The 57,671-nt window shown below is 45.7% G+C and carries 54 protein-coding genes and 1 tRNA gene (1 of these 55 running past the window's edge); 28 read left to right on the top strand and 27 right to left on the bottom strand.

Annotated features, from left to right (window positions below):
- Positions 1 to 821, bottom strand: partial view of a PRC-barrel domain-containing protein gene (locus AACV78_RS05005; RefSeq protein WP_194009070.1) — the 5' portion only. 196 nt of this gene lie to the left of the window's left edge; only the first 821 of its 1,017 coding nucleotides appear in the window; it begins with the start codon at positions 819 to 821; its stop codon lies off the left edge, out of view.
- 203 nt (positions 822 to 1,024) lie between these two features.
- Complete coding sequence (smc, locus tag AACV78_RS05000; RefSeq protein ID WP_194009069.1) at positions 1,025 to 4,831, bottom strand: chromosome segregation protein SMC; 3,807 nt, start codon at positions 4,829 to 4,831, stop codon at positions 1,025 to 1,027.
- Positions 4,832 to 5,221: 390 nt separating this feature from the next.
- Here smc and murA point away from each other — a divergent pair, with 390 nt between their 5' ends.
- The 5 genes from murA to AACV78_RS04975 all read left to right on the top strand — a co-directional run bounded on the left by murA (position 5,222) and on the right by AACV78_RS04975 (position 10,187).
- On the top strand, positions 5,222 to 6,616 hold the full coding sequence (murA, locus tag AACV78_RS04995; protein ID WP_194009068.1) for a UDP-N-acetylglucosamine 1-carboxyvinyltransferase: 1,395 nt from the start codon (positions 5,222 to 5,224) through the stop codon (positions 6,614 to 6,616).
- Positions 6,617 to 7,008: 392 nt separating this feature from the next.
- Positions 7,009 to 7,881 carry a M48 family metallopeptidase gene (locus AACV78_RS04990; protein WP_194009067.1) on the top strand — a complete coding sequence of 291 codons (873 nt, stop codon included), beginning with the start codon at positions 7,009 to 7,011 and terminating at the stop codon, positions 7,879 to 7,881.
- Positions 7,860 to 7,941 (top strand) — tRNA-Leu (locus tag AACV78_RS04985). The genes AACV78_RS04990 and AACV78_RS04985 overlap by 22 nt, the downstream gene beginning before the upstream one ends.
- Before the next feature lie 314 nt (positions 7,942 to 8,255).
- A complete protein-coding gene (locus tag AACV78_RS04980; RefSeq protein ID WP_194009066.1) occupies positions 8,256 to 9,131 on the top strand; it encodes a DMT family transporter in 876 nt (291 codons plus the stop codon).
- Positions 9,132 to 9,263: 132 nt separating this feature from the next.
- Positions 9,264 to 10,187, top strand: a complete 924-nt coding sequence (locus AACV78_RS04975) for a spermidine synthase (RefSeq protein ID WP_194009065.1) — start codon at positions 9,264 to 9,266, stop codon at positions 10,185 to 10,187.
- Between the two features lie 422 nt (positions 10,188 to 10,609).
- On the opposite strand, the gene AACV78_RS04970 is transcribed toward AACV78_RS04975, so the two are convergent.
- Positions 10,610 to 11,038 carry a heavy metal-responsive transcriptional regulator gene (locus tag AACV78_RS04970; RefSeq protein ID WP_194074273.1) on the bottom strand — a complete coding sequence of 143 codons (429 nt, stop codon included), beginning with the start codon at positions 11,036 to 11,038 and terminating at the stop codon, positions 10,610 to 10,612.
- 161 nt (positions 11,039 to 11,199) lie between these two features.
- Here AACV78_RS04970 and AACV78_RS04965 point away from each other — a divergent pair, with 161 nt between their 5' ends.
- On the top strand, positions 11,200 to 11,958 hold the full coding sequence (locus AACV78_RS04965) for a fused MFS/spermidine synthase (protein ID WP_194009072.1): 759 nt from the start codon (positions 11,200 to 11,202) through the stop codon (positions 11,956 to 11,958).
- Positions 11,959 to 12,380: 422 nt separating this feature from the next.
- On the opposite strand, the gene AACV78_RS04960 is transcribed toward AACV78_RS04965, so the two are convergent.
- From AACV78_RS04960 to AACV78_RS04950, 3 genes are all read right to left on the bottom strand, one after another.
- Positions 12,381 to 12,809, bottom strand: coding sequence for a heavy metal-responsive transcriptional regulator (locus tag AACV78_RS04960; RefSeq protein ID WP_194009071.1), 429 nt, complete (start codon positions 12,807 to 12,809; stop codon positions 12,381 to 12,383).
- 111 nt (positions 12,810 to 12,920) lie between these two features.
- Positions 12,921 to 13,217 carry a hypothetical protein gene (locus AACV78_RS04955; protein ID WP_194009064.1) on the bottom strand — a complete coding sequence of 99 codons (297 nt, stop codon included), beginning with the start codon at positions 13,215 to 13,217 and terminating at the stop codon, positions 12,921 to 12,923.
- Between the two features lie 511 nt (positions 13,218 to 13,728).
- Positions 13,729 to 13,899, bottom strand: coding sequence for a hypothetical protein (locus AACV78_RS04950; protein ID WP_194009063.1), 171 nt, complete (start codon positions 13,897 to 13,899; stop codon positions 13,729 to 13,731).
- Between the two features lie 166 nt (positions 13,900 to 14,065).
- Here AACV78_RS04950 and AACV78_RS04945 point away from each other — a divergent pair, with 166 nt between their 5' ends.
- From AACV78_RS04945 to speA, 3 genes are all read left to right on the top strand, one after another.
- Complete coding sequence (locus tag AACV78_RS04945; protein WP_194009062.1) at positions 14,066 to 14,656, top strand: DUF3611 family protein; 591 nt, start codon at positions 14,066 to 14,068, stop codon at positions 14,654 to 14,656.
- A gap of 233 nt (positions 14,657 to 14,889) precedes the next feature.
- Positions 14,890 to 16,032 carry a helix-turn-helix domain-containing protein gene (locus AACV78_RS04940; protein WP_194009061.1) on the top strand — a complete coding sequence of 381 codons (1,143 nt, stop codon included), beginning with the start codon at positions 14,890 to 14,892 and terminating at the stop codon, positions 16,030 to 16,032.
- Between the two features lie 255 nt (positions 16,033 to 16,287).
- Positions 16,288 to 18,297, top strand: coding sequence for a biosynthetic arginine decarboxylase (speA, locus tag AACV78_RS04935; protein WP_194009060.1), 2,010 nt, complete (start codon positions 16,288 to 16,290; stop codon positions 18,295 to 18,297).
- Positions 18,298 to 18,521: 224 nt separating this feature from the next.
- Here speA and AACV78_RS04930 read toward each other — a convergent pair whose 3' ends face one another.
- The 4 genes from AACV78_RS04930 to AACV78_RS04915 form a co-directional block, all read right to left on the bottom strand.
- Entirely contained in the window at positions 18,522 to 19,682 is a 1,161-nt protein-coding gene (locus tag AACV78_RS04930; RefSeq protein WP_194009059.1) for a nucleotidyltransferase family protein, read from the bottom strand.
- Between the two features lie 310 nt (positions 19,683 to 19,992).
- A complete protein-coding gene (locus tag AACV78_RS04925; RefSeq protein WP_194009058.1) occupies positions 19,993 to 20,805 on the bottom strand; it encodes a segregation/condensation protein A in 813 nt (270 codons plus the stop codon).
- 646 nt (positions 20,806 to 21,451) lie between these two features.
- Positions 21,452 to 22,279 carry a DUF3153 domain-containing protein gene (locus AACV78_RS04920; protein ID WP_194009057.1) on the bottom strand — a complete coding sequence of 276 codons (828 nt, stop codon included), beginning with the start codon at positions 22,277 to 22,279 and terminating at the stop codon, positions 21,452 to 21,454.
- A 328-nt stretch (positions 22,280 to 22,607) separates the two neighbouring features.
- A complete protein-coding gene (locus tag AACV78_RS04915; protein ID WP_194009056.1) occupies positions 22,608 to 23,912 on the bottom strand; it encodes a metallopeptidase TldD-related protein in 1,305 nt (434 codons plus the stop codon).
- Positions 23,913 to 24,103: 191 nt separating this feature from the next.
- On the opposite strand from AACV78_RS04915, the gene AACV78_RS04910 reads away from it, so the two are divergent.
- The 3 genes from AACV78_RS04910 to AACV78_RS04900 all read left to right on the top strand — a co-directional run bounded on the left by AACV78_RS04910 (position 24,104) and on the right by AACV78_RS04900 (position 26,035).
- Entirely contained in the window at positions 24,104 to 24,421 is a 318-nt protein-coding gene (locus tag AACV78_RS04910) for a DUF433 domain-containing protein (RefSeq protein WP_194009055.1), read from the top strand.
- Positions 24,418 to 24,768, top strand: a complete 351-nt coding sequence (locus AACV78_RS04905; protein ID WP_194009054.1) for a DUF5615 family PIN-like protein — start codon at positions 24,418 to 24,420, stop codon at positions 24,766 to 24,768. The genes AACV78_RS04910 and AACV78_RS04905 overlap by 4 nt, the downstream gene beginning before the upstream one ends.
- Positions 24,769 to 24,952: 184 nt before the next feature.
- A complete protein-coding gene (locus tag AACV78_RS04900; RefSeq protein ID WP_194009053.1) occupies positions 24,953 to 26,035 on the top strand; it encodes a glycosyltransferase in 1,083 nt (360 codons plus the stop codon).
- 277 nt (positions 26,036 to 26,312) lie between these two features.
- On the opposite strand, the gene AACV78_RS04895 is transcribed toward AACV78_RS04900, so the two are convergent.
- Positions 26,313 to 28,100, bottom strand: a complete 1,788-nt coding sequence (locus AACV78_RS04895; RefSeq protein WP_194009052.1) for a tail fiber protein — start codon at positions 28,098 to 28,100, stop codon at positions 26,313 to 26,315.
- A 719-nt stretch (positions 28,101 to 28,819) separates the two neighbouring features.
- Between AACV78_RS04895 and AACV78_RS04890 the strand changes: the two genes are divergently transcribed.
- Positions 28,820 to 30,235, top strand: coding sequence for an RNA-guided endonuclease InsQ/TnpB family protein (locus AACV78_RS04890; RefSeq protein WP_194009051.1), 1,416 nt, complete (start codon positions 28,820 to 28,822; stop codon positions 30,233 to 30,235).
- A 363-nt stretch (positions 30,236 to 30,598) separates the two neighbouring features.
- Here the strand turns inward: AACV78_RS04890 and AACV78_RS04885 are convergent, their stop codons facing one another.
- Both AACV78_RS04885 and AACV78_RS04880 read right to left on the bottom strand, forming a co-directional pair.
- On the bottom strand, positions 30,599 to 31,120 hold the full coding sequence (locus tag AACV78_RS04885) for a tetratricopeptide repeat protein (RefSeq protein ID WP_194009050.1): 522 nt from the start codon (positions 31,118 to 31,120) through the stop codon (positions 30,599 to 30,601).
- A gap of 47 nt (positions 31,121 to 31,167) precedes the next feature.
- On the bottom strand, positions 31,168 to 31,500 hold the full coding sequence (locus AACV78_RS04880) for a single-stranded DNA-binding protein (RefSeq protein ID WP_194009049.1): 333 nt from the start codon (positions 31,498 to 31,500) through the stop codon (positions 31,168 to 31,170).
- Positions 31,501 to 31,831: 331 nt separating this feature from the next.
- On the opposite strand from AACV78_RS04880, the gene AACV78_RS04875 reads away from it, so the two are divergent.
- The 3 genes from AACV78_RS04875 (at position 31,832) to mreD (ending at position 34,296) form a co-directional block, all read left to right on the top strand.
- Positions 31,832 to 32,839: a rod shape-determining protein gene (locus tag AACV78_RS04875; RefSeq protein WP_194009048.1), complete on the top strand. Its 1,008-nt coding sequence runs from the start codon at positions 31,832 to 31,834 to the stop codon at positions 32,837 to 32,839.
- An 87-nt stretch (positions 32,840 to 32,926) separates the two neighbouring features.
- The gene (gene mreC, locus AACV78_RS04870) at positions 32,927 to 33,730 is read left to right on the top strand and encodes a rod shape-determining protein MreC (RefSeq protein WP_194009047.1); all 804 of its coding nucleotides are present in this window, start codon (positions 32,927 to 32,929) and stop codon (positions 33,728 to 33,730) included.
- The gene (gene mreD / locus AACV78_RS04865; protein WP_194009046.1) at positions 33,730 to 34,296 is read left to right on the top strand and encodes a rod shape-determining protein MreD; all 567 of its coding nucleotides are present in this window, start codon (positions 33,730 to 33,732) and stop codon (positions 34,294 to 34,296) included. The genes mreC and mreD overlap by 1 nt, the downstream gene beginning before the upstream one ends.
- Positions 34,297 to 34,457: 161 nt before the next feature.
- Here the strand turns inward: mreD and AACV78_RS04860 are convergent, their stop codons facing one another.
- Positions 34,458 to 35,249: an HAD family hydrolase gene (locus tag AACV78_RS04860; RefSeq protein ID WP_194009045.1), complete on the bottom strand. Its 792-nt coding sequence runs from the start codon at positions 35,247 to 35,249 to the stop codon at positions 34,458 to 34,460.
- Positions 35,250 to 35,495: 246 nt separating this feature from the next.
- Here AACV78_RS04860 and argB point away from each other — a divergent pair, with 246 nt between their 5' ends.
- A complete protein-coding gene (argB, locus tag AACV78_RS04855; RefSeq protein ID WP_194009044.1) occupies positions 35,496 to 36,407 on the top strand; it encodes an acetylglutamate kinase in 912 nt (303 codons plus the stop codon).
- Between the two features lie 301 nt (positions 36,408 to 36,708).
- On the opposite strand, the gene AACV78_RS04850 is transcribed toward argB, so the two are convergent.
- Together AACV78_RS04850 and AACV78_RS04845 are read right to left on the bottom strand one after the other, a co-directional pair.
- Positions 36,709 to 36,933 (bottom strand): DUF433 domain-containing protein, encoded by a 225-nt coding sequence (locus AACV78_RS04850; protein ID WP_194009043.1) that lies wholly within the window; start codon positions 36,931 to 36,933, stop codon positions 36,709 to 36,711.
- A 26-nt stretch (positions 36,934 to 36,959) separates the two neighbouring features.
- Positions 36,960 to 37,130 carry a hypothetical protein gene (locus tag AACV78_RS04845; protein WP_194009073.1) on the bottom strand — a complete coding sequence of 57 codons (171 nt, stop codon included), beginning with the start codon at positions 37,128 to 37,130 and terminating at the stop codon, positions 36,960 to 36,962.
- Positions 37,131 to 37,212: 82 nt separating this feature from the next.
- Here AACV78_RS04845 and AACV78_RS04840 point away from each other — a divergent pair, with 82 nt between their 5' ends.
- From AACV78_RS04840 to AACV78_RS04830, 3 genes are all read left to right on the top strand, one after another.
- Positions 37,213 to 37,413 (top strand): type II toxin-antitoxin system VapB family antitoxin, encoded by a 201-nt coding sequence (locus AACV78_RS04840; protein ID WP_194009042.1) that lies wholly within the window; start codon positions 37,213 to 37,215, stop codon positions 37,411 to 37,413.
- Entirely contained in the window at positions 37,410 to 37,808 is a 399-nt protein-coding gene (gene vapC, locus AACV78_RS04835) for a type II toxin-antitoxin system VapC family toxin (RefSeq protein ID WP_194009041.1), read from the top strand. The genes AACV78_RS04840 and vapC overlap by 4 nt, the downstream gene beginning before the upstream one ends.
- A gap of 96 nt (positions 37,809 to 37,904) precedes the next feature.
- Positions 37,905 to 38,123 (top strand): hypothetical protein, encoded by a 219-nt coding sequence (locus tag AACV78_RS04830; RefSeq protein WP_194009040.1) that lies wholly within the window; start codon positions 37,905 to 37,907, stop codon positions 38,121 to 38,123.
- 2 nt (positions 38,124 to 38,125) lie between these two features.
- Here the strand turns inward: AACV78_RS04830 and AACV78_RS04825 are convergent, their stop codons facing one another.
- The 3 genes from AACV78_RS04825 to AACV78_RS04815 form a co-directional block, all read right to left on the bottom strand.
- A complete protein-coding gene (locus AACV78_RS04825; RefSeq protein ID WP_228042082.1) occupies positions 38,126 to 39,463 on the bottom strand; it encodes a hypothetical protein in 1,338 nt (445 codons plus the stop codon).
- Positions 39,464 to 39,664: 201 nt separating this feature from the next.
- Positions 39,665 to 40,474 carry a dynamin family protein gene (locus tag AACV78_RS04820; RefSeq protein ID WP_228042081.1) on the bottom strand — a complete coding sequence of 270 codons (810 nt, stop codon included), beginning with the start codon at positions 40,472 to 40,474 and terminating at the stop codon, positions 39,665 to 39,667.
- A 191-nt stretch (positions 40,475 to 40,665) separates the two neighbouring features.
- Positions 40,666 to 40,878 carry a hypothetical protein gene (locus AACV78_RS04815; protein WP_190738034.1) on the bottom strand — a complete coding sequence of 71 codons (213 nt, stop codon included), beginning with the start codon at positions 40,876 to 40,878 and terminating at the stop codon, positions 40,666 to 40,668.
- 227 nt (positions 40,879 to 41,105) lie between these two features.
- Here AACV78_RS04815 and AACV78_RS04810 point away from each other — a divergent pair, with 227 nt between their 5' ends.
- Both AACV78_RS04810 and AACV78_RS04805 read left to right on the top strand, forming a co-directional pair.
- The gene (locus AACV78_RS04810; RefSeq protein WP_194009039.1) at positions 41,106 to 41,606 is read left to right on the top strand and encodes a helix-turn-helix transcriptional regulator; all 501 of its coding nucleotides are present in this window, start codon (positions 41,106 to 41,108) and stop codon (positions 41,604 to 41,606) included.
- A gap of 149 nt (positions 41,607 to 41,755) precedes the next feature.
- Positions 41,756 to 43,543 (top strand): cellulose-binding protein, encoded by a 1,788-nt coding sequence (locus AACV78_RS04805; RefSeq protein WP_194009038.1) that lies wholly within the window; start codon positions 41,756 to 41,758, stop codon positions 43,541 to 43,543.
- A gap of 14 nt (positions 43,544 to 43,557) precedes the next feature.
- Here AACV78_RS04805 and AACV78_RS04800 read toward each other — a convergent pair whose 3' ends face one another.
- The 4 genes from AACV78_RS04800 to msrA form a co-directional block, all read right to left on the bottom strand.
- On the bottom strand, positions 43,558 to 44,115 hold the full coding sequence (locus tag AACV78_RS04800) for a DUF948 domain-containing protein (protein WP_194009037.1): 558 nt from the start codon (positions 44,113 to 44,115) through the stop codon (positions 43,558 to 43,560).
- A gap of 118 nt (positions 44,116 to 44,233) precedes the next feature.
- Entirely contained in the window at positions 44,234 to 44,575 is a 342-nt protein-coding gene (locus AACV78_RS04795; RefSeq protein WP_194009036.1) for a YtxH domain-containing protein, read from the bottom strand.
- A 38-nt stretch (positions 44,576 to 44,613) separates the two neighbouring features.
- Complete coding sequence (locus AACV78_RS04790; protein WP_228042080.1) at positions 44,614 to 44,913, bottom strand: hypothetical protein; 300 nt, start codon at positions 44,911 to 44,913, stop codon at positions 44,614 to 44,616.
- Positions 44,914 to 45,092: 179 nt separating this feature from the next.
- The gene (gene msrA / locus AACV78_RS04785; RefSeq protein ID WP_194009034.1) at positions 45,093 to 45,746 is read right to left on the bottom strand and encodes a peptide-methionine (S)-S-oxide reductase MsrA; all 654 of its coding nucleotides are present in this window, start codon (positions 45,744 to 45,746) and stop codon (positions 45,093 to 45,095) included.
- Between the two features lie 317 nt (positions 45,747 to 46,063).
- Between msrA and AACV78_RS04780 the strand changes: the two genes are divergently transcribed.
- Complete coding sequence (locus tag AACV78_RS04780) at positions 46,064 to 46,198, top strand: hypothetical protein (RefSeq protein ID WP_255512929.1); 135 nt, start codon at positions 46,064 to 46,066, stop codon at positions 46,196 to 46,198.
- Positions 46,199 to 46,554: 356 nt separating this feature from the next.
- Here AACV78_RS04780 and AACV78_RS04775 read toward each other — a convergent pair whose 3' ends face one another.
- Positions 46,555 to 47,481, bottom strand: a complete 927-nt coding sequence (locus AACV78_RS04775) for a DUF6999 family protein (protein ID WP_194009033.1) — start codon at positions 47,479 to 47,481, stop codon at positions 46,555 to 46,557.
- Complete coding sequence (locus tag AACV78_RS04770; protein ID WP_194009032.1) at positions 47,481 to 49,349, bottom strand: 3-oxoacyl-[acyl-carrier-protein] synthase III C-terminal domain-containing protein; 1,869 nt, start codon at positions 49,347 to 49,349, stop codon at positions 47,481 to 47,483. Before AACV78_RS04770 ends, AACV78_RS04775 begins: the two co-directional genes overlap by 1 nt.
- Before the next feature lie 397 nt (positions 49,350 to 49,746).
- Between AACV78_RS04770 and AACV78_RS04765 the strand changes: the two genes are divergently transcribed.
- On the top strand, positions 49,747 to 50,766 hold the full coding sequence (locus AACV78_RS04765) for a hypothetical protein (protein ID WP_194009031.1): 1,020 nt from the start codon (positions 49,747 to 49,749) through the stop codon (positions 50,764 to 50,766).
- 32 nt (positions 50,767 to 50,798) lie between these two features.
- Here the strand turns inward: AACV78_RS04765 and serS are convergent, their stop codons facing one another.
- Positions 50,799 to 52,079 carry a serine--tRNA ligase gene (gene serS / locus AACV78_RS04760; protein ID WP_194009030.1) on the bottom strand — a complete coding sequence of 427 codons (1,281 nt, stop codon included), beginning with the start codon at positions 52,077 to 52,079 and terminating at the stop codon, positions 50,799 to 50,801.
- A gap of 404 nt (positions 52,080 to 52,483) precedes the next feature.
- On the opposite strand from serS, the gene AACV78_RS04755 reads away from it, so the two are divergent.
- Complete coding sequence (locus AACV78_RS04755) at positions 52,484 to 53,635, top strand: glycosyltransferase family 4 protein (RefSeq protein ID WP_194009029.1); 1,152 nt, start codon at positions 52,484 to 52,486, stop codon at positions 53,633 to 53,635.
- A gap of 106 nt (positions 53,636 to 53,741) precedes the next feature.
- The gene (locus AACV78_RS04750; protein WP_194009028.1) at positions 53,742 to 54,122 is read left to right on the top strand and encodes a hypothetical protein; all 381 of its coding nucleotides are present in this window, start codon (positions 53,742 to 53,744) and stop codon (positions 54,120 to 54,122) included.
- A 135-nt stretch (positions 54,123 to 54,257) separates the two neighbouring features.
- Here AACV78_RS04750 and AACV78_RS04745 read toward each other — a convergent pair whose 3' ends face one another.
- Complete coding sequence (locus AACV78_RS04745) at positions 54,258 to 54,506, bottom strand: CRR7 family NDH-1 assembly protein (protein ID WP_194009027.1); 249 nt, start codon at positions 54,504 to 54,506, stop codon at positions 54,258 to 54,260.
- Between the two features lie 286 nt (positions 54,507 to 54,792).
- Between AACV78_RS04745 and sir the strand changes: the two genes are divergently transcribed.
- Together sir and AACV78_RS04735 are read left to right on the top strand one after the other, a co-directional pair.
- Entirely contained in the window at positions 54,793 to 56,778 is a 1,986-nt protein-coding gene (gene sir / locus AACV78_RS04740; protein WP_194009026.1) for a sulfite reductase, ferredoxin dependent, read from the top strand.
- A 296-nt stretch (positions 56,779 to 57,074) separates the two neighbouring features.
- Positions 57,075 to 57,671: RsmE family RNA methyltransferase (locus AACV78_RS04735; protein ID WP_194074272.1), on the top strand; the 597-nt coding region annotated here is incomplete at its 3' end.

Here is a 57,671-nt window from a genome sequence, read left to right as displayed (position 1 = left end):
TCTTCTTCGTAATCGTCTTCGCCGCCCCAATTATCTTCTTCGTAATCCTCATAATCGTCGATCGCCGACTGGGGTTGTACTACTGCGCGCATCTGCTGTCGCACCGGCGGCCGGTTCCACTGCGAATCGTCGTCCCAAGGAACTTCCTCCAATGCAGGTGCAGCTACCTTGCTACGCATTTCCGGTGCAGGTATCCGCACGCCCGGCCCTAATTGATATTCCGTAGCAACGGGTTTCGGATAATACCCTTGCTCGTCCTCTTCGCGTTCCCAAGGTGCTTGGCCCAAACCTACGCGCTCTAGCAAACCTACGCTAAGCTGCCTGAGCCTTTCTTCGGAACCTTCAAACACAATCAAGCGGTTCGGGCCGCTGCTGACAATTTCTTCAATCCCTAACTCGTAAGTGCTGAGAACTTGGTCGGGGATTTGGGGGATTCCTAGGGAAGCGATGATGATAGAAACTAACTTACCGTCTTCGGGGTCGAACCTAAAGCCGCGCACTCTACCCAAAAGTTCGCCGGTTTCGGTAATAACTTCGCTGTTAATCAAAATGCTGTAGATTTCAACATCAACATCATCTTCGATCGCGCTTTCATCTTCCACCAACAGCACGTCGCCGATTTCGCTAACATTGCTGAGGAACATAAACCGCGGCATTCCAGCGACTGCGAATATATTATCGCGCAGACCGATCGCCACAACCTCTCGCCGATCGATGTCCACCCACAATTGACTGACTACACCCAAGCGCTTACCTCTGTCGCGGGTGATGACTTGAGTGCCTAGAATATCGGAGCGTTGGCAGATTTGTTCGGATGTCATTATAAGTTTAATCCTGATTTATCAAGTATATATATCACTGAACACCGTCGGTCGATTTTAGATTTTAGATTTTAGATTTTAGATTTACTCTCGCCTTGAATCTGGGAGATTGAACCTTACTCTAAAATTTCGATCTCTCAACTTCGGAGTGTCGGGCGCACGGTATCCGTTTTTGGGTGCGGTCATCGACTGAGACACTGAGACTACAACTTAAGTCCTATGACTTGAGTATAAGCTCCCCGCGCTTGAGTAACACCAATTGTACGCTCTGCTGATTGAATCATAGGTCGCCGCAAACTCACAACAATAAACTGGGCTTGTTCGGACTGTCGTTTTATCATTCTAGCTAATCGCTCCACATTTGCCCCATCCAGAAACATATCCACCTCATCAAAAGCGTAGAACGTAGACGGGCGGTAGCGTTGCAGCGCAAAAATAAAACTCAGCGCCGTCAGCGATTTTTCGCCTCCCGACATAGAAGCCAGCCGCTGTACCGGTTTCCCCTTCGGGTGAGCGACCAAATTCAAACCGCTGCTGAAGGGGTCTTCCTGGTCATCTAGCTGAAGATACCCGTCCCCTTCGGAAAGTTCCGCAAAGATAGTCTGGAAGTTTTCGTTAACAGCATCAAAAGCTTCTTTAAAAGCGCGCCGCCTCAGCGTGGTAAAGTTTTCAATTCTCAACAGCAGTTCAGTGCGTTCTCCGGCCAATGTCGTCAATTTTTGACTCAATTCTTGGAGGCGTTCTTGAGTGCGGTTGTACTCTGAGAGGGCTAGCATATTCACAGGTTCTAGGGCTTGAATGCGTTTGGCGAGCGCCTTTACTTCCTGCTGCAATTCAGTCAAATTGGCTTTCTCAACATCTTCGGGAATTGACGGCACCGGATCGGGCATTTCCGCCCGCTGCGCCTCCAAGAGAGTGCGGGCGGCCGCTAATTGTTCCCGGCGTTCTTGCTGGGTTTCGTGGAGTTTTTGCAACTGCCACTGTAACTGTTGTTTGGCTAAATGCTGCTCTCGCAATTGAGATTCTGCCCGATCGCGATCGCCCTTTTCCACCCCCAACTTTTCCTCAATTTGAGCCAAAGCAGCCTTAGATTCAGCAATTTGGCGATCGAGTTCCAACTGCTGCGAAACAATAGCAGCGATCGCATCCGCCCCCGCATTTTGCTGCACTTGCCATTCCTGCAATTTCTCGCTGCCTTCCTTAATTTTCTCTTCCAAACGCCCGAATTGATTTTTCAGGTCTCCTTGGCGCTGCTGGGCGGTTCTGAGAGCCAATTCTCGCTCTTGCAGTTCGGCTTCTTGCGCGCGCAAACCCGACTGCATTTGCTGCCATTCGCTGTGACTGTTGGACTCTTCCAACTGCGCCAAAGTTTGGCGGTACTGCTGCAATTGAGTTTCTTGGACGGGCAATTCCCTCTCCAACAACTGCAATCTCGACTGCGAATCAGTTAATTCCTGAGTATTTTTAGCAATTTGCGATCGCACTTGTTCCTGCTGCGCTTGCAACTTCTTAATTTCCGAATCCAACTGTTCCCACCGCAACTGATTTTCGCGTAAATTCTGTTTCGCCTCCATCAATTCTTGGCTGCGAGTTTTGACAGCAACAGCAGCGCGATCGATCGCAATTTTGCACCGTTCCAAAATCCGCTCAATTTCCTCTAGACGTTCTTGCAAAAAGGCGATCGTCCGGGCTTCATCCGCCGCCACACTAGCATCAACCGTGCCAAAATGCAAAGTTGACCTATTACTAGAACTTCCCCCAGTCATCGCCCCGCTAGTTTCCAGAATTTCCCCATCCAAAGTAACAATCCGGTACTGTCCCAAATAGCGGCGCGCGTCGCCCAGATTGCTAAACACAACCGTACTGCCAAAAACGTAAGCAAAAATTTCCTGATAGCGCGAATCGCAATCAATCAAATTCACCGCCGCATCCACAAACCCCGCCGCGCGCCGCAAATTTTCATTCACCGAAAACCGGCCGCCTCGAATCTTATTCAAAGGCAAAAACGTCATCCGTCCCGCCCGTTTTTGCTTCAACAATTCGATCGCCGCAGCCCCCACACCGTCATTTTCCACCACCATATTACCCATACGGCCGCCTGCAGCAATTTCCAGCGCCAACTGAAAGCGCGGATCCACCCTGCCCAGTTGAGCCACCAAGCCACAAACTCCGCCAATTCCGCTTTGCGCGATAATTTTTGCAGTAAACGTGCCTGTCGCTTCTTGCAATGCTTGAAACTGCACTTCTAGCTTGTCTAACTTGCGCTGTCTTTCGCGCTGTTCTTCCAGCAAGCGAGTTTGAGTTTCCTGTTGCAGTTGCAATTCTTGTTCGGATTCAACTAAAATCTGATTCAGCGATTCTACTTGCAAAGATGCCAGATTTTTGGTTTCCACAAGTAGGGATTGCTGATTTTTTTTGCCTGCAATTTCCTGTTCCAATAGTTGCAGCGATTGGTTTTGTTCTTGAATTTGGTTTTGCAGGCGATCGGCTCTTTCGCCAATAGTAGCTTGTTCTGTACGCTGGGGTTCCAAAGTTTGTTGAATAGTTTCGATTTGGCGGTGCAGTTCCGTTTGCTGCTGCACCCAAGCTTCTGCAGTAGAGGCGATCGCATTTGCAACATCTCTATTCCGATCTAAATTTTCCCGCGCTGCGTCTCGCTGTTCCTCCAAAACTCCTATTTGAGACTGAATATAAGATATTTCAACCTCAATTTGCTCCAAACTTTGCCGAAATTGTCGAACTTCTTCCTCAGTTTGTGCTATATTGGCCGCCATTTGTCCGGCGGTTGCTTCCAAATCCTGTTGGCGGTTTTGCAATTGTCCCCGCTGGGCTTCCTGAGTCGCAATACTTGCTTGCAAAGCCAACAATTCCGACTCACCCAAAGCTTTAACGCGGGCATTTAGCGCGTCAAGTTCGGCAGTTGATTCTTGAATTTGGGTGCTAATTGTTTCCAGTTGTTCGGTGAGAGAAGCAATATTGCGATCGCCCGATTCGATTTGTTCCCGCAGTTTCCATTCTTGCTTTTGCAACTGGCGGAATCTCAGCACAATTTCCCACTGCGACTTTTCTTGAAATTCTGCCCGCAACCTTTGATATTTTTCCGCTTTTGTGCGATCGGAAGCCAGCCTGTCGCGCTGAGAAATCAGCTCTTTTTCCACAATTTGGCTGCGTTCTTCCACATCCTTAACTTCATCCAACTTTTGCCTAGCTAAGGATATTTTGCGATCGAACTGAGCCACTCCCGCCAATTCGTCAATAATTTCTCGTCGTTCCTTAGCATTCATCGAAATAATGCTAGTAACGTCTCCTTGCAAAACAACATTATAACCTTCGGGATAAATCCGCAAGCGGTTTAGTTGTTCGTGGAGTTGAGTCAGCGTGCAAGGTGCGCCATTAATGTAATAAGTTGAAGTGTAAGTTCCTTGACGAGTTACTCGGAGTCGGCGCGTTACGCTCCATTCATCCGATTTTAGATTTTGGATTTTAGATTTTAGATTGGATGATTGTCCGTTGTTTTGATTTGCCGCAATTTCAATTTCTGCGACTTCTTCAGCAGATAAATCATCGGGCGATTTGGGATTTTGAATTTGAGATTTTAAATTGGATGATTGTCCGTTGTTGTCTTCACTTTCGGGAATTTCGATTGCTTCTACGTCTGTTGCTTCAACAGACTCAACAGACAAATCATCCGCTGCATTTTCTTCCCCATCTTCATCTTCAGCTTGGGTGAACCATTCATCGCCCACATCTTCCAGCGCAAAAGTCGCAGTCACGCTAGTTTCGATGGTACCGCGCTTGTTTTGGCCGCTGTTTACCAAATCTGGCAAACGTTCGGCGCGCATTCCCTTAGAAGTCGAAAGTCCCAGACAAAACAGCAAAGCATCGAGGATATTGGACTTCCCAGAACCGTTGGGCCCGGAAACCACGGTAAAACCTGGCAGCACGGGAATGGACGTTGTGCCGCCAAAAGATTTAAAGTTAGTTAGTTCGATCCGTTTAATGTGAACCATATGCTAGGACTAGCTTTGGCTCTATCTAGGTTGTTGTCACAGAGTAACACAGGCATTGGTGCGATCGACAATATGTTAATTTTCCAGCATTGTCGATCGAACAGGTTGTTGAGACTTTTGTCAACAACCCCAGTCACGCGCTACCCAAAAAACTGGTTGAGAACGGTGTCACATTTGCAACCACACCGAAAGCCACCTCAAGTCAACTTTGATACAAATAATTAAATTACGATCGATCGAGATTATTTGTGCGGTCTTACCTGAAATCCATGCCCCTAGGGAATCCCAGTAAAAAACATACCTGAAATTTCTAACATACCCCCTGGACATCTAAAAACTTTCCGGTAAAATCGAACCAAAATTAATAATGTATAAAGTAACAAACCACATATGGAGGGCAAACCCATTACACCAGCTCAGAACTCGTCTAACCTGTCAGCTTCACCCGAAAGCGACCAAGAATTATTACAAATTTGGGGTCGCCAGCCCTTGAAAGGACACGTCAAAATCAGCGGCGCGAAAAACTCAGCCTTAGTCGTCATGGCGGGAGCGATACTGTGCCCCGACGATTGCCGTCTCCGCAACGTTCCCGGTCTAGCCGACGTCGCCCGCATGAGGCAAATTCTCTCGGCTGTAGGAGTCAAATTAGAGCAAAATGGCGACGTTCTAGACATCAACGCCAGCCACCTCATAGACGCTCAAGCCCCCTACGAATTAGTCAGCCAACTGCGGGCGAGCTTTTTCATCATCGGGCCACTGCTAGCCCGTTTGGGATTTGCTAAAGTGCCTTTACCCGGAGGTTGCGCCATCGGCGCGCGGCCTGTAGAACTCCACGTTCGCGGCCTGCAAGCCCTAGGCGCTGAAGTCCACATCGACCACGGTACTGTTCACGCTTATGTCAAAGGGCCCAACCGCCGTCTCAAAGGAGCCAAAATTTATTTGGACTACCCCAGCGTCGGCGCAACCGAAACTTTGATGATGGCGGCGACTCTGGCCGAAGGAGAAACCGTCCTTGAAAATGCGGCCCAAGAGCCGGAAGTCATCGATTTGGCAAATTTCTGCCGCGCGATGGGAGCCAAAATTCAAGGCGCAGGTACAAATACGATCGTCATTTCGGGAGTTCCGAGACTGCACGCGGTAGACTATTCAATTATTCCCGATCGCATCGAAGCCGGAACATTTTTAATCGCAGGAGCCATCACCCACTCAGAAATCAGTTTGTCGCCGGTCATTCCCGACCACCTGACTGCAGTGATTGCCAAATTGCAGACAATGGGGGCGAAAATTATTGCCGAATCCCCCGACATTCTGCGAATAATTCCCGGCAAAATCCACACCGCCACAGACATCGAAACTTTGCCTTATCCTGGTTTCCCCACAGATATGCAAGCTCAGTTTATGGCTTTGCTGACTCTGAGCGAAGGAGACAGCATCATCAAAGAAACAGTATTTGAGAACCGCTTGCGCCACGTAGCAGAACTCAACCGCATGGGCGCAGACATTCGCGTTAAAGGCAATGTCGCCGTAGTGCGCGGAGTCTCGATGCTCTCAGGAGCGCCGGTAGTAGCAACAGATTTGCGGGCTTCAGCGGCTTTGGTGGTGGCGGGACTTGCAGCCGACGGCGTAACCACAATCAGCAGCTTGCAGCATTTAGACCGCGGCTACGAGCAATTGGAGGTGAAGCTGCAAAAATTGGGAGCGAAAATGCGGCGTCTCAAGGAGGGAGAAGACCAAACTAAGGCTGAGGCTCCTGTCAATCCCGTGCGATCGAGCTTAAACTGTTAGTTAGTCAGCAGTCATTAGTCAGCAGTCATTAGTTATTAGTCATTAGTCAGTAGGAAGAAGAAAAAAAATTCAATCTTTTTTAATGACCAATGACTAATCAATACGTAGCGACAGTTTGATTGTCCGCGCCCAGAGGCGAGAAACCCGGTTTCTACAAGTTTTGTATTTAGTGACGACAAATTACGCAAGAAACCGGGTTTCTGAGGTCACAAGTCCACACAGTTGAACTTAGGTTTGGAGTATGTAGTCAGCGTTATCCAATGCCGACATATTGCCCGGTCGTCCTGATTCTACTGTTTGCCATCAAAAACTCAAACTGTCCGAAGTATTGCTAATGACCAATGACTAATGACTAATGACTAATGACCAATGACTAATGACTCACAACTAAAATGTCAAACATACCGCTCCGAGGTTTAAAAGCAGACCAGTTTCGCCACCCGCTAGACTTGGCAGCCACCAACTCTCTCAAACAACTCCCCGGACTAGATTTGATTGTGCGGCAGTTGCTGGGACAACTTGGCGAACAGTTTTTCAGGCTCGAAAATCTGGCTTCCAGCGTCCAAGTCGGCGAAAATCAATTGCCGCACCTGCATCAATTGCTGTTGGATGCCTGCAAAACTCTGGATTTGGAGGTGCCGCAGCTTTATGTCCGCCAGCATCCGATGCCGAATGCTTACACCTTTGCGATGCGGGGAAAACAGCCTTTTGTGGTGATGCACACTTCGCTGATTGATTTGCTCACAGACGAAGAAGTTAAAGCAGTAATCGCTCACGAGTTGGGGCATTTGAAGTGCGAACACGGAGTTTACCTGACTCTGGCTAATTTAATTGTATTGGCCGCCGGTCAAATTTCCCCTCTGGGAACCGTACTCGCTCAGGGTTTGCAGGCGCAAATGTTGGAATGGTTGCGTTGTGCAGAATTTACGTGCGATCGCGCCGCCTTGCTCGCCACCCAAGACCCAAGAGTGGTAGCATCGTTGTTGATGAAACTGGCAGGAGGTTCGCCGACTTTAGCTCCAAAACTGAATGTCGATGAGTTTTTGGCCCAGGCGCGAGCCTACGATGACCTCAGCAGCACGGAACTGGGAGAAATGCTCAAACAAGCTCAAACGGCTCAGTTGTCGCATCCTGTACCAGTATTGCGCGCCAGAGAGATCGATCGCTGGGCAAGTTCAAAAGATTATGAATCTTTGCTTGACAAAAATCGATCGGCGCTTTATGATGGTGAAACCGATAAAAAGGGCGGGTGGCGAAATTGGTAGACGCATCAGACTCAAAATCTGACACCTTACGGTATGAGAGTTCGATTCTCTCCCTGCCCACTAATAAAAAAGCTTAATAAATATAGGGTTTCAGATGATAAGTCTGGAGCCCTAATTTATGTTGGGAATTGGGAATTGGGAATTGGGAATTGGGAATTGGGAATTGGGAATTGGGAATTGGGAATTGGGAATTGGGAATTGGGCATCGGGCATTGGGCATCGGTAACTAATGACAACAGTTAACAGTTAACAGTTAACAGTTAACAGTTAACAGTCAACAGTCAACAGTCAACAGTCAACAGTCCGTAGGGGCGGTGCCCCCGTGCCCGCCCTCTTAACAGTCAAAAATCAACAGTCAAAAATCAACAAATTTTATGGGTGAAATCGCCGCTTTAGGTGCTGCATTTGTCTGGGCTTTATCTTCCACAATCTGGCAGCGAGTAGGACAGCAAATCCCCGCAGTGGTGCTAAACTTCCTCAAAGGCGCGATCGCCCTTTTCATGCTTTTAGTCACTGTACTAATCTTAGGAAAATCCTTCCCCGCCGTCAACTCCAATATTTTAGCAATGCTGCTGATCAGCGGCGCCTTAGGAATTGGCCTCGGAGACACTGCTTGGTTTGTCGTCTTAAAATATTTAGGTGCGAGGCGAGCGCTGCTTTTAGAAACCCTATCTCCCCCCTTAACTGCTTTACTCGGCTTCCTATTTTTGCAAGAAAAGCTATCGCCCATTGCTTGTACAGGCATACTTTTAACCATCTGCGGCGTAGCTTGGGTAATTTCAGAACGAACAGCCGAAACCACCTTACCATCAAAACATCTTTGGCTGGGATTAGGTATTAGTTTATTAGGACAAACAGCCCACGCCGCCGGAGCAGTTTTATCTCGCGCTGCATTCAATCAAATAGATATCGATCCCTTATGGACAGTGGCTTTGCGTTTGAGCGGGGGAATTGCAGTCATGCTATGCTTTTTAAACCCAAAAAACCTTGGAACTTGCAAACAATTAAAAGCGCCAAAAATATTAGGTGCAATAATTTTAGCAGCTTTTTTAGGAACCTATCTCGGAATTTTCCTGCAACAAACTTCGCTGAAATATGCGCCCGCAGCAATTGCTCAAACACTCAGTTCTGCCAGTCCCCTATTTGTACTGCCTTTAGCCGTGGTAGCAGGCGAAAAAGTCAGCTTTCGGGCAGTTTTGGGGGTCGTTGGGGCGATCGCAGGAATTGCGCTATTATTAAGTTTGAAATGATTAAATGTGAGAAGAGAGATTTAAGATTTTAGATTTGATACCACTTCCCAAAAAGAATGAAACTGTAGGTCGGCTCCCAACCATGATAGTCATCAGTGATTCCCCAATCTAAAATCTAAAATCTAAAATCGTATGAGTGATTATTTAGGCGATCGGCAAAATAGCAAAGTTGCAGCTATTCGCAAACAAATCAATTGGCTGCAGCAACAACCAGACGGCACTCTATTTCAACAAAATTATGGCGAAAACTGCATAGCAGTCAAAAAGATTAAATCATTCCTACTCCTACTTTTAGCAGACACAGAAACCTTCACCACCAAGGTAGCTCAATCAATTCTAGATCTCAACAATCCACTAAATTTAATCTTTCCCTATGCCAGAGCAATGATGCTAGCATTAGTCTGGAAAAATTCACCCCAAAAAATATATATAATCGGCTTTGGCGGTGGCAGCATTCCCAACTATTTTCACCACTATTTCCCTGATGCGATCGTCGAATGTACAGATATTGACCCCATAGTAGTCGAAGTCGCTCAAAAGTTTTTTGGAATTCAATTAGACGATAAACTAAAAGTAACCATTCTAGATGGTCGCGAATATCTTGCCGAACAAAATACCACCATAAAAAATGATATAATTCTTGTGGATGCTGGTTTTGGTAGCGGCTATATGCCTTATAAATTGGTGACACAAGAATTTTACCAACTCTGCAAAACTCGTTTGTCAAGCGCGGGTGCTGTAGTTGTCAATTTGTTCCACAAGCAAAAGTTTAATGCGGCGGCGGTGAAAACTCTTCAAAGTGTGTTCGCACAAGTTTATTTATTCAATTTAGACCAGGGTAACACCATTGCGATCGCGACTAACGCTCCCGATTTAACTCAAAATGAAATCTTTTTGAAAGCAGAAATTATTCAAGATTTTTATAATTTAGAATTTTCCTTAATAGAATTGTCGCTTCAGCTCAAAAAAGTAGCGCAATTGCCGGAATGGGTAAACAATTGGGATACTTTGCCAATTTTTACCGATGCTGCAATTCCGGCGGAATATTTCGATTAATAATTTCCCGCAAACAACTTTAATTGTAGGGTGTGCAACGCGCACTATCACGCCTCCGGGCGCTTGTAGGCGCAGCATCACTATAGCAAGTAGCAAGTCCAATCAGTCAACGATCGATACTAGCAAACATCTGTCTAAAAAATACTTGACACTGAAATTGTGGCGGTGTATTATAAAAGTAGTGTAAAAAAACAACAACATGAGACTAAAAAGTTGGGAGTCTCCTCGCAGCGAGGGCAGAAACTCCAAAGGTAAAGGCGGATCGGCCAGGGCTCGACAGCTCAAAAAGCAACGGCAAACTCTGCGAAAACAGTTAAAAGCTCAAAGCGATCGCTCGAAACACCAAACAAACCACAAAACAACCAAGCAAGGGAAGGAAACCCATAATTCCTTCCCTTTTTTTTGTATCTTTTTGCCGTTGCTCAATCCCGCTGAATGTTCGGACAAATCGTGCTACTAATCCGATCGCGCGAGGGTTGCTCTTCCCAGTAGTTGAGAATACCTTGCAACTCCCCTTTCAAAGTTTCTAAAGCTGCTATTTGCCCGGAAATTTCCTCTACCTTCAAAATTAGATGCTGTTTTGCTTCAGAGCAAGGCAAGTCCCCCCGATCGCGAACTTGTAAAATATCCTTAATCTCCTGAAGGCTCAAACCCAGAGTTTTAGATCGTTTAATAAACGCCAATCTTTTGAATACTGCCTCGCCAAACAACCGATAACCAGCGGGCGATCGTTTTACCGCCGGAGACAACAAGCCCATTTGCTCGTAGTAGCGAACAGTTTTCACAGACAAACCGCTACAGGCAGCTACGGAGCCAATTTGGTATAATTTCTCGGCAACAGAAATATTCATTAACCAAGCCTCAAAAATCGAGCAGCGAAAGACTTTTCTGGTCAGATCTCGATACGGCCTCAGCCCTAGAAAGTCGATCGCCACATTCCAGAGTGCCATTGCGCGATCGACTTAATAAGGAGGATTTTTCTTAGACACGTTGTTGAGCGTGGGTAACTGAGATCGAGAAGACTGAGGAGGAAGATAGTATTCGGTCAATTCTAGATCTCAACAATCCACTAAATTTAATCTTTCCCTATGCCAGAGCAATGATGCTAGCATTAGTCTGGAAAAATTCACCCCAAAAAATATATATAATCGGCTTTGGCGGTGGCAGCATTCCCAACTATTTTCACCACTATTTCCCTGATGCGATCGTCGAATGTACAGATATTGACCCCATAGTAGTCGAAGTCGCTCAAAAGTTTTTTGGAATTCAATTAGACGATAAACTAAAAGTAACCATTCTAGATGGTCGCGAATATCTTGCCGAACAAAATACCACCATAAAAAATGATATAATTCTTGTGGATGCTGGTTTTGGTAGCGGCTATATGCCTTATAAATTGGTGACACAAGAATTTTACCAACTCTGCAAAACTCGTTTGTCAAGCGCGGGTGCTGTAGTTGTCAATTTGTTCCACAAGCAAAAGTTTAATGCGGCGGCGGTGAAAACTCTTCAAAGTGTGTTCGCACAAGTTTATTTATTCAATTTAGACCAGGGTAACACCATTGCGATCGCGACTAACGCTCCCGATTTAACTCAAAATGAAATCTTTTTGAAAGCAGAAATTATTCAAGATTTTTATAATTTAGAATTTTCCTTAATAGAATTGTCGCTTCAGCTCAAAAAAGTAGCGCAATTGCCGGAATGGGTAAACAATTGGGATACTTTGCCAATTTTTACCGATGCTGCAATTCCGGCGGAATATTTCGATTAATAATTTCCCGCAAACAACTTTAATTGTAGGGTGTGCAACGCGCACTATCACGCCTCCGGGCGCTTGTAGGCGCAGCATCACTATAGCAAGTAGCAAGTCCAATCAGTCAACGATCGATACTAGCAAACATCTGTCTAAAAAATACTTGACACTGAAATTGTGGCGGTGTATTATAAAAGTAGTGTAAAAAAACAACAACATGAGACTAAAAAGTTGGGAGTCTCCTCGCAGCGAGGGCAGAAACTCCAAAGGTAAAGGCGGATCGGCCAGTGCTCGACAGCTCAAAAAGCAACGGCAAACTCTGCGAAAACAGTTAAAAGCTCAAAGCGATCGCTCGAAACACCAAACAAACCACAAAACAACCAAGCAAGGGAAGGAAACCCATAATTCCTTCCCTTTTTTTTGTATCTTTTTGCCGTTGCTCAATCCCGCTGAATGTTCGGACAAATCGTGCTACTAATCCGATCGCGCGAGGGTTGCTCTTCCCAGCAGTTGAGAATACCTTGCAACTCCCCTTTCAAAGTTTCTAAAGCTGCTATTTGCCCGGAAATTTCCTCTACCTTCAAAATTAGATGCTGTTTTGCTTCAGAGCAAGGCAAGTCCCCCCGATCGCGAACTTGTAAAATATCCTTAATCTCCTGAAGGCTCAAACCCAGAGTTTTAGATCGTTTAATAAACGCCAATCTTTTGAATACTGCCTCGCCAAACAACCGATAACCAGCGGGCGATCGTTTTACCGCCGGAGACAACAAGCCCATTTGCTCGTAGTAGCGAACAGTTTTCACAGACAAACCGCTACAGGCAGCTACGGAGCCAATTTGGTATAATTTCTCGGCAACAGAAATATTCATTAACCAAGCCTCAAAAATCGAGCAGCGAAAGACTTTTCTGGTCAGATCTCGATACGGCCTCAGCCCTAGAAAGTCGATCGCCACATTCCAGAGTGCCATTGCGCGATCGACTTAATAAGGAGGATTTTTCTTAGACACGTTGTTGAGCGTGGGTAACTGAGATCGAGAAGACTGAGGAGGAAGATAGTATTCGGTAGCAGGGGCGGATTGTTCGGCTCCAGAGCGGTAAATTTGCCACCAGCGGAGGGCCATCGCCACCCCAGCAGTACCAAGCCCAAAAGCCAACAAAGAACCGCTAGCGCCGATGCTGCCGATCGCTGCATCGACAACGCCCACCGTCACAATAAAGCTGGTAATTGGCTCTTTACGGTAAGCAGACCTCAAAAGTCGCGTCCATGAAGCATTCATTTGGTTTTACTCTGTTCTATATTTATTTACAATCTCTAAAACTTAGAGTGGGCGGTGCGATCGGGATTTCTAGCTGAGACTAGCTTCACCTAAATTAATCTGCTCCCCTGTGGGGAATTGTACGGGAGCGAGGCTAAATTGCCAAGCCTGTCAAATCAAAATTTCACCCGAAATATCGCTCCCAAAGCTAGCTCTTGCATTCTCTAAACCGATGTTTCTCGATTGACAAGTCGCTGGGCCTGTTCTAATTAATATTCTAATCAATTCCCGAAGTTGTCGCGGTCAGCAGGGTGACACCCTTGCGAGTGACAGTCCAGACCAACTGTGAGGCTGAGGGGCCCACAAACTGATATCAGCCCCTGACGCTAGCTCAGGGTAAATCCCCAAATTTTAGACTTTTGTTCCTCCTCCCAGATGAATCTGTGGAGTCAAATCTAAAATCTAAAACTTGTGAGCCAGCGAAGCCGAAGTATCTAAAATCTCAAATCGACTGACCGCGCCATTGCTAAAATTAGGTGAGACCTAACCAGGCCAGCAACCCCTGCCCTGTGACATACTCGATAATTACAGTTAGGGAAAAACCGATCATCGCAGCTCGACCGTTAAGGCGTTCCGCGTAGCTGTTAAAGCCAAACTTTGGTTGTTCGAGTTTGGGAGTGACGGTGGGTTGTAGTTGTGCCATTGCTTTATATACCTTGCGATCGACGCTGTTCAAATGTGAAATCGAATGTCAGTTACAAATCTTAAACATTTCTGCTTCCATTATAAAGAGGGTTAACCGCCATCAACCGTCCGCGCTAAAAAAAACTGCTGCTAACTCAAGCCACTTAATTATATCCGCTGAAAATATGACCAATCAGTTAGATACCGATAAGCCTCCTGTAGCCGTACAGCGAGTTGCCTTTGCCCTTCGTACAGCAGGCTGGATTTGCTTCTGGATGCAGTTAGTGCTAGCGGTGGTAGCGGCGATCATTTTGCTCTTTGCCATCCCCTTCGCCATCCCTAGCGCCACCGCTGCTGCCCGCTCAACCAGTGCCGGCACCGGTGGCGGTGTATTTTTTGCAATTTGCGGGCTGGCAGTTCTTGGTTACAGCGTATTTCGCGCTTGGGGTTTCACTCGCTTGTCGAAACAACTGCGATCGCCCGCAGGCGCTGTCCGCCCCAAAAAAGCAGACACCATCAAACAGGTTCAGTTGACTTTGATCGGCAATTTGTCAGGACTGCTGCTGACGCTGATCGGTGCAGAAGCCATCAGCGGCACGCTTTTAGCCAAATCTCTAGCTCAGCCGCAAGCTTTGTTCGGTGCCGCCGTCGATTTCAGCAGATTTATTCAGCCTTTGGACATATTTGTGGTATTGGCAAATACTCACGCCACGGTGGCCCACTTTGTCGGAATTGTCGGATCCCTTTGGTTGCTCGATCGCATCCACAAAATCTAAAAAATTGTAATCGGTAATCGGTAATTGGGAATTCTTTCTCTCTCCCCCGATCGCCCTCCCGAATCAATGCGGACTCAAGTCCGAACGATCGAACCTCTCCCCCGATCCTCCTCCCAAATTGATGCGGACTCAAGTCCGAACGATCGAACCTCTCCCCCGATCCCCCTCCGGAATCAATGCCAAGCTGTCGAAGAACTTATTCAGATACCTTCTAGCAAGACAACACAAACATCATGGCACTGAAACCCGAGGCTTATTTTGGGGTGACAGATCACGCAACTATTGAAATTTCTCAAGAAAGTTTTCGTTCTGTCCTCGGTCAAATAGAAGCTGAACTCCTCTGTAGCGACACCTACAGCCACGCTCTAGCTAGCTTGCAAACCATGTTGGGCGAAGCAGCATCTGCAGCCGAAATTTTAATTAGAGCCGTTAGCAGAGAAGCTGTCAAGCTGGCATTTGACAGGTTTGGCAAACCAAACAACACGGAAATCCAAGTTGTAGAAGAGACTTTCGCTGCTGCAACTTCCGCCGCCCTATCGGTTAGAGAATTAGAGCCGTCAGTACCCGATCCTGTGTTCTATTGGCGCAGCGCTGCTGTGGAAGCGCCCCCCCAAACCGAGGTCGAGACTGAAGATGGCGAGACAGAAAATCACTCTTCACAAGAAGAACAACCGGCGCATCAAGACGAAATTAAATTTGAGTCGGCTGCACCAGCAACTGTCATCGCCCCTGCAAAATCCTTTCCGGGGTTCGGTTTTCTCAACAAGACCAAAAAACTCACCAAGGAAGAAGAAGCAGCAATCGCAGTTGAACAGCGAGAAGAGTCTCTGCGGGAGTTGGGTATAGAGTTACGCAAGGGGCGACAAGTTCGATCGCTATCCCTCCAACAACTCCACAGTCAAACTCTCGTCCCGCTGCACCACATTGAGTCGATCGAAAATGGGGAAATTGAGAAACTGCCCCAGGATATTTACGTTAGAGGTTTTATCCGCAGGTTGGGCGATGCCTTGGGACTAGACGGCACCGCGATGGCGAATGCTTTGCCCAAACCGGCTCCGAGTCTGGTAATTGCTAACACCTATTTGTCTGTTTCTGACTCGGATTCAGCCGACGGATTTCAAATGCGTCCCGTGCATTTATACCTCGGTTACACCGCTTTGATGGCTGGGGCGATCGGGGGTGTGGGTTGGCTGTCGCAGCAACCTGTAGTACCGGGCGCCAATGCAGTACCTGAGCCGCAGGTGAAACCGCCCGCCTCTGTTGCGCCGGCTCCGAAGAGCCAAGAAAAAGCGCCTCAGCCGGGTTTGAAGAAGTCTCACAACGGGGCGATGATTGTGGGGGCTGACATGGCACCGCCGGAGGTGATTTTTGGTTAGAGTGTGTCGGGCGATCGATCGCCCGACAGCACTCGTGGCGCACGTAAACTGGGAAACCGGATTTGCGAGTTTACATCCATTCCTACATACAGCTTGAATATTGCGGTTCGATCGCGTGGTGAGGTATGCCCGGTTTGGCCACGGCGGCCTCTGCCCTATGCCCGGTTTGGCCTAGTGAATTTTCCACTGCATCAGGAAACCCGATATCTGGGATAGACTATCTATTTGACCACTCATTTCGAGGTTTTCAATAAGATGAGCTCCCCAGCTACCGTTGCTTCCTCCGATACCGAGTCGCTATCGACTCAGCCACCAACAGTCACGAGTTTGGTTCCTTCAGACGGTGCTTTGGTAGCCGCTGCTGAACAGCCACAAAAATCTTGGACAATAGAAGATAGCGAGAAACTATACCGCATTCAAGGCTGGGGCGAACCCTATTTTTCGATCAATGCCGCCGGTCACGTTACAGTGTCTCCCAAGGGCGATCGCGGCGGTTCCCTCGACTTGTACGAACTGGTTGAATCGCTCAAACAGCGCAATTTGGCTTTGCCCCTGCTGATTCGATTTTCCGATATTTTGGAAGATCGGATCGATCGCTTAAATTCCTGTTTTGCCAGAGCAATCGCTCGCTACAGTTACAAAAATGTCTATCGCGGCGTCTTTCCAGTCAAATGCAACCAGCACCGACAGTTAGTTCAAGATTTGGTGCGTTTCGGTCAACCCCATCACTTCGGACTGGAAGCCGGCTCAAAACCAGAATTAATGATCGCTTTGGCGACTTTGAAAACCCCTGGCGCTTTGTTGATTTGCAACGGTTACAAAGACCGCGAATACATAGAAACCGCAATTTTGGCGCAGCGGCTAGGGCAAACTTCCGTGATTGTGCTGGAGCAAATTGAGGAAGTAGGACTCGCAATTGCCGCCAGCATTGCATTAAAAATTAAACCTGTTTTGGGAGTGCGAGCCAAACTCACTACCAAAGGCGTTGGCCGCTGGGGAGGTTCCACGGGCGATCGGGCAAAATTTGGCTTGACAATTCCAGAAATTATCCGCGCCGTCGGCGAACTAGAACAAGCAGGAATGCTCGACTGTTTGCAGTTGCTGCACTTCCACATCGGCTCTCAAATTTCCTCAATTAGCGTCATCAAAGATGCCATTAGAGAAGCCAGCCACATTTATGTAGAATTAGCTAAATTGGGAGCTAATATGAACTACTTGGACGTAGGCGGCGGGCTCGGCGTTGACTACGACGGCTCTAAAACAAATTTCCACACTTCCAAAAACTACAATATGCAAAACTACGCAAACGACGTAGTAGCGGGAGTGAAAGATGCCTGCGACGAGCGGAAAATTCCTGTACCAATTATCATCAGCGAAAGCGGGCGGGCGATCGCATCTCACCAATCAGTTTTAGTTTTTAACGTACTCGGTACTAGCGATGTCCCCAGAGAAATACCAGAACCAGTAGACGAAAACGCGCATCTTATTCCGCGCAATCTCTACGAAATTTACCAATCAATCACACCAGAAAATTACCAAGAAGTCTATCACGATGCGATCCAATTTAAGGAAGAAGCAGTCAGTTTATTTAACTTAGGCTATTTGGGAATTGCGGAACGGGCAAAAACCGAACAGTTGTACTGGGCTTGCTGCGATAAAATACAGGCGATCGCGCGGCAAAAAGAATACGTTTCGGACGATTTGGAAGACCTAGAAAAGGTGATGGCGTCTATTTATTACATCAACCTATCTGTTTTCCAGTCAGTACCAGACAGTTGGGCAATCAATCAATTGTTCCCAATTATGCCCCTTAACCGACTCGACGAAGAACCTACTGCGCGCGGTATTTTAGCCGATATAACCTGCGACAGCGACGGCAAAATAGACCAATTTATCGATTTGCGAGATGTCAAGCCGGTTTTGGAACTGCATACTCTCAAGCCGGGAGAACCTTACTATTTAGCGCTATTTTTGGGAGGTGCTTATCAAGAAATTATGGGCAACCTTCACAACTTATTTGGCGATGCAAATACAGTTCACATTCAGCTAACGCCTTCTGGCTATCATATCGAGCACGTGGTGAAAGGAGACACTATGAAAGAAGTCCTCAGCTACGTACAGTACGATTCAGAAAGCTTGGTTGAAAGCATTCGCCGTCAGACAGAAGCAGCTTTGCAGCAAAATAAAATTACTCTTTCTGAAGCCCAACTTTTGCTGCAAAATTACGAACGAAGTCTGGGCCAGTACACCTATCTTCAGTCGTAATTAATCATATCGCGTCCGATCGATAGGTTTGTAGTGCGGACTTTAGTTCGCGTTTTACGGACTAAAGTCCTCACTACAAGATTTTTACTCGTTACCAGCACCTTACCTTTAAAAAATACCCACTATAGCGGTTCGATCGCGTGGTGAGGTATGCCCACGGAGGCTACGGAGGCCTATGCCCACTCCTAGCACCTGATGTTACGCTCGAAAGGCTATACCAATTATTAAAGATTACCGAGAATTGCTGCGATCGCCCGCCGCTCTTCTCCGTGTTGAGTAGGTAAAACTTGGCGAGCGTCAGTAATCAGCCAATCGAGCGCCGCTTCTTGCAAATCGATCGCAGCTCCGGTTTTGTCAACGCAATAGCGCCCGAACACCAGTTTGTCAATCAAGCGCACCTCTGGGCCTAAACGGGAATACTCAAAAATCACACTGTTTTGCACAGTCGCCCCGCTGCACACCCAACAATTTGGGCCGATCATTGTCGGGCCCACAATTTTTGCTCCATCCTCAATAATGGTCATCCCGCCAATGTAAACAGGCCCGGTAATATCAACCTTATCCCAGTTCACAGCCACATTCAAACCAGCGTAAACGCCGGGGCGCACTTCAATTCCCGGAATTGAAACATTTTTAATTTCTCCCAACAGCACGCTCTGAATTGCCCGCCAATAGTCAGGAACTTTGCCGATATCCACCCACTCAAAGTCCATGCTAATTCCGTAAAACGGAGCCCCTGCTTCTACTAACGCGGGGAATAACTCGGAACCGATATCGTACTCCTTACCCGAAGGGATGTAATTGAATATTTCCGGTTCAAAAATATAAATCCCAGTATTGATGTCGGTACTCAGAGCTTCTTCTACAGAAGGTTTTTCTTGGAAAGCTTTAATTCTGCCAGAATCGTCTGTCACCACCACTCCGTAACTGGGAACTTGTTCCCGAGGAACAGATTTCATCACAATAGTAGCGATCGCCCCTTTTTCCCGGTGCCACTTCACAGCAGCAGTCAAGTCCAAGTCAATCAAAGCGTCCCCGCACAGTACCACAAAAGTATCATCAAAAAACGGTGAAAAATCCTGAATCCGTTTCATGCCGCCAGCGGAACCGATGGCTTCTCCAATCATTTTGCCGTCTTCAATCCGCCCTTCAAAAGAATAGCCAATTTGTACCCCAAACTTTTGACCGTCTCGGAAATAGTTCTCAATCACGTCGGCCAAGTGAGAAACATTGACCATAATCTGATCGAACCCGTGCTGGCGGAGCAATTCAACCAAAAATTCCATCACTGGCTTTTGCAGGATCGGAATCATCGGTTTGGGTATTGTCTGAGTAATGGGACGGACGCGAGTGCCTTTACCGGCCGCCAGAATCATCGCTTTCATTATTAACTTCCTCAACCCTCTATTAATTGATATCAACTCAACACTTAGATGCTAGCGGTTGCGATCGGTGCGATCGCAGCACAATCCCGACTTGTTTATAGGCGACATCGTACCAGGCTATTAATGATTTATTCCCTATTTACTAGATTTAAAAAATCAGGTATCGAGAATTAACCAGAACTTCGCAATCTGGCTGTCCGCGTTTCATACTCAGCCTTAGAATGTCGGCGAGCAAGGTTCTGCCTAAAGTCTTAACCGACGCAGGGGGAGAGTTATTGGTTTCCCCAGTTGACTACCATGCCGTTTCAGTTCACAGCGGTCGGATTTTGAGGTCTTGGTAAAACTCCTCTTGAAGCAACTCTACTTTAGACTGAGCCGACAGCAACAATAACGCCCAAAAAACACCCACGCGGTCATGATTTGGCAAGTGAACTTCTCCAGTCGATAGCGGGGACTCGGCGTCAACAGGAGAGTGCAAATCGTGATGGCGCCAAAGTTCCAGAAGTTCTTCCAAGTCGAGCCAACCCTCATCAATTTCAGACCCGCGCCCTGTCAGAAGCCGTTCTAGTTCGCTAGCAGTTTCCACAAGATTTTCTTGGTGAGCTAGCTCAAAAATAGCCTGGGCGGCTTGCGATCGCATTTTTGAGGTCGGGCGGCGGCGAGGAGCAACTGTCTGCTCCATTGCTGCTTTCATAAGCTGCAACTGCTCGATTAGTTCCGGGAGAGTCACCGGGCGTTTTTGTGGGAGTTGAGCGACACCGCGACGGCGCAATTGTCGCTCCAAATGCTGCGGCAAATGTCGCCCTCCCGAATGCTCTGAGTCTTCTAGCGCGGCCTCGTCGAATTCAGGATTTGCGGGGGGTTCAGAGAGAACGATACTTTCTGCTTTGAGCAGCACCAGCATTGAAGCGTACAAAAACGCTTGACCCGAATGGGACAAATCGGAGAAATCCGTACCCCTATCGGCATCGCAGGCGTTTGTCAGTTTGCTCAAACATCGATCGAACACTTCAATGACTTGCACGTCCCAAGGATTGATTTCTCCCCGTTCTGCCAAATCAATTAAAATTGCGATCCCCTCAGAAATCGTTTCTAAACCATTTTCGTCTCTGGAAACAACCATTCAATTTTAGATTTTAGATTTTAGATTTTAGATTCTTTGATATCAAATCCTCTCTTCATCGGAATAGTAAATTCAGGCGTTGACTGTTGACTGTTGACTGTTAACTGTTAACATCATGTATGAGTGCAACCGGAATTGATACGACTTCGCTAGCGAACAACTTTTAGATTTTAAACTGATACATTTACCCAGAAAAAAACAGATTTTTTTATCCTAAATTGGATCGTTACCAGGAAGAGCCTGGTAATGCAAATCCAGAGTATCTACCTCCTTATTATCTCGCAACTTGCAGGAAAGAAAACTGTAAGAGGTGCTTAAGTTATTAAGTTTTCTATCCTAAGCAATACTTCGGAAAGTTTTTTAAAGCCTCTGGAAGCTTTACAGTGCAAGCCTTCACATTTTTAATCTTTTTTTCAAACTTAAGGCTCAACTTAAACTTAGAAAAAATAGTCCACACTATAGCCAGCATGGGTTTCAGATATTGGATCGGGCCTAAGACTGTCCGAAGTATTTTCCTAGATAAAGTTCGCAGTACATCAGTCAGCGTCCGTAACTTAAGAGCAAACGGTCATCCGCACTACGAACCGTTTTTGTTATGGTAATCAACCGGACACGATATGACTCGCCCCGCTCAAATATATCCTCTTTAGGCTTGGCCGAGGTTTTGCGGTTTCTTCCCGATTCCGAGTCCTGGCAATATTTGATATTTCAAAGCAACGCCCGCCGCTACAAATAAGGCAATAATTAACGCCCCTATTCCTACGGGACTCGGAATCCAGAATGTCGCCTCCAAATAGTTAATTTCCCCTGGTTTAAGCTTCCAAACTAACTGCTTTCCTTCGCGGTAAATTTCGGGTACGAGCGCACCGGCGACAGTTTCCATACTTTCTGCGCCCCAAGGCGTGTTCAAGCTAAATTCTAGCTCCAAAAGTCCCCCCGGACTCAGTAGCAAACTGCCGTTTGAGGAAAGCAGAGAAAGAGAGCGCAAATCCAATTCCAAACTCAACCGATTTCGCAGCACCAATAACAAATTATTCTGCTTGACATCCATGTGAGATTCAAACTTCGGTAAATCGGTTTCTAGCTTACTGGCGACGGGATGATTTTTGGTGGTTTGTGCGATCGGATTGTAGAATTTGTTGAACTTGTTTTGTAACTCGGTTCCATTATTAAAAGGAATAGTCACCCTAACTTCTGTCTCGGAAAGCCGTTTAGTTTTTCCGTTCAGCAACTTCACCCGCTGTTCTACGCTATTCAACCAATCTCCAACAGTTTCGCTGCTGAAGCTGGTCAACTTTTCCCCCAGTTTAATGTGCTGGACAATTTCGCCGCGAGTTTGACTTTGAAAGTTGACTCCGACATCGTACTGAACACATCCAGTCACTAGAGTTAAAAGGCAAAAAACAAAAGGTAAAAGAAAGAAAAAGTGCTTTTTCTTCTTCCCAGTTCCATCCTTGACATTTTGCTCTTTCATTGTACCTTTTCCCTATTTTTTCCTATTTGCATGACTTAGCAAAGCGATAATTTGCCGACACAGTTTCTGTTTTTTTCTGACAACTCTCGACTTATATCAAATCCTCTCTCGATCGGAATAGTAAATTCAGGCGTTAACTGTTGACTGTTGACTGTTAACAGTTAACATCATTCCGATGCAACCGGAAACGATATTACGCACTGCGGAATAAAAACCCGGTTTCTTAACAGTATTGGCGATTTCACCGACGGTTTTTGGTAGAAACCGGGTTTTTGGGGCCAAGCGTCATCACATTTTTATGGCAAAAGTTTTTCTAGGAACACTCAACTTATTGCCTTGAAGCGACACCCAACTGTTGAAACAGCATACTCGGCAAATATGCCGCACCGCCTACCCATTCGGCTTCGCTGCTCAAATCTGCCAAATTTTTAAAGGCTTCAAAAATGCTGCCTGCGACCATTGTATTCTTGACGCGACCGACAATTTTGCCTTTTTCTACTTTATAGCCTAAGTCTAAATTGACTGAAAATTCTCCTGCTAATTGATTGGATTGACCGGCACCTAAAACTTGCTCTACTATTAGACCTTCGTCCATGCTAGCAATCAAGTCTTGGATGCTGGTGTTTCCTGGGGAAATGCAGAAGTTAGTCAAATCAGGGCCTGGGCGCGACAATCCACCGCGAAAACCGTTGCCGGTTGATTGTACACCGGCGCGAGCGGCCCACCTGCGATCCCAGTAAAATCCGGTGACTGTTCCTTTGTCAATCAAGGTTTTGCGGGTGGTGGGCGTACCTTCGTCGTCGAAGGGACAGGCGGAAGGGCCTAAAGTTGGGTCTTCAAAAAAGGTGAAGCGTTCGTCAAATAAGGTTTCGCCGATTTTGTCGGCTAGGGGAGAGGCTTTTTGAACGACTGCTTGACCTGAAAGGATGGTATCAAACAAACTTCCTAATGTGCTGGCGGCGGCTCTGGGGGTGAACAATACTGAATAGGAACCGCTGGCGATGGTGGCTGGATGTTCGGCGAGGCGGTATTTTTCGAGGAGTGATTGGAGGATGCTGTTGGTGTCGATCGCCCGATCGCGCGCGACATCGTAACTGTATGCTTGCATAAAGTCTTCTCCTTTGACCAAATTTCCGGCGATCGTCCCGCTGACTATTTGGCTGCTTCTTTCGGCATACACATCTCGCGTCGTGGCAATTTTGACGCGGCCGCTGCGGACGTGAAAGCCTACATCTACCATAATATCGGGATTGTAGGCGTGAACTTGCTCGATAAGGTTTTTGCCGTTTTCGACTAATTCGGCAGTTGTGGGCGGAGTGTAGGTGGTTTCCGGGCCTTTTAGGTGGAAGTTGGAGGCGAGTTCAAATTCTGCGGGGTCGCCGATTTCGGCAGTTTGAATGGCTGCATCGACTAAATCGTCTATCCGGGTTAAGTCTGTGGAACTAGCAAAGCCGATTTTGCCGTTGTGAATCAGCCGGAGTGCTACGCCTTGCAGTGCTTTGGTTTGCAGGGATTTGAGGCGATTGTTTTCAAATTCGATCGGCGTGTCTTGACTCGACAGGTAGTATACTTCAGCGGCCGAGGCTCGCTGACTTGCCAATTTCAATATCTGTTCTATGGTGGAATCGCTCACAATAATCGCCTTTGAGGTTGGTCTTTGTTTTATTTTAGCGATTTTGGGTGTGGCCAGAAACCGGGTTTTTTCCCAAAATATCGATACACCACCGAAAAGCTGCAAAAAACCCGGTTTCTTCGGTTGTTTCTTCGGCTGTACGGTAGAGGGCGATCGATATAATTAAATTAGATCCATAAACGAGGTAAACTATGCCACTAACTGCAACCGAATATAAATACGTGGAATTAGATGAGAAGAATGTGCCTATCATCACAGGGACTACTATGAAAGTAGTCGAACTAATTACTTCGGTAAAAGCCTACAGCTTGAGTCCTGAAGAATTACTAGAAAGCTATCCTCACCTAACTTTGAGTAAAATTCACTCTGCTTTAGCCTACTACTGGGATCACAAACAAGAGCTTGATGCCGATATGCAGCGTCGGTTCGAGTATGCTGAAAAGTTGAGATTAGAAGCGGGCGAATCTCAAGCGGCTAAAAAACTCCGCGCCCAAGGAATAATTAAATGAGCATAGCTTTATATATGGATGAGAATGTGCCTCTACCGATTACAAATGGACTAAGACAAAGAGATGTAGATGTTTTGAGAGCTCAAGAAGATAACCATCAAAACACACCAGATACGGTTATACTCGATCGCGCAATGGATATTCAGCGCGTTGTTTTTACACAAGACGAAGATTTTTTAGCCATAGCCAACCGCCGCCAGCAAGAGCAAGTCAATTTTGCTGGTGTTATCTATGCCCATCAACAGAATGTAACTTTTGGCGATCGCCCGTTTCGTGACTTGGAAATTATTGCTAAGGTTAACGAACCTGAAGATTTAGTTAACTGCGTTCAGTATCTACCTTTGTAGCCAATCCTGATTTCCAGGTCAGAAACCGGGTTTTTTCCACAAACATCGATATTTAACGAAAAGCTGCGAAAAACCCGGTTTCTTTGATGCTGGGTGTGGCTAGAAAATTTGGTCTCCGGTGGAATCGCTCACGATAATAATCGCCTTTTTAGTTGGTCTTTGTTTTATTTTAGCGATTGTCTCGATGAAAATTGTCTCTCTTACCTTAACCGGCAATAATACCGACTTAATAGAAGCTGCTTTAGTCAGTGTCGCCGACTGGGTTGATGCTTGTATTGTAATTGATACGGGTGTTACTGATGAAAGTTTAGCCATTGCCTCCGCCGTTGCTGGAGATAAATACGTAGAGCGTAAATTTGAGTGGGTAGCCGACTTTGCTGCTGCTCGCAATTTTAGCTTAGAAGTCGCTAAAGAAATAAGTGCAGATTGGGCAATTATCCTCGATACAGACGAGCGCATTCACCCACAGATCGATAATATTCGAGGGGCGATCGACAGTTTAGTTGGTGATGTTTTTCTAGTTTACCACACTAACAAAACTTACTGCAAAGAAAAATTATTTAGAATTCCCACAACTGGAAAATATATCGGCGCGACTCACGAATACTTCGACTGCGGTAGCGGAATTCGGGGTTTTATGGAGGCGATCGCATTTTCCGAAGTCCCCAAAACTGCTGCTGCTACTTTAGCTAAATTTAACCGAGATTTAGCAATACTCGATCGACTCGTGAAGGAAGAACCCACGAATACCCGCTGGTTATTTTACTTAGGAGAAACCCTAAAAAAATTAGGCAACAACCAACAAGCAATAATTGCTTATCGAGATTGTGCAAATTTGAACGGTTGGGATGAAGAAGCAGCTTGGGCTTGCTATCGAGAAGCAGAATGCTGGCTGGCTTTAGCAGATTATCAAGAAGCCATAAATGCCTGTGCCAAAGGCTTGACAAAACACGCAGGAATTGCCGAATTAGCTTGGTTGGCTGCCTATGCGTCTTACTATGCAGGCTTGAACGCTCAAGCAATTCATTGGGCTCATTTGTCGATCGCAATGGGCAAACATCAAGGTTACGGCAAAGCCATCGAACGCATTGGATTTCAAGATCCAGAAGCGCAATACGAAAAACCTTATGACGTTCTGAAATATGCTTTACTTCGCAAAGGAGATGCAGAGGGAGCAAAATTAGCCGAACAACTTTATCAAAATGCTTGTGAAAGGCGACTTCGCCACTTGGGAAATAATAGCATCGAAAGAAATTATTTAATCTAATCCAACTGACCTCTTGTACCGAGGTAAGAAACCGGGTTTTTGGCTCATACTCTGCATCAATGCGGATATTTTTCGTCAAAAACCCGGTTTCTGCCACGATAAGATTGAGAATGCTGCAATATCTCAGCCAACAAACATGAAATTATTGTCATTGCAAACGCAGTGAAGCATAAGCCCTGCAGCGTATTTCAGGTTTGTAGGGACACGGCAGTGCCGTGTCCCTACCGCACGCGGGAAAGGTGCGTCACTGCCGTGAAAATTCTCGCCTCGAAAGCAGTTAAGGAAGCTGCGCTCCTACGTAGACAGTTCCACCTACACCGACAGGAGTTCTGCCTTGCAAATTGGGCAAAGCAAAATTAGTCACTCCGTTGCCGCCGTAGGTAGTTCCTAGCACAGCGAACAAAGCCTGATTTTGCTGGATAGGCAACAGTTGCCCCTGAGCAAACGCAAACCCCCTAGGGGCAAAGACGCCAGCAAACAGCTTAACTTCTCCTATAAAAGTGTTATCAACACCCCCCTGGTCTTGTAATGGATATGTACCCTGAAGGGCAATGATGTAACTTAGTCCCAAACCCCCGAAGCCGACTGGCCCCGCTGGACCTGTTGCGCCTGTCGGCCCTGCTGGACCTGTGGCACCTTGCGGACCTGTGGCACCTTGCGGACCTGCTGGACCTGTTGCGCCTGTCGCACCTGCTGGACCTGTGGCACCTTGCGGACCTGTGGCACCTTGCGGCCCTGCTGGACCAGTTGCGCCTGTCGCACCTGCTGGACCTGTGGCACCTGTCGCACCTGCTGGACCTGTGGCACCCGTCGGGCCGGCGGGGCCAGTTTCACCACCGCCAGGACCTGCTGGACCTGTGGCACCTACCGGACCTGCTGGGCCTGCTGGACCTGTGGCACCTTGCGGACCTGCTGGGCCTGTGGCACCTGTCGCACCGGGTAATCCCGTTGCGCCCGTTGCGCCTGCTGGACCCGTCGCACCGGGTAATCCCGTTGCACCTGTCGGGCCTGCTGGGCCTGTCGCACCTGTCGGGCCTGCTGGACCTGTGGCACCTGCTGGGCCTGTGGCACCTGTGGCACCTGCTGGGCCTGGGACACCCGGTAATCCCGTTGCACCTGTCGGACCTGCTGGGCCTGTCGCACCTGTGGGACCAGGTTGGCCTGGGACACCCGGTAATCCCGGTGCACCTGGTTGGCCTGGGACACCCGGTAATCCCGTTGCACCTGTGGGACCTGCTGGGCCTGTAGCACCTGTGGCACCTGGTTGGCCTGGGATACCCGGTAATCCCGGTGCACCTGGTTGGCCTGGGACACCCGGTAATCCCGTTGCACCGGTGGGGCCTGCTGGACCTGTCGCACCTACCGGACCTGGTTGGCCTGGGATACCCGGTAATCCCGTTGCACCGGTGGGGCCTGCTGGACCTGTCGCACCTGCCGGGCCGGCGGGTCCTGTCGGGCCGGTCGCACCTGACGGGGGAATGGTGATGAAGCCTTCGGCAACTTGTAATTGGATAAAGTCCATGCCTGTGAAGTTGACTAAACCAGGCAGCACTACTAAAAAATTCCCGCTGGAGAGTTCCTTAATTGCTGTGGCGTTGCTGCCGTTAAGGTTAACAGTGACAGCGGCTACCTCAAAAGCTGTTTGTCCGTCTACTAAGGCGATTTTATCTTGACCTTGGGTAAAATCTGTGATGAAGTCTGCATCGGCGATTGTCGGGCCTCCTCGCACGTTGAAGCCGTTGCCCCTGCCGACTACAAATATATCGTTGCCCGCACCCCCTATCAGGGTATCGGACTCTTCTTCGCCAATTAGGAAATCGTTACCTTTACCGCCCAAGATCAAGTCATTACCTCTGCCTCCGTAAATAATATCGTCGTTGTCCTCGCCGTAGATGAAGTCTGCGCCGTTGTTGCCGTACATGATGTCGTTTCCGGGACCTCCGAACATCAGGTCGCTACCGCCACGCCCGGACAGATTGTCTGGTGCGGCAAGCCCCCAAATTATGTCAGGAGTTGGAGTTCCTACTAGGGTGTCAATGTCTGCAGTGCCTACAATATTTACCATTTTTGAGCGCTCCTCATATTTTTAGGTTTGATGGGTGCGATCGAATTGATTTGCAAAATAGAATTCCTCTATTCTTAAGCCAGAATGAGGTTTTTAGATGTTGAGTTACTAAATTGTTGCTACAAATCGCGATGCGCACTTATGTTTGATACAATTTAGGCTCCGTTGGTTGAAATTTAAGTTTTTCTATCGACTCCTTAAAGTCGCTGTTTTCCTGAGAAATAGATTAAGTTGAAATTAGATTTACTGCCCCAACGGGTTTCCTGTCTTGTCTTTTATTGTTTCACTATTATAGTTTTGCTAAAATCTAGAGCGTCCACGATCGGCAACAAAAAGTTACATAGCAAATTTCAGGAAGCATGAGGTACGGATAAATCGTAGGTAGGGACACGGCAGTGCCGTGTCCTTGAGGGATTGTTCGATCGGCATACCTACTTCAGAAACCTGCTATCTGCTGTAAATTTCTCGCCCTCGGTAGGGTAAAACCATTCTCTATTTGTAATTCTCATTATTGTTGGGTGGAGTGAAACGGAGGGTTCACTTCGCTAGGGGCCAACCTACGAATTATTATAAAAGATGGTCGTAAAGCGGAAAACTCAGAGTCTTTAGACCTGAGATGTAAGCGACACGGGCGGTTTTAACCGCCGTGAGTCTTTCTTAATTCTTAATATTTAAAAAGCGCAAAAAGCAGTAAGATATAAACAAGGAGGCGAGCAAAATTGCTAACAAACTACGTCTACAAATTACGTCCTAATCAAACCCAATGCTTGAAAATGGCAAATTGGATCGATATGTTAAGGAGCCATTTCAACTGGTGCCTAAACGACAGGATTACCCAATACAACCAGCAGTTCATTCAGGGGGATTACTGCGATCTTAAGACCAGATGTGAAGCTTGTCCCTTGACTAGCTCTGTAAGCAAAAGTGGAGCTACAGGCAATCCCTGGAAAGACTCAAAGCTTGACAAGGAAGGTAAGGTTAGAAATCCGCGCCGTAGTGCTGGCGATATTCAAATTACAGCATTACCAGAGTTGAAAGTTGCTAGACCTTGGTACAGTGGGGTAGACTCAACAGTTTTACAGCAGAATGTTAAACGATTAGATACTGCTTACAAAAATTTCTTTGAAGGCAGAGGTTTTCCCAAGTTCAAGAATCGCAGTAATTTTACATCCTTCACCTGCGTGATGGGAATAAAATTGCAAGGTAATAAAATTTACTTACCCAAGCTGGGTTGGATGCGGTTTTACAACTCTCGCTCAATCCCAGATGGGTTTACTGTCAAGGCTTGCACAGTTAGAAAACGTCAGAATGGCTGGTATGTCTCCATCAGAATTGAGGATAAATCCGTACCCGAATATAGCGTTCAACCTGTGGGAGAGCATCCCAAAGTAATAGGATGTGACTTGGGAATTACTAAACTGGTTCATTTTTCTGATGGCTACCAAGTTAAAAATCCCAAGTTTTCAACTAACAAAAAAGCTAAGCGGACTCTCAAAATCAGACAGAGACGAGTTAGCCGTAAAGTTAAGGGTAGTAAAAATCGCAAAAAAGCGGCTGTCCGGGTTGGAAGGTTTCATCAAAAAGTTAGTGATAAGCGTCAAGCATATCAATGGAAAGTTGCCAATAAGATTGTGTCTCGCAACGTTGATGTAATTGCCCTAGAAGACTTAAATGTATCTGGAATGATGCGTCGTTGTCAAGTAAAAACCGACTGGAAAACAGGGAGATTCCTTAAGAATGGGCAATCAAGAAAAAAGGGCTTAAACCGCTCTATCTCTGATGCAGGTTGGGGCGAGTTAATTTCAAAGGTTGAGTATCTAGCTGTGAAGCAGAGCAAAGCCGTAATTAAAGTTAATCCCAAGCACTCTAGCCAAGAATGCAGGAATTGTGGTCATATCGAAAAATCAAACAGAAATGGCGAAAAGTTCATCTGTGTTGAATGTGGCTATCACGAACACGCCGACATTGGTGCGGCTAAAACTATCAGAGATAGAGCTTTGGAAATAGTACGTGGGGACTCCGCGAAACTTGGCGCTAGTCGCCTAAACGCCCAAAAGATATCAGTGCGCTCTACGAGCAAACGCACTGAGTTTGGGAACCCTAGAAATAGGGATATTAAGAAGGCAATTTCTTAAGAATCTCAGTCGCTTCAGCGCTGAGAGTGTCAAAGAACTTACGCACTTGTAAAGAAAAACAAGCCTTTGCGTTGGCGAAGCCGGCCCGAAGGGCTTATACTTCCCACGGCTCGTAATGACAGAAAATCGTATTCCTTGCATAAGTCCTGCATTATACCAATTTCACAAAGTGCTGCTACAAATACGAGTTCTGCTTTATAAAGTTAGATGTCTAAAACAAACATACTAACTGTAGCACTATTTTATGAAATTGGTATTAAATAAATTCTATTTTTTGCCTAAATTCAGCCTTAGATAAATTCTATTAATTACCAATTACCAATTACCAATTACCAATTACCAATTACCAATTACCAAAACTGATTAATAATTAATAAATAATCCGCCTAAAATCAAAAATATCGCAATTAACGCAACCCAAATAAACTGATTATCCTTTGTATTTACCTGACTTAAATCTACAGGTTCCGGTACAACGGGCTTAGGTTTGGCGTACTTGATATCAGCCTTGGGATTGGCTTGAAAACTGATTGATTGATTTTCATCTAAGGCTGCTAAATCGGGGATTTTCACCATCCATTCGGGAGGGATGGTGAGTTTGGGGGCTTCGAGTATGAATAGCAAGCGCTTGGCTTGCTGGCGGGTTTCTTGGCGGGGATGGCGGGTGAGTTTGCGGCAAAGCTCGATCGCCCTTTCTGTATCGCCAGAGGCTTCGTAGGCCGTCACCAGCCACATCTGCACTTCGCCGCCCAACCGGGAGTTGCGATCGACCAAACCCATCGCTGTTTCTAAACTCTCGACGGATCGAGCGTAGCGGCCGCTCTCAAAAGCTACTCTGCCCGCTTGATACTCAGTTTGAACAATTTCTAACTTTTCGGAAGTCACCAGCCGCCACCCAATTCACAAATATTATTTTCCCAATTACCCAAATGCTAGAATTCGTTGTCGCGTTTGGAACCCAGCAAGTCTAACTGGTCTACTCTAATTACTGGCATTGAGCGATTAGCTCCTGTACTGCGATCTTGCCAGCGATCGAACTTCAAAGAGCCTGTAACCCCAATTTGAGCGCCTTTGCGAACGTAATCAGCAGCAATCTGCGCTGTTTTGCCCCAGATTTCTAGAGTAAACCAGTCTGGTTCGTCGTTATTGCGCGATCGTCTTCTCACTGCCAGCGTCAACTTGCACTTAACTGTACCCGACTCAAAATATTTTACGTCCGGGTCGCCGCCGACGCGGCCTACTAAAGTCACAACATTAAGACTCATAAACTTTTTCGGGAATGTGCTCGATTGGTGGTGTAGTTAAACTCTCCTGGACTCGCGATCGTCTGCCAGCTTAACTTGTAAGAGCGCGAATCAGGGCTTCATCCTGATTTTACACCCACTTACCAGAACATATTGATTGTGGATGATTGGCGAGTCTTCACTCAACTCGCGATCGACAATGTACGTTTCTGACTAGACTCAGAATGAAAAACGTAATAGAATCCACCTCGGTTACACTTTTGTAACAACATTATTGCACACATTAGTATTTTAGTTTGGGGGGGGGTACAAATCAGTGGGTCTTCTCAATCGATTTTCCTTATCTAGAGATATGGGTATCGACCTCGGTACTGCTAACACGCTCGTTTATGTATCCGGCAAAGGTATTGTTCTGCAAGAACCGTCTGTAGTGGCGATCGACCAAGACTTAAAAATACCGCTGGCTGTCGGAGAAGATGCTAAAAAAATGCTCGGGCGCACGCCAGGGAATGTCATAGCACTGCGCCCGCTGCGCGACGGGGTAATCGCAGACTTCGATACTGCCGAACTCATGCTCAAGACTTTTATCCGCAGGGTTCACGAAGGCCGAAGCTTGGTTTCGCCCCGGATAATTATTGGCATCCCCAGCGGTGTCACCGGAGTGGAAAGGCGGGCGGTCATTGAAGCGGCTACTCAGGCTGGCGCTAGAGAAGTACGTTTAATTGATGAACCTATCGCTGCGGCGATCGGGGCCGGACTGCCTGTTGCTGAGGCGACTGGCAATATGATTATAGATATCGGCGGGGGTACGACGGAAGTTGCGGTTTTGAGCTTGCAAGGTACGGTGATCAGCGAGTCTGTGCGGGTAGCGGGTGACGAACTCAATGAGTCGATCGTCCAATACATGAAAAAAGTTCACAATTTGGTCATCGGCGAACGCACTGCTGAAGAAATTAAAATTCAAGTGGGCTCTGCATATCCGACGACTGAGGATGACGACGTAATTATGGAAGTGCGGGGCTTGCACTTGCTCTCCGGTCTGCCGCGAACTGTGACGATCAAAGGCCCAGAAATTCGCGAAAGTATGTCGGAACCGCTTTCAGTAATTGTGGAAGCTGTCAAGCGTACTTTGGAACGCACTCCCCCAGAATTAGCAGCAGATATTATTGACAGGGGAATTATGCTGGCCGGCGGCGGGGCGCTGATGAAAGGTTTAGATACTCTGATCAGTCACGAAACAGGAATTGTCACTCATGTGGCAGCCGACCCTCTGTGCTGCGTGGTTTTGGGCACGGGTAGGGTCTTGGAAAACAAACAATTGGAACGGGTTTTCAGCGGGCAGTCGTCGCGCAATATGTAGTTAACAAATTTGGGATTTTGGATTTAGAAATAGGGCTGCCATCTCAAATCTAAAATCCTGACATAACAATTTTACATTACTGAGATTATGCTAAAAAACACAATCCGCAGGTGGTGGGATCTGCGTCTACCAATAGCTCTTTTAGGTTTAGCTGTAACTGCTGCTTGGGGAGTTAGACAAACACAAGGTGCTCCACTGTTTGAAGTTTACAATTGGGTGTCTCGTCCTTTTCAAGCCAACGGCTCAGGACAAGAGCAACTCATCTCGGCGCGGACTCAAGAATTGCAAGCGCGGCTATTAGAATCGGAAGCTCAAAATCAAAAACTAAAAGAGCTTTTAGGTTATGTTTCTGCTAAAAAACCTAAAGGAATTGTCGCTCCTATTGTCGGCCGCAGCGCTGACCATTGGTGGCAGCAAATTACTTTGGGACGCGGCAGTAATGATGGCATAAAAACAGATTTTACTGTGATGGGCCCTGGCGGTTTGGTAGGTCGGGTTGTCAGTGTTACTCCTAATACTAGCTTGGTGCTTTTAGTCAGCGATCCTACGAGTCAATTGGGTGTGGGAATTACTCGCAGTCGCAACATGGGTTTTATGCGCGGTAAAGGCGGAAATCAGGCTGTGATGGAGTTTTTTGATAATGTTCCCAATGTCAAGCCTGGGGATGTGGTTTCAACTTCTTCTTTCAGTCAGTTGTTCCCTGCTGGTTTGCCGGTAGGAAAAATTGTTTCCGTAGATATGAATAAAACTCCGGCTCCTGAAGCTGTTGTTGAGTTTTCTGCACCGATGAATTCTCTGGAATGGGCGGTTATTTACCCTCACTCTAAGGAAGTTGAACAAAAGAATGCTGCTGGTGAATCTTCTACGCCGGATAGGGGAGAAAAGCAGTAATGAAGGCTTTATCTAGAATGTTTGGGCGATCGCGCAAATTTCTCAACTTTGGCGTTACATTTGTTTCTGTGCTGCTGTGCTTACTGATATTGCCCACTCGGATGCCGGGAATGGAATTGCTGGGAATTAGCCCTAACTGGCTGTTAATTTGGTTGGTAGCTTGGAGCATTAAGCGGAAACGTACAGTTTGGGGAGCTGCTAGCATGGGCTTGGTTTTGGGGTTTCTTCAAGATGCGATGACTGCTCCTCATCCTAGCCACGCTGTGAGTCTAGTTGTTGTAGGAGTCTTAACGGTTGTTTTGCTGAAAACCTGGTCGATTCCGGCGGATATTGTTGAGAGAGATCCGATTCCGATCGCCCTAATTGTGTTTGGGATGGCGGTGGTGGCGGAAACGGTGATGGGGCTACAATTTTTGGCTATGGGCGATCGGGGTTTAGTAGAAATTTGGAGCGATCACCAGCGAGTGGCTTTGTGTTCTGCTATTCTCAGCAGTCTTTGGGCTCCGGTGATTTATTTTCCCCTCAATCACTTGTGGGAAATGACTAGGAGTTTAGAAAAATCTTAGTTAGTCAGTAGTCATTAGTCAGTAGTCATTAGTCATTAGTCATTAGTCATTAGTCATTAGTCATTAGTCATTGGTCATTAGTTAACAGTTAACAGTCAACAGTTAACAGTTAACAGTCAACAGTTAACAGTTAACAGTCAACACTCAACAGTCAACTCTTGTCACTCAACGATCGCCTTTGGGGCCGCTCCTAATAAGTGATGAACGGCAATAATCAAGTCGCTGAGAATGAAATTAGGCTGGTGTTTTTGCAGTTGATGGCGGCTGCGAATGCCGCAGGTAACGGCAATTGTAGGTATTCCCAATGCTTGTCCTGCGAGAATATCTGCTTCGGTATCTCCGATCATCCAAGCCGAACCGAGAGATGACTGAAATTCTTCGGCAACTTCAGCTAACAATTCGGTTTTTAAAGCTGTATAGTTGTGGTAGGCAGCATCCGGCATTTGAGTGCCGCGAATGCTGGTAAACAGTCTGGCTAAACCGTAATTTTGCAACAGTTGAACGGCTTGATTTCTCGGCCGCAGGGTGACTAAAATCAGCCGCACGCCGCGGGAGTGCAAAAGCGCGATCGCCCATTGCACTCCCGGCTGGATGCGATCTAGGTGCAATAAGTCTGGCTGATTGACAATCCGACTCACGCATCCGAGAAAAACGTGAATTTCTTCTCCCGACAAGCCAGAACTTTTGGCTATTTCAGCATCGGGCACTCGGTTTTGCTTCATTTGCCAAAACTGCTGTTTGCTGAGGATTTGCAGGTTGAGGCTGATGCCTCGTTCGCTACAGGCTGCTTGAGTGTCGGCTAATCCCTGTTTGTAAGTGCTGTAGTAGCGATCGGACACATCGACAATCGGCCCGTCTAAATCGCAAAATACCGTCATTCGGGGGGACGAGTCAGCCTCTGATGGTAGCGTGTACTGAGGGTTTTCGGAATTGGGGGCGACAGCAGTTAACATATAAGGTTCAGTAAATCAAGGATAACGATACATTTCTTGACTTTACCAAGAATTTTATAAGTTATAAGACAAAATATCAAGCTAGATGATTAAAAAAACCTATGATAATTATGAGGATAGCTCTCAAAAAGGGCGATCGGGCAAATCGTCGATAAATTCCAGGGAAAAAGTGATTTTTGTAGCTGTTGATATTTGCTTTAGCCATTAAAGTTTAGAATTAAGTTTTTAGTCTTTTGTAAATTACCCATGCTCAAACAAAGCGATTTTGTTAGGAATTCGGACACTAATCGAGTAGAGGTGCTTTCCGAAGCACTGCCTTACATTCAAAACTTTGCCGGCCGCACAATTGTAGTCAAATATGGCGGTGCAGCGATGAAAGATAGCACTCTCAAAGACAAAGTAGTTCGGGATATTGTACTCCTAGCTTGCGTGGGGATGCGTCCGGTTGTAGTTCACGGCGGCGGCCCAGAAATTAATATTTGGCTGGAAAAATTGGGAATTGAGCCGCAATTTAAGGATGGTTTGCGAGTAACTGATGCAGCGACAATGGAAGTCGTAGAAATGGTTTTGGTAGGGAAAGTAAATAAAGAAATTGTTTCGTTAATCAACCAAGCTGGCGGCAAAGCAGTGGGATTGTGCGGCAAGGATGCGAATCTGATTCAAGCTCGTCCAGATGGCCGCGAGGGAATTGGATTTGTTGGTGAAGTTAGCGGGGTAGACACCAACATTTTGGAGTCTTTGGTGAACAGCGGTTATATTCCGGTGGTATCGAGCGTGGCGGCGGATCAATTCGGTCAATCTTACAACATTAATGCTGACACCGTAGCTGGGGAAATTGCCGCTGGTTTGGGAGCAGAAAAATTGATTTTGATGACTGATACTGCGGGAATTCTGGAGGATTATCACAAGCCGGAGAGTCTGATTGCTAAGTTGGATATTCAAGAAGCGAGACAGTTGGTTGAGTCGGGAGTTGTGTCTGGGGGGATGATTCCGAAGGTTAATTGTTGTGTGCGAAGTTTGGCTCAGGGTGTGAAGGGCGCTCACATTATTGACGGGCGAATTCCTCATGCTTTGCTGCAAGAAATATTCACGGATGCGGGGATTGGCTCGATGATTGTTGCTTCTGAGTTTAGCGGGGGGAAGTTAAGGTATAAGTAGGGCGTGAATGTTAGTTTGGGGCGGGTAAGTGAAGCGATAAATCATTGCTTTACCCGTCCAGAGAATTGCTTTATAGTTTGCCAGTAGGACTTGTGGGAACTGTTGTCGAAGTCTATGATACGGGAAAAAATGTCAGTATTTAGTGGAATTTGCTGACAATCAAGGGATTGAATATGCTATGGCTATTTTGAAGGTATATGAAATTTTAGTTCTGCAATATGAACTTGCAGTTGCTTAGGAATGTGAGGGGAATAAAAGTTCGATAAGGGAACACATTGATCGATGAACAATCTTAAACTCATTAGGCAACTGTTTCAAAGTTCGACAAATCGCGAGCATAATCAAGACAAGCAGCTATCTGTTCTTTGCCGATATCTGGAAACTCGTCTATGATTTGTTCGACAGTGTTATTTGATGCTAAATATCCTAAAATCAGACTAACGGGAATTCTAGTTCCTTTGATTCTTGGTTTACCTCGCAGTACATCGGGGGTACTAACGATATGTTCTCTCCAGTTTACAGGCATAACTTGTCCTTGTTGAATCTGATAAGTTATATTATCGGATATGACAACTTATATTTTAACTTAAGGAATGGCGATCGCACTTTCGGACAATAAGGGCGATCGAGCTTTGACAAGTCCTCATAGATGCCGACAAACTGAGTGACGCAAGCTAAAGATGAACTTTTCGGGTCATTGACCCCCGTGTATTTGTCGCCCATTGATGGAATTTCAGTGCTACACTAAAATTACAGTATTGTTCGGTGGCAATTGTGTTATACCCTACTTGCACGAGGAAAATACATGGTAACTACGCTCGAAATTGACAAAACTCTTCTTCAAGAAGCCCTTGATTTGAGTAACCATCAAACACCTACTACATTAATCGAAGCGGCTTTACGCGAGTACATCCAACGTCGCAAACAATTAAAAATATTGGAATTGTTTGGTACTATTGACTACGATGAAGATTATAACTACAAGCAACAGCGACAAACAACATGAATGTTCTTGTTGATAGTTCCGTTTGGTCGCTGGCATTGCGGCGTAACACAACAAATGATGCGATCGCGATCGTTAAAGTCCTACGCGATTTGATTGCAGATGGACGAGTTGTTTTACTGGGGGCTATTCGTCAGGAGGTGCTTTCTGGGGTGCGCTACAAGGAACAGTTTATTCGATTGCAAGAGTATCTTCGTGCTTTTCCTGATTTAGAGCTAACAACTGAAGATTATGAGTTAGCCGCAGAGTTTTTCAATACCTGTCGCAGTAACGGCGTTCAGGGTTCAAATACTGATTTTCTGCTATGTGCTGTTGCTCATCGTCGTGGTTACAGCATTTTCACTACTGATAAAGATTTTGAGAATTTCCGATCGCACATTCCTGTCGTATTACTATGAGTTTGTAACGGATAAAAGCTTGATACGATCCGATCGCACTTTCGGACAATAAGGGCGATCGTTTTTGGGATAGCTGGATGGAAAGGAGCGAGCGCAATGCAGGGATTCGGCATGGGAAAGGCGATCGCACTTTCGGACAATAAGGGCGATCGCAATGCAGGGATTCGACATGGTATAAGAGCGATCGCACTTTCGGAAAATAAGGGCGATTCCCTACGGGATAGCTTCGCTTCACCCCCTTTGGGATTCGACATGGAAAAGGCGAGATCCATGCATGGTTGTTTGGGGGAAAAAGGGATATTGCACTTTCTCTAACTTTACTTAACTGGCTTCCAACTATCGAGAGATTGACGAATGGAATTCAATTCACTGAGATATTCATTGAGTTTAATTTTGTTGGCCTCAAGCTTTGCCAGAATTTTTGGTGCTTCAGATTCTTTCGTTTTCCGTTCCTTCAAGACGCGATCGAAGTCATTTTGAAACCTGTTGATATAATCATTGATTTGCTTTTCGGCACTTCTGAAATCAGTAGAAACCTGTTTGTTAATAACTCGTTCTAACAAATCTCTGTTTCTAGAGGTTTGCTGACCTATTTTTAGATTTATTGACTCTAATGTTTGTCGTAAATTAACTTCAAAGAAATTGCGATTTATGGTAACAGGTTCATCAGTATAATAGACTAGATCCGAGTCGCAACAACGACTTTTTTTACCTTTTTTTCTTTCTATTTCTACCACTGCCATTTGTACATCTTTAATTCGTGCATCAATTCCGGGAAAATCAAAACTTGGAAACTGAATCGGGTTTATGTTCAGTTTTACTTCTAAAGCATCATCAAGATAATTAGATAATTCATCTGATATTTCTTGGATATCTTCTTGAATTATTATTGCCAATTTTTCGCGAATATTCGTCCCCTCTCGAACTAATTCATCCTGAGTATCTATCCACCAACTTTGAATATATGGCGGACAAAACTCATTAATTGTTTTAATTATTTTTTCAGCTTCAGCCTTAGTTTTACACCGCATAATGTACGGATCAAACTCTTCACTATCAACAATCTGTTCAGAAACAGAGGTATTGAAAGCTTCTGGAATAGACTCACTCAGTCCATCCAACAAAGACGTAGTGACTTTGAATGCTTTTCCTAATAGTGGACCGAAAGAAGGTATCAATCCTAACAGTCTTTCTCCAATTTCTCCCACTATTTGTCCAAAACCCCCATTATTAGTCTTAACTTCTACTGGTTTGAGCAATAATGGAGTTTTTTTTGACTTAGGAGATTTAGCTGAGCGAGATTCGGCAATCTTATCAATTTCACTGGCTATCTGGGCTTTAGCACGATCGGCAAATGTGTCAATACCTTGACTAAATCCTCGGATTAGTATTTGCTTTTCTTGCTCAACAACTTTTTTGACTGACTCAACTTTGTATGTTGCTTTTTCTGAACGTATTCTGTACTCTTCTACTTTTTGTTTGAGGGATTCAATCCCCATTTCCCAACCTTTAATTTCTGTATTCAGAGTATCCTCAATTGCCTTAGCAGCTTTATCAATTTCTGCCAAAACCTCAGTCAATAGATTCCAGCCTGAATTTTGAGTAATCCTTTGAATGACTGTTTCTTGAATGTTCAGGATACCACTATCTTGCAAAGCTCTTGGTGCAATCTCTTCAGGTAAAGGAATTACTCTCCTACCTTTTTCATCTCTCTCAGCATATTTGGCACTAAAGAAATCCTCAAAATCTTTGATCTCCTTGTCAGTGGCTTTTTCTTGCTGAATCAGTTTCGCTAAAAGTCCTTGTCGAGAACTAGCAGGGTAAATAACTGGATTGCAAAAGCCAAAGCCAACTAACTATCGTTCTAAATCCTTGATGACATCAGCAATTTCTCTGTCTCTCTCTGTCTTCTGGTCAATTTTGTTCAGGATAAAATAAATTTTTCCCGTGTTCTCAGCTATAAAGTCTTTGCGATTTTCGACAACATCCTTAAACAAATCGGCAATTGCATTATCTTTGTAGGAAGCGTAGTTTAAAACAAACAGAATGGCATTGCAGGTTCGCAGTGCTTCTAGTGCTGTCTGCTTCAGTGCATTAATGTTGAAGTTTGCAGACTCCCACTCATTAGGGCCGGGAGTATCAACTAGAGTAAAGCCTGTGAGAGAAGATAACTCACTAATTGCTTCAATCGGATGCTCTATCTCAAAGCGTGTAGTGTTATCGGGATTGCCTTTTTCTCGGATTTCACGGGTACGCAGCAGGAATTTTTGCTGAATTTCGCCTGCGTCACCCTCAACAAGAATTACTGGCTTTCTTTCTCCTTCTCGATACTCTAAAAGTTTAGGAGTTTCGCCTGGTTTAATGTGTCGGACATCTGTACGGCAGATGGTACAGGCGGCAGTTTCACTCGCCAGCACATCAGCACCGATGATAGAATTTAAGAAGGTGCTTTTGCCAGCTTTCATTGCTGCTATGACGGCTACTTGATACTTCTGATGTTGCAAAGCATTTAAAGCTTTGTCGATCTCGTTTTCAATGCTTTGTAGCCCTTGGTTGTCGTCTCCCTGAGCGCGGAGTCCGTCACGGAATTCTTTGAGATATTGTAAGAGGAAAGTGCCTGTACTGTCAATACTGGTGTATGCTGCTTGAAATTCTTGAGAAGACATAAGTTGACACTTTTTAGTTGAGGGACGGGCTAAGTTAGAGCTAGAAATTCGCGGTTCAAATTGATATAGATTGTGCGCTTACCAACCTATCCGCGAGGGGTTTAAACTCCTGGCGGACTCGTGGAACAAGCGCTAAATATCAACAACCTAGTTATTAGCCAGGGACTTAAGTCCCTGGCGCGATTCAAGCTTTAATCAGAAAAAGCCTTGCTGATCCCGTAAAATGCCAAACCAGCCAACGCACCTACGGCTACACCAACGGGCCCAGCAGCAGCACCAATACCAGCACCTCCGCCAACGGCACCAACTGCCGTCAAACCTGTAGCAGCTACCACACCAGCACCCACAGCACCACCCGCAGCAGCGGAACCTGCAGCTTTCGCTATTTCATCACCTTTAGCCATTGAAATACCTCAGTGTAAGGAACAAAAACTAACTGTTTGACTAACGAAAGTTAATTAAACAGGCAAAATTTGAACGATCGCGATCGCACTTTCGCGCTTCTCTAAGTATTTGCACTTAGACAATGAGTCGGTAATTTAATACTAGACTACCTATTGTTAGCCAGCAACTAACAAACGCTAGCAATTTCGGTTATTCTATCGTTAGTCATATCTCAACACACCCGAAAATGGTATCAAAGGAAGACTTATTTGCCGAAGCCGGCAAACACTGGGACTTAGAAAGGCTATACCAAGCTTTCGCAGAAGCTAAACGGCAAATCTCACCCCGATCGCGCCGGGGACTCACAGAAACCGAAAAACTCTACCTCCGAGGCTTGCTTTCCGGTTGCAGCCCCGCCGAAATCGCCCGCCAACTGTTTCAGACTTCCAAAAGTGCAGAGGTTTATTTATGTAAAACTTTATACCAGTATGTGAAAAAACTCGCAGATGTACCTAACGAACCTGTAGGAAATTGGCGCAATATTTGCGATCGGCTACAGGAAGCCGGATATAAAACTCTCTCTTCTTCAGAATTTCAAATGAATAATTCTTTACCAACAGAAGCATTAGTAAAAATAGTTGGTATAGCTTTTAAAGAAAGTACAATATCAATGGATATCAACATCCAATTAACATTCCCCTCAACTTCAGAAACTCCAAAAACCGAAGACTTGAATCGAGACGGTTAGATGGGCGATCGCCCCTCCACTGAGAGGCCAAAATGTTAATAATCTTATAGCTGATTGTTTGAAAAGAACTTTTTTGTTAAAATATCAAAAATAAAACAGTCTTACCCGCTTCACTTTTACCAAAAACAATCAAACTTTTAGTCAAATTTATGTCTCGATTAAATATACGCTCGAAAAATAAAGCTCTGGGCTTTGTCCTTGGTTTATTAATTTTTGTCATTTTCATTCCCGGATGTTGGGCTTTAACAACTAACATTGCTCCCAAAAGTCAGCCAACGGATCACAAAGTAGCTGTACGTGCAGATATCAAAAATGCCTCAAATTCTAACTCTTCTTTAGGAATTGGGCTTAGTGGAATTGCTGACTACTCAACACAATTACCCTTTTTAGATGCTTTCAAATCTTCTAGACAATGGATAACTCAATGCGTCAGCGGAGAACCCAACTGTAAGGGTGAATGGGATACAGAAGAATATAATCTTTTAAATCTTGATGAAAATGGGTGGGTGAAATCTCTCCCATCCCCCGAAGATGCTCCTAAATATACGAGGGTAAGTACCCTATTACTCAGGGAAATCCCCAATCTCTATCCTTCAGGGCAATATATTGTCACTTATGAGGGTGAGGGTGCGATCGAATATAACTTTGATGCCAAAAAAGATGAGGCTGCGTCGAAACCAGGTAGGGATATCATTAATGTCGATGCCACACAAGGCGGAGGCATCATGATTATAATTACTGCTACCGATCCCAATAAAACAGGGAATTATATCCGCAATATTAAAGTTGTTCACTCCCAAGATGAACAGCTTTATCAAAGCGGTGAAATATTTAATCCGCTGTTTATAGACAAGATTAAAAGATTTAGAGTCTTGCGTTTTATGGACTGGATGGGGACAAACGGTTCCGAACAAAAAGAATGGTCAAAGCGACCTAAACCAGAGAGTGTATCCTATGCTTACAGAGGAAATGTCCCCATAGAAGTTATGGTGAATTTATCTAACAAACTCGAAGCAGAACCCTGGTTTAATATGCCGCATCAGGCTACGGATGAATATATGACTAACTTTGCTAAAACGGTCAAAGATAGTTTAGATCCAAAGCTGAAAGTTTATGTAGAGTATTCTAATGAGGTTTGGAATTGGTCATTTCCCCAATCCAATTATGCTTTGGAACAAGGTAAAGCGAAGTGGGGAGATAAAGGCGATGCTTTTATGCAATGGCACGGGATGCGTAATGCTCAAATGTGCGATATTTGGAAAGGTGTTTTTGGGGATCAAAAGAATCGAGTTGTCTGCGTTTTGGGAACTCAAAGAGCCTGGAGAGAGTTAGAAACCTATGCTTTAGATTGTCCCTATTGGGTAGCTGAGGGCAATAAACCTTGTTATCAACACGGCATTGATGCCCTAGCCATAGCTGGATATTTTAGCGGCAACTTGGGCGGGAAAGAAAGTGTCAGCACAGTAGAGTCTTGGTTGAATGACGCAGATGGTGGCTTTGGCAAAGCTTTTAAGCAATTAAAAGAGGGTGGGTTGCTGCCTGGATTTAAAGATAGTTTGCCCGATGTTGATAATGACTTTAGGTATTTCTTAGATGTGGCTAAAAAGAAAGGTCTCAAGTTATTTGTTTACGAGGGCGGTCAACATATTGTAGGTATTGAAGGAGTTGAGAATAACGAAAAACTGACCAAGTTTTTTATGGAATTAAATAGGCGTCCAGAAATGTATGATATGTACACCCAATTACTCAATAGTTGGAAGCAAGCTGGAGGCAGTCTTTTCATGCACTTCGTGGACGTGGGTGGATTTAGTAAGTGGGGAAGTTGGGGGGCTTTGGAGTATGTGGAACAAAAGGGTTCGCCTAAGTATGATGCTTTGATGGATTTTATGGATAAGAATTCTTGCTGGTGGGAGGGCTGTGCTCTTGAGGGAAGTTGAGGAATTTGGTGGAATCAAGAATCCTTCGACACTTCCTCAAAATCTTCCGCATCCTCCGCTAAACCCAAACCCTCGCCACTCCTCAACCTCGGCGATTCCCGATTACTCCCAGAATACCTGTCATCCAAACCCGAATCCCTCAGCGAAATCGCACTTCTTTGACTCGCCGACAACCGATCTGAACGGCGATTTGTCCCAGAAATCGACGGCCGGCGAGTTAAAGTTTTCCAAGCAGCCCTAATCCCACTCACGACGCTGCGAGTTGTCACCTGCACGTTGTGCGCCTGCTTCTTCGCACTACCAATACTGCGATCGACCTGTTTGACAACCTCCCCCGCACTTTGCACCCCATCGCTAACATCATCCGTCAACTCGCTAATTTCGTGCCCCGTCAACCGAATCGCCTCCAAAGTCGGCGGAAACTCGCGAGAAAGCGTGTCAGCCAGCTTTTCCACGCTGCGCGCTGCCCGTGTCAATGCTTGCACCGCAGGTATTAAAGTCACTAATACAGCAGTCAGGCTAACTGCCACTAGCAAAATCGAAAGTCCTAACCAAAAGATGGGATCGCTCACTTGTATCTGGGATGGAGGGTTTGGGATTTCATCAGGAAATGTGGATCTAATTTTACCGTCAATTTTGATGAAATTCTTGTGGGACGGGTATCCTGCCCGTCCCCAACAGCTAAGTCAATTAGCGGATGGGAGGGCGCGACGCAGGACTGACTTCGGCTTCAGTTTCCGACAGTGTTTGGCGTTCCCGCTGAGTTGCTTCCAAACCGGCCGCGATCGCCTCTTTGAGTCTAACCAAAGTTTCGTCCCAATTACGCAGTGCAGTTTCCGAAAGTCGATCGGCCTGCAACTGCACGCTACTGGATAAATCCTCCGCCAACGCAGGCATTGCCTCGGCCGATTTTTTCAATATCTGCCGCGTCTCCTTGCCCGGTCGCGGCGCCATCAGCAACCCAGTCACGGCCCCGATCGCAGAACCCACCAACAGACCGCCAATAAATAATCCCGAACGTTTAGATGACATTTTTATAACTACTCTCTCTCCATAGGTTTTAGGATAGCTTACCTCAAAGCTCGATCGCGCCTGGACCAGAGCATTCGCCCCAAACCCACCAATCCCAAAAGTTGCCGAACCTGTTGCAGTTGCAATTCCAGTTGTTGATAATTCCGTCGCAGTTGATGAGCACCTTGTTGCCTTTTAGCAAAAAAATCCGGTGATTTACCCAGGACATTGCTGCTACAGCGATCGATTGCTGCAATCCGAAACTCCAAAAGTGCGATCGTCCGCCTGATTTTCCACACTCTCGCAGCTATATAAAAACACACCATAGATATTAGTAGATTGATAATTACAACACCCATCAGCATTTCTCACCTATTTTCAACTACTAATCTACCCTGATATTTATGGCGGGCTAGCAGCAACAGCCCGCCAAATATTTTGTAGAGATACCACAATGTTGTATCATGAAATATGTTGTAGAAACGCAACATTGTGGTGTCCCAATCTATTTGTCCCTATCCATAAGGCGCGTAAAATTTTAAGCCTGAGACATAGCAGGCAAACAAACCTTAGTACCGCCCAAACCGCAATAACCGTTCGGGTTTTTAGCAAGATACTGCTGGTGATAGCTTTCTGCGTAATAAAACTCAGGAGCCTCCATAATTTCCGTGGTAATCTTGCCGTAACCTTCCGCCGTCAGAGCTTGCTGGTAAGCATCGCGCGAAGCTTCAGCTAGCTGTTTTTGCTTGGCTGAATAGGTGTAAATGCCCGATCGATATTGAGTACCCGAATCATTACCCTGACGCATTCCTTGAGTCGGATTGTGACTTTCCCAAAAAACTTTGAGCAGCGTTTCGTAACTCACTACCTTCGGATCGAACACAACCAAAACAACTTCATTGTGTCCCGTCATCCCGCTGCAAACTTCGTTATAAGTAGGATTCGGAGTAATCCCCGCCGCGTAGCCCGCAGCCGTCGAAAAAACTCCCTCTTGCTGCCAAAATTTCCGTTCCGCGCCCCAAAAACAGCCCAGGCCAAACACGGCAGTTTCCATGCCGTTTGGAAAGGGAGGTTTTAGCGGATTGCCGTTAACAAAGTGAGCTGCCGGTACCGACATCGACTCTGCCCGTCCCGGTAATGCCTCTTGGGGAGAGGGCAGGCTCGACTTTTTGCCAAATCCAAATAGCACCATAAATTTGTGAGGGCGATCTCTGATAAACGTCTTTACCTTACTTAATAATATCAGATATTCACTGAAAATAGTGGCTGTTTTGAAGGTAAAGGCTAAAGAGCATAAGGCTGAGTTGTTTTTCCGAGTGTTGGTGATACTGCTCACATCCAATGCAGCTTTCAATCACATTAAGCCGTGTTATGTATCACCCAAAATCACCTAAAATATCACTTATTGTTGAGGAATAAATCACGCAGATTTTAGGCAAAATAGCCGATTATTAAATTATAGGGTTGTAGTAGAAGTTATTGAGGACAATTTCTAAGGAGTGTGGACAAATGGCAATTAAATCTTGCAGTGAACCTTTAAAATCTAATCCGTTTATCACTTACCGCGATCCGATTACAGGTAAGTGGATTGTGGTTCATGATTTGTCGAAAGTAGGGGAAAATTCACAGCTAGCCGCAGCTTGATATTTCTTTGTGATTAGAGCTAAAAATCAACAATGTTTGGCAACTCCTTGGGTACATAAGCTTAGAGGTTTTCGATGATTAAGCAAATCCTATCATATCGAGCAATTGTTCCGAGTAAAATTGGGAGCATTTCATTTTTACCAAACTGAGATGCTCTCCTTTATTATTTTGGGTTTTATGCAGACTAAAGTCCTCGCTAGGAACCTATTTATAGCGGTTATCAAAAAAGTGAGGTATACCCAATGCCCTGCGCGGGCCAATACCCAATGCCCTGCGCGGGCCAATGCCCAATGCCCGACATCACCTCATCTTTCTGAGAAAGGCTATAATTGTTTTTATGCCAGAGCTAATGAATTCTAATTTTCAGCATTGCTCATCTCTTTTCGCAGTTCCAAGTACCGATAGAGATATTCCGAAATTATCCCGTGCAAAAACAAGTCGCGCGCTGCATTAAACGGACTGTTTGGCGCTAGCGGATGGCGGTTCACAATTACATGATTCCAATCGCAATTTTCCGTAATTTCGCTGACGTACACTCCAAAGTTTTCATCTAACTGAAGCGACATCACTGCTCGCGCAAATTCGTCGCTAGTCAAACACAGAGAATAAAATACTTTAAACAATTCGATCGCAGATTCTAAATCCAGAATCCTCAGCCACCTGCGTTTTTCAAAATCAATTTCAACTTCCACAGGTTGAATACTATCATAATTAATTCCCCGTTTTTTGACAATCTGCAACCAGTTGGGATTTGTCAGCATAGCCTGGTTGTAATCCCAGACAAAGTTATACAGAATTAAGTCGTGTTCGAGAAAGGCATTGTCAGCTAAATCGCTAACTGTGCGCGGATAAAGTTTTGATTTTTCAATCTGGGTGTCCGGACCGTTATCAATCAAGAAGTTGATAATGTTAGAACCCGCGTTTATGTGCCGCACAATTAAATAACAAGCTTCTGGCGATACAAAGTTATTTAGGAAAAATGCGGCAGATTTGTGCATTAAAGTGTAAGCGCGAAATTGAAATGGCAACAGGCGCTTTGTTGTCATAATTACCGCCAGCAACAAGTTAGCAATTACTTTAATCGGGATGAGCAAATAACTGCGAGTCCAGTTTTGCAAATCCCTTATCATATATGCTTTTGCAACGGAATCGACGGGAATTGACCGATCGCAAAACAGGACATCCCAAACATTCGGATCTCGGCGGTTGTAGGGTTTCGTAGCATAAGGAATTTTCCGCTCATCCTGGAAATTTTCGGCATCTTGTGTTTGCAGCTTTTGCATTAGCAAATTTCCTCCAATTGCAGCAAATATAAACGAGCAGTAACGCGGGCGGTTTTGACAATGCGGCGGGCGATATAATCCGTCATCCATTCGGCATTAATTAAATTTTCTAATTTGGCTAAATGCGACTCGTCATTAACTCCGTGATAAGCTAAAAACGATACTTGTTCGTCTTGCAAACCGAGAGTTTCCTTAATTTCTTTTGCCCACTTTCCGGCCAACCGATTTCCCAATCCTTCGATTATAAACATACTGCCAATTAAATCGACCGGATTTTCCCGCGATGCTTGGTGGAAGATAAAAGCTGATAAAGCTTCGCTGCCAATATTCTTATCATATTCGACAATTTTTGACAACTCGCCGCCGACAGAAACATAATTTTTTTCTAGCATTTGATAGTCGCGGTGTTCGTCTTGGGCGTGGCCGATAAAAGTCGATCGCAGGCGGAAGTCAGTCATGTTAGAAGCAGCACGCGCAATCCAGCGAGCACCCTCGACAACTTGCGGGCGGAGATTGCACAACAAAGCTTGATAGTCTTCTATTGTAAACTCTCCCCGGTACAATTTGCGGACAATGGGAACAGAACGAATGGAGCGATCGAACTTCAGCCAAATCCCGGCTAACTCCCGCAACAAATAAGCTTGCGGAGAGTGGGGATTTTCCGGTTTAAGGCTTTCGAGAGGAGAAGCTGCGGGAACATCAACGGATTTAGAGATTTGAGAAATCCTAGATTTCTTGGTATTTTCCACAACAGTTAACATCATGTAAGCCGTTGTAAAGCGGCCGCTTTCCGGGACAAAACAAAAGATTTTTTGTCCTGGCTGCAACTTGCCAGAATTGAACAATTCCTCTAACATTAAATAAATCGACGCGCAGCCTGTATTTCCCCTGGTGTACAAGTTGGTAAACCATTTTTCTTCAGGAATCATGCAGCCTGCTTGTTCCAGAAGTTCCACAATTTGTCCCCGGAAAAAGTGAGAGGAATAGTGGCACAGCAGCCAGTCGATTTCCTGCGGAAAAACTTTCCCTGCTTTAATCAAGCTCAGCCAACCTTCAACGCCTAATTGCATTACATTGTCGAGCAAGCGAATATTTTGCCGCAAGTCAAAAGCTCCCGCTGCGGCTGCATCGAGGTAGGAAGAATAATCTAACCAGCTTTTAGTTGCTGTTTCGTTTGCTAATCCTGAATACATACAAACTGGATAGGCGTTGGCGTGGGAAGTTAGCTCGATCCATTCTATCTTTAAACTAATTCCTGTTGCGTTGGGATGGTTTTGCAGCAAAAATGCTCCGGCACCGTCTGATAGCATCCAGCGCAGAAATTCTGTATCGAAAGGTAGGGATTTTCCGGCTTGGACTGATGTTTCTGCTTCAAATTTGGTGTTTTTGAACAAACGTGAGGGAAATTCGGAAGCTACGGCGATTGCTGTTTGTTTTTTTCCGAGTTCGAGTTGAGATGCGGCGTAGTTTAATGCGGTAATTCCGGCACAGCAAACTCCTTGAGTTGAAACTATTTCTAGGGGAGATAATTCGGAAAGTTCGCCGTGTACTGTGCTGGCAAATCCCGGTACTAATAAGTCTGGTAAAGTGGTGGCGCAGGCTAGTAAGTCGATCGCCCCCGGTTCCAAATTTGTCTGGGCGATCGCATCCCGGACGGCAAAAGCTGCCATTTGGCTGTTAGAATACAATGTTTGCTGCTGTTTGTCGATCGCGTAATAGCGCTGTTTAATCCCGTTGCTGTTGAGAATGCGCTGTCTGACTCGCGAAGGGCGATCGGCAATTTTGCCCAAATACTCCTCCATCTCATCATTATTAATTGGTTTTCCGGGCAAAAATTTTCCAATCCGATTGATATAAGCACTGTACATACTGTCAACCTCAAGTAGAAGGAAGAAGGAAGAAGGAAGTTCGGCAACGAGCAATGTACGGGATGTAACGGATGTAACGGATGTAAGTCCGTCGGAAGAAGGAAGAGGAAGAAGGAAGAAGGAAGAAGGAAGAAGACATACACGGAAAGCTTTATAGCAATTCGTATTTTACGTTTAATTAGGTGGATTTGCTGAGTAAATCCAGCCCGAAAATATCTAAAATTAATTGTGCTTTGGGAAGCAGCGAACTTGCAAGGAGTCACCAGTTATATTGTAGAGTTGGGCGAAATCAGACAAGTTGAGCAACAGTAGCAAGAAGTAATGTGAAGCGGGGTGAAGTTTTTTGTAAAATTGAGCCAATATGTAACTAAAGTTCCTTCGCTGCTTCCCGACTCAAATGGATATTGCTTCACTAGATGCTTGGTATTCTCAATCACAGCGCCGCGCGGCTGTTTCGCTGTTGATGAAACGAGTAGGCGTAACTCGCACTAGGGCTGAATGTTTTATACGGCTTTGGATTTACTTATCAGTCAAACAGCTTCAGGAAAGCCAGCCCAGCCTCAAACCGCCGCTGGTTAAACTGGAATTGCTAGCAACAGAAGTGCAGTGCACTCATCGGGAAGCAGCAGAACTATTTTACTCCGATTCCGATCGCGGGAGCGATCGCGCCGCCGGCATGATGTTAGACAAATTAGCAGCACTAGGATTGATCGCAAAACACTTTGACGGTAACGCTACAGCAATTCAAATTCAACCAGTTTCCGAAATTTTAGATCCCGCGCCGCCGGAAAATTCAGTCAAACTCAAATTAGATAATTTTAATCCTCGGTGCGATGCAATTCCCGTTGCAAATTTACTAGCAACCAATTACAACTGGATGAACCGCAGCACTAACGCAGTTCCCTACCAAATTGCTAAAATTCTCCGAATTTTGGCAGGAAAATATTCAAAAGGAATGCGAGTTTTGCGCCGCTGCGACAATCTGAATCCTGTAGGTTTTTACCTATTATATCCCACCGCAGCCGAATCGGAAGTTAATTTTTTTAACGCACCCAGTAAAAGCCTGCATTTAAGTTCGGTTGCTGCTGAGATCGATCCTTTTATCATGGCGCTTCCGGGAGATGAAAATTGCCAGTCAGTATTTGTTCGCAGTTGGATGATAGATCCGCAATATTTAGAAGAATACCGCGTTATTTTTCTCGAACACATCCAGAAAGTTTTAGTAGAAATGAAACAAGATTTTCCCAATCTTTGCGATTTGCATACGCTAATCATTCACCCGATGTACGAAAAAATGAGTTTTGCTTTGGGTTTTCAAAAGACTAATAGTGATGCTCAACTATCTCTTTATTGGATGTATTTAGCGTTGGATAGATTTTTAGCGCTGGATATTAAGGAAGCGCTAAAAAATTTGTAAGTCGGCGGTTTTAACCGCCCCGTCTTCGCAGTTTACAAAACCTCGCGATTGAGATAAGGTTGCAGCACTTCCGGCACTTTTACCGTCCCATCCGGCTGCTGGTAATTCTCCAAAATTGCCGCCATTGTCCGGCCCACGGCTAAACCGGAACCGTTGAGGGCGTGCACGAATTGAGTGCCTTTTTTCCCCGCTTCTTTAAAGCGAATGTTAGCCCGCCGCGCCTGAAAATCTGCGACGTTGGAACAACTCGAAATCTCGCGGTATTTGCCCGCAGACGGCAGCCACACCTCTAAATCGTAGGTTTTTGCTGCTGCGAAACCTAAGTCGCCGGTACAAAGCTCGATCGTCCGATAAGGCAATTTCAGAGCCTGCAAAACTCCCTCAGCATCCTGCACGAGCTTTTCGTGTTCTGCCTCGGAGGTACTCGGATGCACCAGTTTCACCAATTCTACTTTATTAAATTGGTGCAACCGAATTAATCCCCGTGTATCTTTGCCGTAACTGCCAGCTTCTCGGCGAAAGCAAGGAGTGAAAGAACAGTGATAAATTGGCAACTGTTCCGCTGTCAATATTTCACCCCTGTACAAATTCACCACCGGAACTTCGGAAGTAGGAATTAACCACAAATCGTCTCGATCGCACTTGAAACTTTCTTCGGCAAATTTCGGCAATTGACCCGTAGCAGTCAGAGATTCTGAGTTGACTAAAAATGGGGGAATTACTTCTATATAACCAGCTTTCGTGTGGCGGTCGAGCATGAATTGAATAATCGCTCTTTCCAGGGCTGCACCAGCTCCAATTAAAGTGATAAATCGAGGGGCTGCGATTTTTACTGCCCGTTCAAAGTTAATAATTCCTAGTTTTTCGCCAATTTCCCAGTGCGGCAAAATATCGGGATTTTGGGGAATGTATTCGTCTCCCCAGCGCCGAATTTCGATGTTTTCTTCTTCGTTTTTGCCCAAGGGGGTTGATTTACCCGGCAAGTTGGGCAAGGGCAGCAATAAAGCTTCTATTTGAGCTTTGAGGTCTTTTTCCTGTGCTTGCAATTCGTTCGACTGCGCGCCGACTTCGTTGCCTTCTGCTTGCAAAGTCTGAATTTCGGGGGATTCGAGGGGTAAACCCGATTTTCTTTTTTGGCCGATGAGTTTGGCTATTTCGTTGCTGCGGGCTTGCAGTTGCGATCGCTTGTTTTCCAACTCCCGCTGCTGTTTGTCTAATTGCAAAATCGGCTCGATTTCATAGCTGCCTCCTCTAGTGTTGAGGCTTTCTTCTACGGCTTGCGGGTTTTCTCGGATTAATTTGAGGTCTAGCACAGATTTTTTCTAAATTTTAAATTTTATAAGGATTTGCGATCGGAAACCCGATTTCGTGGAAAATATTGGCTTTGGCAAGCATAAATCTACGAATTCACAGGCTTTTTGAGGATTCTTGCGTCTGTCTCATCTTAGGTTAACAGGGACTATATCCTCAGACATACAAGCTTTAGCAATCATTTAGTACCTCAACTATAACTTATTCTCATTAAATATTGGCGTTGGTGTCACCCATCAGGGGTGACACCCCACAAAATGATGCTATAGTAAGCTCATTAGTAGATGCACCCTGATAATTTTCTCCCCTAACCAGCGATGGTGAGGGGCTTTTTGTTGTTTGGGCTCGCAGGAAAGTTAAGATAAGACGGCGGTTGAAACCGCCCAGTCTTCTTATCGGGAGAAAAATGCGATCGACAAATCACCTATTCTGTTTCCTAGAAATATTTTCCAGCGAAGGCGGCATTCAATCCTACGCCCGAAACATCCTGAAAGCTTACCTGTCACTAACCGCAGCAAACAACTTTCCGCCACAAGCAGAAGTTTTGCTATTGCGAGATTCTCCAGATTGCCCAAATCCCTTCGAGTCAAAAAATCTCAAATTCTCTTACCTAAAAACTCATCTCGTTTGGCTTGGTCGTCTTAAGTTTGCCGCAAAATTGCTAACTTGTTTGCTGCAAAAACGACCGGAACGGGTTTTTTGCGGTCACATCAAACTCGCACCGCTAATTAAAACCTTATGCCAGCCGCTGGGAATTCCCTACACAATTTTAACTTACGGCAAGGAAGTTTGGGAACTGCTGCCACCAAAATATCAAATAGCAATGAGAGACGCTGGCAGCATTTGGACGATTAGCAGGTACACGCGCAATCGCACTTGCGAACTTAACAATTTAAATCCTGACAAATTCCAAATAGTGCCTTGTACTGTAGATGAAAATATATTTACTACGGGGCCCAAACCTTTGCATTTATTAGAAAAATACGATCTGGTTGGTGCTAAAATATTAATAACTGTAGCTAGATTGCGATCGCACGATAGTTACAAAGGAGTCGATGTCACAATTCAAGCTTTGCCGGAAATTGCCAAAAGTTTTCCCAATGTGAAATACTTAGTTATTGGACGCGGGGACGATCGCCCGAGATTAGCTAAACTCGCCGCCGATTTGGGAGTAGCCCAAAGAGTAATATTTGCGGGTTTTGTACCGACACAAAATTTAGCAGAACATTACCAGTTGGCGGATGCCTATGTAATGCCCTCCCAGGAAGGCTTCGGTATAGCTTATTTGGAAGCTTTAGCTTGCGGAGTACCGGTGCTGGCGGGGGACGCGGACGGTTCGGCAGATCCGCTGCAAGATGGTAAACTGGGATGGCGAGTTCCTCACCGAGATTCGGCAGCAGTAGCGGTTGCTTGTGTAGAAATTTTGCGAGGAGAGGATCGAAGGTGCGATCGCCCTTGGTTGAGGGAACAAACCCTGGCAAAATATAGTTTTCAATCGCTTTGTCAATCTTTACAAGGGATTTTTCAACCCTCTGACTCCGATCGACTTATGCTGTAGAGAGCGGTTTCGGTCTGTACAATAGCCAAATTAACTCGATCGACCGCGTGAATTTCTCAGTAGGATAGAGTTATGCCTACCCGCAAAGACACCAAAGGAGACCACCGTGAACCAAGGCACCCCCAAAATATCTTTAAATCTACCCCGTATTAGCAATTGGCTGATACTGCTGGGCATCGCCTGCGTGTTGGGTTCAATTGGTTTGGGTTGGATAGTTAAATCAGTATTGATTGTAGTAGGTTTGTTGCTACTAACACCTGTAGTCGCATTTTTCGCACTTCAGTGGTGGCTGAAACGCAATTTAATTGAAGACAATTGTCCAGTTTGTCAGTACGAATTTACAGCTTTAAATCAAACTCAGTTTCAGTGTGCCAACTGCGGCGAACCTTTGAAAATAGAGGAAGGTCATTTTAGCCGCTTGACACCGCCCGGTACGATCGACGTTACCGCCGTTGAAGTATCATCTGTCCAACAGTTGGAAGAATAGTTAGTTGTTATTGGTTATTTGTTATTGGTGATTGGTGATTAGTGTTATTGGTGATTAGTGTTATTGGTGATTGGTTATTATAACTAACAAGCAACAAATAACAAATAACAAATAACAAATAACAAATAACCAAAATTACTTTTCTAAACGCACTGCATACCACTGCAAAAATTTTCCGGGGCCGACATCTAATTCACAATAAGTATCAATTAAATACTTAGCTTGTTCTTCCACAGAAGATAATTTGAGCAAATCCTGTGGCAAATCTTCATGTTCCGCGGCTAAGACCGCTTTCAGCTTTTCTAATAATTCCGCCGCCGTCACAAACTGCTCCGGCTGGTTTGTTTCTAACACCACAAAGGTGTCTTCGTCATACAGTGACATAGTTTCAAAGGTTGAGGTTAATTATTTCTAAAGTTTCCGGCAGTTATGCTAGCGAAAGTATAAGCTCTTAATTACCATTTTTCAGCCCCGGTTCGATCGTGTTACAATTGAACAACATCAGAATTCCTACCGGATTACCGTTGTTAACTTAGTTATTAACCGAGTTTTCAACAGATCCGACACAGCATTTCTGAGGAAATTTGTCAAGTGAAAACTTGTCAAGTGTCAAATTGTCAAGAAATATTCAATCGGCTGTATCTAATTATAACTGGCACTATACATTCCCATGATCACATCTTCGACTTCAACGCCCGTGGCGCGCAAGCCCTCAAAATCAGAAGGTCTCAAAGAACGCAGCCACTATTTGCGAGAACCGATTGCGACTGAAATTTTACAAGAAACAACCCACTTCAGCGAAGAAGGGCTTCAAATTCTTAAATTTCACGGTTCGTACCAGCAAGACAACCGCGACAATCGAGTTAAAGGACAAGAAAAAGACTATCAGTTCATGCTCCGCACGCGCAATCCCGGCGGTTTCGTGCCCCCAGAACTATATCTTACATTAGACAAGCTATCCGAAGAATACGGCAACCACACCCTCCGCGTCACAACGCGCCAAGGTTTCCAAGTGCACGGCGTGTTGAAGAAAAATCTTAAAGCAGTGTTTTCCTCAATTATACAAAATATGGGGTCAACCTTGGGAGCTTGCGGCGACTTGAACCGCAACGTCATGGCACCGCCAGCACCGTACAAAAATCGCCCAGAATACGAGTATGCGCTGCAATACGCCAACAATGTGGCCGATTTGCTAGCACCGCAAACCGGTGCTTATTACGAAATTTGGCTGGATGGCGAAAAGGCTGTTTCAGGCGAGGAAGACCCAGCAGTCAAGGCCGCCAGACAGCGAAACGGTAACGGCACAATCTTTCACGACAAGGAAGAACCGATTTACGGCACCCATTATATGCCGCGCAAGTTCAAGTGTTCTGTTACTGTACCGGGAGACAATTCGGTTGATTTGTACTCTCAAGATTTGAGCTTGGTGGTAATTACCAATGAAGCTGGCGAGTTGCAAGGTTTTGATGTGTATGCCGGCGGCGGTTTGGGACGCACTCACAATAAAGAAGAAACTTTTGCGCGGCTTGCGGATGAGATTTGCTATGTTGCCAAGGATGATGTTTACGATTTGGTCAAGGCAATTGTAGCAACGCAAAGAGATTTTGGCGATCGCACAGACAGACGACACGCGCGACTGAAATATCTGATTAACGACAAAGGCCTGCAGTGGTTCCGGGCAAAAGTAGCCGAATATTTTGGCAAGCCGCTAGAAGCGTTTAAACCCCTGCCTGATTGGAAGTATTTGGATTTCTTGGGCTGGCAGGAACAAGGCGACGGCAAGCTGTTTGTCGGCATTTCCATAGACAATGGCCGAATTAAGGACGAAGGTTCATTTCAGTTAAAAACGGCTTTGCGGGAAATCGTGCAGAAGTACAATGTGCCGATGCTGGTAACGCCCCACCAAAACGTTTTGATTTACGATATTTCGCCGGATTTCAAACAGGAAATTCAGGGAATACTCGATCGCTGCGGCATTCAGCGGGAAACGGCCATCGACCCCATAGCACGCTATGCGATGGCCTGTCCGGCAATGCCGACCTGCGGGCTGGCGATTACCGAGTCCGAGCGCGTGATGCCGAGCTTTTTAGAGCGAATTCGGGCACTTTTGACCAAAGTTGGTTTAGAAGACGAGCATTTTGTGGTGCGGATGACCGGTTGCCCCAACGGATGCGCCCGCCCTTATTTAGCAGAATTGGCGTTTGTCGGGAGTGCACCGGAATCCTACCAGATTTGGCTGGGCGGTTCCCCAGACCAAACGCGGCTGGCACAGCCAATTGAGCAAAAGCTGCACGTAAATGATTTTGAAGCTTTTCTGGAGCCGATTTTTATCTATTTTAAGCAAAAACGACAATTGAGCGAGAGTTTTGGCAATTTTTGCGATCGTGTTGGGTTAGAATCTATCCGTCAATTTGTAACCAATCACCAATCTGCTGACTCGATGACAACTGAGATAAATGATTTAGATGTTACGTCTAGTAACGGCGAAGAGAATGAGACTGCTACTGCTGGCGGCAAAGTCCGCCGTCGAATTAGCGTCCGCGATGAAATCTACAACGAACTCAAGGAAGAAGCCGCCCGTCAGAGCAAGCCGATTACACAGCTAGCAACAGAGGCGATTTCCACTTATCTGAAGAAGATTAAGGAGGAAGGATAAGCCGATTTACGATTGTCAATTTTCGATCGCATCAAATAGAGTTTAGGCAAAAGTAACATAAGGGCAGAGCATTTGCAGAAAAAAAACTTGAATTTGTCAAATAATTCAGGTTGTAAATGCTTTGCCTTTAATATTTATGAGCCGATTGAAATCGCTTCTTGTCAAACGATGTCCGCGCAACGCGAGACTAAGAAATACATCAGATAAACAATCCATCTCCTCTCTTCCTCAGCGTTCTCTGCGCTCTCTGCGGTTAAATAAAAAAATCTAATAGAAAACGAGCAATCTAAAATTCAATGGCTCAATTACAAAGATTAGCAGTTACCGCCGCCCAAATTTGTGCTAACCAAATCGATTTAACTAAAGAACAACAGCATTATTTAAATCGGGTGCTGCGGCTGCAAGCGGGCGATCGATTTATTGCGATGGACGGCCGCGGACATTGGTGGTTAGCAATTCTAGCAGCCAGCGAAACCGGGTTATTTGCCTCGATAACAGAGGAGATTGCCGCGAACGGGGAGCTTCCGGTGACAGTAACTTTGATGGCCGCATTGCCCAAGGGAAATGGCTTTGATGAGGTTGTCAGGCAGGCAACGGAGCTGGGTGTGGCTAGTATTGTGCCGGTGACGAGCGATCGCACTTTGCTCAAACCTAGTTCTCAAAAGGTCGATCGCTGGAGAAGGATTGCAGCAGAGGCCGCAGAACAGTCGGAACGTCAAATTGTCCCAGAAATTTTAGAGCCTGTTTCCTTTAATTTGGCTGTGAAAAATTGCGGTCAAAAACATCGATTTATTTGTGTGGCTCGCGGGGAAAATCGCCATTTGTGGGACTGTGTGAGCGGTTTAGAACCCCCCCAGCCCCCCTTGCTAAGGGGGGCTGGGGGGGTTCTAAAC

The sequence above is a fragment of the Tychonema sp. LEGE 07196 genome (assembly GCF_963890365.1).
Lineage (GTDB): Bacteria > Cyanobacteriota > Cyanobacteriia > Cyanobacteriales > Microcoleaceae > Microcoleus.
This window is presented reverse-complemented; position numbering and strand designations above follow the sequence as displayed.

Bases quoted from the DNA above. Each gene is read 5' to 3' on its own strand.
- AACV78_RS04830 (WP_194009040.1), top strand. From the start codon at position 37,905: ATGCAGGGATTCGGCATGGGAAAGGCGATCGCACTTTCGGACAATAAG.
- AACV78_RS04925 (WP_194009058.1), bottom strand. From the start codon at position 20,805: ATGGTTGTTTCCAGAGACGAAAATGGTTTAGAAACGATTTCTGAGGGG.
- AACV78_RS04910 (WP_194009055.1), top strand. From the start codon at position 24,104: ATGCCACTAACTGCAACCGAATATAAATACGTGGAATTAGATGAGAAG.
- argB (WP_194009044.1), top strand. From the start codon at position 35,496: ATGCTCAAACAAAGCGATTTTGTTAGGAATTCGGACACTAATCGAGTA.
- AACV78_RS04950 (WP_194009063.1), bottom strand. From the start codon at position 13,899: ATGGCACAACTACAACCCACCGTCACTCCCAAACTCGAACAACCAAAG.
- AACV78_RS04900 (WP_194009053.1), top strand. From the start codon at position 24,953: ATGAAAATTGTCTCTCTTACCTTAACCGGCAATAATACCGACTTAATA.
- vapC (WP_194009041.1), top strand. From the start codon at position 37,410: ATGAATGTTCTTGTTGATAGTTCCGTTTGGTCGCTGGCATTGCGGCGT.
- AACV78_RS04770 (WP_194009032.1), bottom strand. From the start codon at position 49,349: ATGTACAGTGCTTATATCAATCGGATTGGAAAATTTTTGCCCGGAAAA.
- AACV78_RS04975 (WP_194009065.1), top strand. From the start codon at position 9,264: ATGAGTGATTATTTAGGCGATCGGCAAAATAGCAAAGTTGCAGCTATT.
- AACV78_RS04745 (WP_194009027.1), bottom strand. From the start codon at position 54,506: ATGTCACTGTATGACGAAGACACCTTTGTGGTGTTAGAAACAAACCAG.
- speA (WP_194009060.1), top strand. From the start codon at position 16,288: ATGAGCTCCCCAGCTACCGTTGCTTCCTCCGATACCGAGTCGCTATCG.
- msrA (WP_194009034.1), bottom strand. From the start codon at position 45,746: ATGGTGCTATTTGGATTTGGCAAAAAGTCGAGCCTGCCCTCTCCCCAA.
- AACV78_RS04990 (WP_194009067.1), top strand. From the start codon at position 7,009: ATGTCAAACATACCGCTCCGAGGTTTAAAAGCAGACCAGTTTCGCCAC.
- AACV78_RS04775 (WP_194009033.1), bottom strand. From the start codon at position 47,481: ATGCAAAAGCTGCAAACACAAGATGCCGAAAATTTCCAGGATGAGCGG.
- AACV78_RS04790 (WP_228042080.1), bottom strand. From the start codon at position 44,913: ATGGGTGTTGTAATTATCAATCTACTAATATCTATGGTGTGTTTTTAT.
- AACV78_RS04780 (WP_255512929.1), top strand. From the start codon at position 46,064: ATGGCAATTAAATCTTGCAGTGAACCTTTAAAATCTAATCCGTTTATC.
- AACV78_RS04765 (WP_194009031.1), top strand. From the start codon at position 49,747: ATGGATATTGCTTCACTAGATGCTTGGTATTCTCAATCACAGCGCCGC.
- AACV78_RS04895 (WP_194009052.1), bottom strand. From the start codon at position 28,100: ATGGTAAATATTGTAGGCACTGCAGACATTGACACCCTAGTAGGAACT.
- AACV78_RS04880 (WP_194009049.1), bottom strand. From the start codon at position 31,500: ATGAGTCTTAATGTTGTGACTTTAGTAGGCCGCGTCGGCGGCGACCCG.
- AACV78_RS04905 (WP_194009054.1), top strand. From the start codon at position 24,418: ATGAGCATAGCTTTATATATGGATGAGAATGTGCCTCTACCGATTACA.
- AACV78_RS04810 (WP_194009039.1), top strand. From the start codon at position 41,106: ATGGTATCAAAGGAAGACTTATTTGCCGAAGCCGGCAAACACTGGGAC.
- AACV78_RS04795 (WP_194009036.1), bottom strand. From the start codon at position 44,575: ATGTCATCTAAACGTTCGGGATTATTTATTGGCGGTCTGTTGGTGGGT.
- AACV78_RS04860 (WP_194009045.1), bottom strand. From the start codon at position 35,249: ATGTTAACTGCTGTCGCCCCCAATTCCGAAAACCCTCAGTACACGCTA.
- AACV78_RS04845 (WP_194009073.1), bottom strand. From the start codon at position 37,130: ATGGGCGACAAATACACGGGGGTCAATGACCCGAAAAGTTCATCTTTA.
- AACV78_RS04970 (WP_194074273.1), bottom strand. From the start codon at position 11,038: ATGAATATTTCTGTTGCCGAGAAATTATACCAAATTGGCTCCGTAGCT.
- mreD (WP_194009046.1), top strand. From the start codon at position 33,730: ATGAAGGCTTTATCTAGAATGTTTGGGCGATCGCGCAAATTTCTCAAC.
- AACV78_RS04820 (WP_228042081.1), bottom strand. From the start codon at position 40,474: ATGTCTTCTCAAGAATTTCAAGCAGCATACACCAGTATTGACAGTACA.
- AACV78_RS04755 (WP_194009029.1), top strand. From the start codon at position 52,484: ATGCGATCGACAAATCACCTATTCTGTTTCCTAGAAATATTTTCCAGC.
- mreC (WP_194009047.1), top strand. From the start codon at position 32,927: ATGCTAAAAAACACAATCCGCAGGTGGTGGGATCTGCGTCTACCAATA.
- AACV78_RS04955 (WP_194009064.1), bottom strand. From the start codon at position 13,217: ATGAATGCTTCATGGACGCGACTTTTGAGGTCTGCTTACCGTAAAGAG.
- AACV78_RS04850 (WP_194009043.1), bottom strand. From the start codon at position 36,933: ATGCCTGTAAACTGGAGAGAACATATCGTTAGTACCCCCGATGTACTG.
- AACV78_RS04940 (WP_194009061.1), top strand. From the start codon at position 14,890: ATGGCACTGAAACCCGAGGCTTATTTTGGGGTGACAGATCACGCAACT.
- AACV78_RS04920 (WP_194009057.1), bottom strand. From the start codon at position 22,279: ATGAAAGAGCAAAATGTCAAGGATGGAACTGGGAAGAAGAAAAAGCAC.
- murA (WP_194009068.1), top strand. From the start codon at position 5,222: ATGGAGGGCAAACCCATTACACCAGCTCAGAACTCGTCTAACCTGTCA.
- AACV78_RS04805 (WP_194009038.1), top strand. From the start codon at position 41,756: ATGTCTCGATTAAATATACGCTCGAAAAATAAAGCTCTGGGCTTTGTC.
- AACV78_RS04840 (WP_194009042.1), top strand. From the start codon at position 37,213: ATGGTAACTACGCTCGAAATTGACAAAACTCTTCTTCAAGAAGCCCTT.
- AACV78_RS04875 (WP_194009048.1), top strand. From the start codon at position 31,832: ATGGGTATCGACCTCGGTACTGCTAACACGCTCGTTTATGTATCCGGC.
- AACV78_RS04980 (WP_194009066.1), top strand. From the start codon at position 8,256: ATGGGTGAAATCGCCGCTTTAGGTGCTGCATTTGTCTGGGCTTTATCT.
- AACV78_RS04960 (WP_194009071.1), bottom strand. From the start codon at position 12,809: ATGAATATTTCTGTTGCCGAGAAATTATACCAAATTGGCTCCGTAGCT.
- smc (WP_194009069.1), bottom strand. From the start codon at position 4,831: ATGGTTCACATTAAACGGATCGAACTAACTAACTTTAAATCTTTTGGC.
- AACV78_RS04930 (WP_194009059.1), bottom strand. From the start codon at position 19,682: ATGAAAGCGATGATTCTGGCGGCCGGTAAAGGCACTCGCGTCCGTCCC.
- AACV78_RS04945 (WP_194009062.1), top strand. From the start codon at position 14,066: ATGACCAATCAGTTAGATACCGATAAGCCTCCTGTAGCCGTACAGCGA.
- AACV78_RS04815 (WP_190738034.1), bottom strand. From the start codon at position 40,878: ATGGCTAAAGGTGATGAAATAGCGAAAGCTGCAGGTTCCGCTGCTGCG.
- sir (WP_194009026.1), top strand. From the start codon at position 54,793: ATGATCACATCTTCGACTTCAACGCCCGTGGCGCGCAAGCCCTCAAAA.